This is a genomic window from Actinoplanes sp. NPDC004185 (assembly GCF_053603475.1).
The window spans coordinates 1-49134 of record NZ_JBSGFR010000059.1; the positions used below are offsets into that span (position 1 = coordinate 1).

37 protein-coding genes and 1 pseudogene are annotated in these 49134 nt (G+C 72.7%); 15 read left to right on the plus strand and 23 right to left on the minus strand.

Translation table 11 applies throughout. The features are described from left to right. Positions 1-116 precede the first annotated feature (116 nt). The 5 genes from ACWEOZ_RS38615 to pdhA form a co-directional block, all read right to left on the minus strand. Positions 117-611, minus strand: coding sequence for a SigE family RNA polymerase sigma factor (locus tag ACWEOZ_RS38615; protein ID WP_451915630.1), 495 nt, complete (start codon positions 609-611; stop codon positions 117-119). A gap of 72 nt (positions 612-683) precedes the next feature. Further along, positions 684-2978 (minus strand): rhamnogalacturonan lyase, encoded by a 2295-nt coding sequence (locus ACWEOZ_RS38620; RefSeq protein WP_451915631.1) that lies wholly within the window; start codon positions 2976-2978, stop codon positions 684-686. A gap of 112 nt (positions 2979-3090) precedes the next feature. After that, positions 3091-4329 (minus strand): dihydrolipoamide acetyltransferase family protein, encoded by a 1239-nt coding sequence (locus ACWEOZ_RS38625; protein WP_451915632.1) that lies wholly within the window; start codon positions 4327-4329, stop codon positions 3091-3093. Beyond that, on the minus strand, positions 4326-5327 hold the full coding sequence (locus ACWEOZ_RS38630) for an alpha-ketoacid dehydrogenase subunit beta (RefSeq protein WP_451915633.1): 1002 nt from the start codon (positions 5325-5327) through the stop codon (positions 4326-4328). The genes ACWEOZ_RS38625 and ACWEOZ_RS38630 overlap by 4 nt, the downstream gene beginning before the upstream one ends. Beyond that, on the minus strand, positions 5324-6418 hold the full coding sequence (gene pdhA, locus ACWEOZ_RS38635) for a pyruvate dehydrogenase (acetyl-transferring) E1 component subunit alpha (RefSeq protein WP_451915634.1): 1095 nt from the start codon (positions 6416-6418) through the stop codon (positions 5324-5326). Before pdhA ends, ACWEOZ_RS38630 begins: the two co-directional genes overlap by 4 nt. Positions 6419-6549: 131 nt before the next feature. On the opposite strand from pdhA, the gene ACWEOZ_RS38640 reads away from it, so the two are divergent. Both ACWEOZ_RS38640 and ACWEOZ_RS38645 read left to right on the plus strand, forming a co-directional pair. After that, positions 6550-7014, plus strand: coding sequence for an Lrp/AsnC family transcriptional regulator (locus ACWEOZ_RS38640; protein WP_451915635.1), 465 nt, complete (start codon positions 6550-6552; stop codon positions 7012-7014). A gap of 6 nt (positions 7015-7020) precedes the next feature. Next, positions 7021-7428 carry an adenylyltransferase/cytidyltransferase family protein gene (locus tag ACWEOZ_RS38645; RefSeq protein ID WP_451915636.1) on the plus strand — a complete coding sequence of 136 codons (408 nt, stop codon included), beginning with the start codon at positions 7021-7023 and terminating at the stop codon, positions 7426-7428. Between the two features lie 32 nt (positions 7429-7460). Here the strand turns inward: ACWEOZ_RS38645 and arfA are convergent, their stop codons facing one another. The 4 genes from arfA to ACWEOZ_RS38665 form a co-directional block, all read right to left on the minus strand. Then, positions 7461-8969 carry an arabinosylfuranosidase ArfA gene (arfA, locus tag ACWEOZ_RS38650; protein WP_451915637.1) on the minus strand — a complete coding sequence of 503 codons (1509 nt, stop codon included), beginning with the start codon at positions 8967-8969 and terminating at the stop codon, positions 7461-7463. 26 nt (positions 8970-8995) lie between these two features. Continuing rightward, positions 8996-9841 (minus strand): carbohydrate ABC transporter permease, encoded by an 846-nt coding sequence (locus ACWEOZ_RS38655; protein WP_451915638.1) that lies wholly within the window; start codon positions 9839-9841, stop codon positions 8996-8998. Further along, positions 9838-10800 carry an ABC transporter permease subunit gene (locus ACWEOZ_RS38660; RefSeq protein ID WP_433730452.1) on the minus strand — a complete coding sequence of 321 codons (963 nt, stop codon included), beginning with the start codon at positions 10798-10800 and terminating at the stop codon, positions 9838-9840. Before ACWEOZ_RS38660 ends, ACWEOZ_RS38655 begins: the two co-directional genes overlap by 4 nt. Before the next feature lie 93 nt (positions 10801-10893). After that, positions 10894-12222 (minus strand): ABC transporter substrate-binding protein, encoded by a 1329-nt coding sequence (locus ACWEOZ_RS38665; protein WP_451915639.1) that lies wholly within the window; start codon positions 12220-12222, stop codon positions 10894-10896. Between the two features lie 302 nt (positions 12223-12524). On the opposite strand from ACWEOZ_RS38665, the gene ACWEOZ_RS38670 reads away from it, so the two are divergent. Together ACWEOZ_RS38670 and ACWEOZ_RS38675 are read left to right on the plus strand one after the other, a co-directional pair. Further along, positions 12525-13550, plus strand: a complete 1026-nt coding sequence (locus ACWEOZ_RS38670; protein ID WP_451915640.1) for a LacI family DNA-binding transcriptional regulator — start codon at positions 12525-12527, stop codon at positions 13548-13550. Positions 13551-13700: 150 nt separating this feature from the next. Continuing rightward, on the plus strand, positions 13701-14738 hold the full coding sequence (locus ACWEOZ_RS38675; RefSeq protein WP_451915641.1) for a hypothetical protein: 1038 nt from the start codon (positions 13701-13703) through the stop codon (positions 14736-14738). Between the two features lie 39 nt (positions 14739-14777). Here ACWEOZ_RS38675 and ACWEOZ_RS38680 read toward each other — a convergent pair whose 3' ends face one another. Beyond that, on the minus strand, positions 14778-15467 hold the full coding sequence (locus ACWEOZ_RS38680) for a septum formation family protein (protein ID WP_451915642.1): 690 nt from the start codon (positions 15465-15467) through the stop codon (positions 14778-14780). 141 nt (positions 15468-15608) lie between these two features. On the opposite strand from ACWEOZ_RS38680, the gene ACWEOZ_RS38685 reads away from it, so the two are divergent. The 3 genes from ACWEOZ_RS38685 to ACWEOZ_RS38695 all read left to right on the plus strand — a co-directional run bounded on the left by ACWEOZ_RS38685 (position 15609) and on the right by ACWEOZ_RS38695 (position 21155). Continuing rightward, entirely contained in the window at positions 15609-17228 is a 1620-nt protein-coding gene (locus ACWEOZ_RS38685) for a methyl-accepting chemotaxis protein (protein ID WP_451915643.1), read from the plus strand. Between the two features lie 101 nt (positions 17229-17329). Beyond that, positions 17330-19180, plus strand: coding sequence for a sensor histidine kinase (locus ACWEOZ_RS38690; protein WP_451915644.1), 1851 nt, complete (start codon positions 17330-17332; stop codon positions 19178-19180). 31 nt (positions 19181-19211) lie between these two features. Further along, the gene (locus ACWEOZ_RS38695; protein ID WP_451915645.1) at positions 19212-21155 is read left to right on the plus strand and encodes an ATP-binding protein; all 1944 of its coding nucleotides are present in this window, start codon (positions 19212-19214) and stop codon (positions 21153-21155) included. 35 nt (positions 21156-21190) lie between these two features. On the opposite strand, the gene ACWEOZ_RS38700 is transcribed toward ACWEOZ_RS38695, so the two are convergent. From ACWEOZ_RS38700 to ACWEOZ_RS38710, 3 genes are read right to left on the minus strand one after another with little or no spacing between them, the layout of a single operon-like run. Then, positions 21191-22936: a glycosyltransferase family 4 protein gene (locus ACWEOZ_RS38700; protein ID WP_451915646.1), complete on the minus strand. Its 1746-nt coding sequence runs from the start codon at positions 22934-22936 to the stop codon at positions 21191-21193. Continuing rightward, a complete protein-coding gene (locus tag ACWEOZ_RS38705) occupies positions 22933-24135 on the minus strand; it encodes a glycosyltransferase (protein ID WP_451915647.1) in 1203 nt (400 codons plus the stop codon). Before ACWEOZ_RS38705 ends, ACWEOZ_RS38700 begins: the two co-directional genes overlap by 4 nt. Then, positions 24116-25150: a glycosyltransferase family 2 protein gene (locus tag ACWEOZ_RS38710; protein WP_451915648.1), complete on the minus strand. Its 1035-nt coding sequence runs from the start codon at positions 25148-25150 to the stop codon at positions 24116-24118. Before ACWEOZ_RS38710 ends, ACWEOZ_RS38705 begins: the two co-directional genes overlap by 20 nt. 368 nt (positions 25151-25518) lie before the next feature. On the opposite strand from ACWEOZ_RS38710, the gene ACWEOZ_RS38715 reads away from it, so the two are divergent. Then, the gene (locus tag ACWEOZ_RS38715; RefSeq protein WP_451915664.1) at positions 25519-26835 is read left to right on the plus strand and encodes a glycosyltransferase; all 1317 of its coding nucleotides are present in this window, start codon (positions 25519-25521) and stop codon (positions 26833-26835) included. After that, positions 26832-28433 (plus strand): glycosyltransferase family 2 protein, encoded by a 1602-nt coding sequence (locus ACWEOZ_RS38720; RefSeq protein ID WP_451915649.1) that lies wholly within the window; start codon positions 26832-26834, stop codon positions 28431-28433. The genes ACWEOZ_RS38715 and ACWEOZ_RS38720 overlap by 4 nt, the downstream gene beginning before the upstream one ends. A gap of 9 nt (positions 28434-28442) precedes the next feature. Here the strand turns inward: ACWEOZ_RS38720 and ACWEOZ_RS38725 are convergent, their stop codons facing one another. The 3 genes from ACWEOZ_RS38725 to ACWEOZ_RS38735 are packed head-to-tail and all read right to left on the minus strand — an operon-like array spanning position 28443 to position 31496. After that, positions 28443-29036: a chemotaxis protein CheB gene (locus ACWEOZ_RS38725; RefSeq protein WP_451915650.1), complete on the minus strand. Its 594-nt coding sequence runs from the start codon at positions 29034-29036 to the stop codon at positions 28443-28445. A gap of 45 nt (positions 29037-29081) precedes the next feature. Continuing rightward, complete coding sequence (locus tag ACWEOZ_RS38730) at positions 29082-30878, minus strand: thiamine pyrophosphate-requiring protein (protein ID WP_451915651.1); 1797 nt, start codon at positions 30876-30878, stop codon at positions 29082-29084. Positions 30879-30926: 48 nt separating this feature from the next. Continuing rightward, positions 30927-31496 (minus strand): QsdR family transcriptional regulator, encoded by a 570-nt coding sequence (locus ACWEOZ_RS38735; protein ID WP_451915652.1) that lies wholly within the window; start codon positions 31494-31496, stop codon positions 30927-30929. Positions 31497-31892: 396 nt separating this feature from the next. Here ACWEOZ_RS38735 and bdeA point away from each other — a divergent pair, with 396 nt between their 5' ends. Further along, positions 31893-32825, plus strand: coding sequence for a bis(hydroxyethyl) terephthalate hydrolase (gene bdeA, locus ACWEOZ_RS38740; protein WP_451915653.1), 933 nt, complete (start codon positions 31893-31895; stop codon positions 32823-32825). 479 nt (positions 32826-33304) lie between these two features. On the opposite strand, the gene ACWEOZ_RS38745 is transcribed toward bdeA, so the two are convergent. The 3 genes and pseudogenes from ACWEOZ_RS38745 to ACWEOZ_RS38755 form a co-directional block, all read right to left on the minus strand. Further along, complete coding sequence (locus ACWEOZ_RS38745; RefSeq protein WP_451915665.1) at positions 33305-33664, minus strand: hypothetical protein; 360 nt, start codon at positions 33662-33664, stop codon at positions 33305-33307. A 100-nt stretch (positions 33665-33764) separates the two neighbouring features. Then, positions 33765-34034, minus strand: a pseudogene (locus tag ACWEOZ_RS38750) (STAS domain-containing protein); the annotation flags it as partial. Positions 34035-34141: 107 nt separating this feature from the next. Next, positions 34142-35047, minus strand: a complete 906-nt coding sequence (locus ACWEOZ_RS38755) for a hypothetical protein (protein WP_451915654.1) — start codon at positions 35045-35047, stop codon at positions 34142-34144. 35 nt (positions 35048-35082) lie between these two features. On the opposite strand from ACWEOZ_RS38755, the gene ACWEOZ_RS38760 reads away from it, so the two are divergent. Then, on the plus strand, positions 35083-35280 hold the full coding sequence (locus ACWEOZ_RS38760; RefSeq protein ID WP_451915655.1) for a hypothetical protein: 198 nt from the start codon (positions 35083-35085) through the stop codon (positions 35278-35280). A gap of 391 nt (positions 35281-35671) precedes the next feature. Continuing rightward, a complete protein-coding gene (locus tag ACWEOZ_RS38765; RefSeq protein WP_451915656.1) occupies positions 35672-36433 on the plus strand; it encodes an SIR2 family NAD-dependent protein deacylase in 762 nt (253 codons plus the stop codon). A 57-nt stretch (positions 36434-36490) separates the two neighbouring features. On the opposite strand, the gene ACWEOZ_RS38770 is transcribed toward ACWEOZ_RS38765, so the two are convergent. Both ACWEOZ_RS38770 and ACWEOZ_RS38775 read right to left on the minus strand, forming a co-directional pair. Then, positions 36491-37060, minus strand: a complete 570-nt coding sequence (locus ACWEOZ_RS38770; protein WP_451915657.1) for a hypothetical protein — start codon at positions 37058-37060, stop codon at positions 36491-36493. Between the two features lie 77 nt (positions 37061-37137). Beyond that, positions 37138-38709, minus strand: coding sequence for an AMP-binding protein (locus tag ACWEOZ_RS38775; protein ID WP_451915658.1), 1572 nt, complete (start codon positions 38707-38709; stop codon positions 37138-37140). Positions 38710-38778: 69 nt separating this feature from the next. On the opposite strand from ACWEOZ_RS38775, the gene ACWEOZ_RS38780 reads away from it, so the two are divergent. The 3 genes from ACWEOZ_RS38780 (at position 38779) to ACWEOZ_RS38790 (ending at position 45676) form a co-directional block, all read left to right on the plus strand. Then, positions 38779-42147, plus strand: a complete 3369-nt coding sequence (locus ACWEOZ_RS38780; RefSeq protein WP_451915659.1) for an ATP-binding protein — start codon at positions 38779-38781, stop codon at positions 42145-42147. A 143-nt stretch (positions 42148-42290) separates the two neighbouring features. Then, a complete protein-coding gene (locus ACWEOZ_RS38785) occupies positions 42291-44459 on the plus strand; it encodes a two-component system sensor histidine kinase NtrB (RefSeq protein WP_451915660.1) in 2169 nt (722 codons plus the stop codon). Further along, on the plus strand, positions 44456-45676 hold the full coding sequence (locus tag ACWEOZ_RS38790) for an HDOD domain-containing protein (protein ID WP_451915661.1): 1221 nt from the start codon (positions 44456-44458) through the stop codon (positions 45674-45676). The genes ACWEOZ_RS38785 and ACWEOZ_RS38790 overlap by 4 nt, the downstream gene beginning before the upstream one ends. On the opposite strand, the gene ACWEOZ_RS38795 is transcribed toward ACWEOZ_RS38790, so the two are convergent. Then, positions 45636-46832, minus strand: a complete 1197-nt coding sequence (locus ACWEOZ_RS38795) for an HD domain-containing phosphohydrolase (protein WP_451915662.1) — start codon at positions 46830-46832, stop codon at positions 45636-45638. The genes ACWEOZ_RS38790 and ACWEOZ_RS38795 overlap by 41 nt on opposite strands. Before the next feature lie 49 nt (positions 46833-46881). Further along, positions 46882-49134 (minus strand): sensor histidine kinase (locus ACWEOZ_RS38800; protein ID WP_451915663.1); only part of this gene is annotated, 2253 nt, incomplete at its 5' end.

The window sequence follows — 49134 nt, forward strand, 5'->3', positions numbered from 1 at the left end:
GACGGCCCGCCGCCCGGCGGTCACGGCCGCGGCCGACTCCATCGGGGGCGGCGGGGTGAGGGTCATGCTGGTGCGCATGGCTTCGCGCAGGTCGTTCTCGTCCACGATGCCTCTTCTCATTCGGCGGTGACGGGGTGGGACATCAACGTCCGGAGGGCGTCCAGGCCGCGCGCCGCCTGGCTCTTGACCGTGCCGGCCGTACAGCCGAGGACAGCCGCGGTCTCGTCGACCGACATGTCCTCCCAGTAGCGCAGGACCAGCACGGCCCGCTGCCGGGGCGGCACCCCGGCGAGTGCCTGTAACAGCATCAGCCGGTCGTCGGCCGACCCGGGCGCGGCCGACTGCTCGGTCAGCGTCTCGTGCGGCCGTTCCCGCCGCCACCAGCCCCGGCGGCCGTCGTCGATGAAGGTGCGGATCAGCACCTGCCGGACGTACGGATCCAGCGCCTCGTGCCGCGCGACCCGATGCCAGTGCGTGTACAGCTTGGTGAACGCGGTCTGCACCAGATCCTCGGCCCGGTGCCAGTCCCCGCAGAGCAGGAACGCCGTCCCCCGCATGGCCCCCGACCGGGCCGCGAAGTACTCGGCGAACGCCGCGTCGCGATCGCTCATGCCCACCCCTATCCGTTCGGTCGGGACAATCACGAGACCGGACCGACGGAAGGTTGCACGAACCCCGGAGAATTACCAGGCGCGGCGCAGCGGCACGTTCCGCCAGTCGGTGTCCGAGGCCAGATAGAAGCCCGGGTACGAGGGCTGGTTGTACGTCGTCTGCTGGCGGGCCACCTCGACGCGGTACTGCGGGTCGTGCATGAGCGTGTAGAGCTTGTGCCCGGTGATCTCGGTGCTCAGATAGATCCGTACCGCCGTGCTGTCCGCCGTGCGGACCAGTAGTTCCTCGCGCCAGTCGCCCAGGATGTCGGCGACCAGGGACGGGTTGCCCTTGGTGCCGTTGTCGGTCAGCGTGCCGGTGGCGGTCAGCAGGGTGCCGCGCCGCCAGTCGTCGATCGTCGGGGTGACCTCGCCCGCGCCGTTGACCAGCTGGGTGGTCAGGTCGCCGGCCCAGCGGATGCTCTGGTTGGTGCCCGGCACCGGCCCGGGCAGCACCGCGCCCGCCGCCGTGTGCAGGCCGGACGCCTCCGAACCGCCGGGCATACTGGCCCAGGACTCGATGCCGCGGACCTCCGGCAGCACGTCGCCGATCATCCCGCGCCCGGTGTCGCGCCCGGAGTAGGTGCCGGAGAGCACCTCGCCGGTGGCCGCGTCGCGCAGGGCCATGCCGTACGGCGCGCCGGTGCCGTTCTCGTGGACCGTGAACGTCTCCAGGCCGGGCCGGTCCGGGTTGATGTCCGTGACGTGCACGGCGTCACCGTGGCCGAGCCGGACCCGCTGCCCCGGCGCCGCGCTGCCCTCGGGGAGCGTGTCGAACGAGGAGTACAGCAGGCTGCCGTCGTCGTCGATGGTCGCGGCGCCGTACACGATCTCCTGGCGTCCGTCGCCGTCCACGTCGGCCGCGCTCAGCGAGTGGAAGCCCTGGTTGGTGAGGGTGGCGTAGCGCGGGTCGGTGCCGTCGCGGCCGTGCGGGTTGTCGTTGAAGGGGTTGCTCATCGGGGTCCAGCCGCTGTCCACGTACCAGTTCTCGGTCAGCCGGCGGCCGTCCCAGCGGTACGCGACCAGCGTGGTGCGGGTGTAGTAGCCGCGGGCGAACACGGCCGAGGGGTGCCGGCCGTCGAGGTAGGCCACCCCGGACAGGAACCGGTCGACGCGGTTGCCCGGCTCGATCCGCGGGAGCGCGTAGTCGCCCCACATCAGCCCGTCGTCGTGCCGTCCGGGCTTGTAGCGCACGGTCTGCAGTTCGCGGCCGGTCGCACCGGCGAACACCGTCAGATACTCCGGGCCGTCGAGGATGAAGCCCTCGAAGGCGCGCAGGTTGTTGCGGGCGCTGCGGGACGGGGCGTACACGTCGATGAAGTAGTCGACCAGGGCCTCGGCGTCGGCGCGCGACAGCGGGTACGCGTACCGCGGCGCGAGGCCGAGCGCGGCCTCCAGCGTCGCCGGCCAGCGCCCGGCCACCACCTCGGGATGCGCGGTCCAGCCCTGGAACATCGTCACCAGGTGCTCGCGGTAGCCGGCCGCGCTGAGCCGGTAGTCGTCGGTGTGCCGGTGACCGGCGCGCACGTCGGCGCGCGGCATCGTGACGTAACGCCGGGAGACCTCACGGCCCGTGGCGTCGTACCGGATCACGCTCGTGCCCGGCGCCGTCTTGAGCATGAGCTCGGCGCGGCCGTCACCGTCGAAGTCGTACACCGGGAACTGGGTGTAGTGCGCCCCGGCCCGGATGTTGACGCCCAGGTCGATCCGGTAGAGAAGGGTGCCGTCGGCCCGGTAGGTGTCCAGGTAGACCGGTCCGGTGTAGCCGGTCAGCGAGACGTCCTTGGAGTTGGACGGGTCCCACTTCACGACGTACTCGTACCGGCCGTCACCGTCGACATCGCCGACGCTCATGTCGTTGGCCGTGTAGGTGTAGGTCTGCCCGCTCGGGGTCACGCCGTCGGCGGGCTTGCGCAGCGGCAGGTCGTGGTGGCCGCCGCCCCACGGGGTGACGGCGGCGCTGCGCCCGGCCTCGCGTCCGCGGACGACCGCGGCCACCCGGTAGCGGGACGCCGGGGTGCCGTCCGGGTCGAGCCAGTTGGTGCTGTCCGTGACCAGCGCGACGGGCCGGCCGTCGCGGTAGACCCGGAAGTCCGGCCCGGCGAGACCGGTCGCGGTGGCACCGGTCGCCTCGGGCGCGAGCAGGCGCCAGCTCAGGAACACGCCGTCGGCGGTGGCGGCGGCCACCAGGCCCCGGTCGAGACGTTCCAGAGCGGGGCCGCCGGGCCGCTGCGCCGCGGCCACGGCGGGCGGCGAGCCGCCGACCAGGAGCAGGCCGGCGGCCACGAGGATTCCCCACCGACGGTACGGACGCAGCGAACCCGGCATGGCGACTCCTCCTGGCTGAAACGAATCAACGCAGGCTAGGAATTGACGGCAGCCGATGTCAATGCCTCAGAGCGCTTTCCCCGGTAAGCGCATACCTGGGGTCAGCCGCTGGTCAGAGGCGGGCGATCGCGGAGGCCGGATCCTCGATCGCGTCGGCGACGCTGCGCATGAAGCCGGCCGCCGTCCCGCCGTCGCACACCCGGTGGTCGAAGACGAAGCTCATCTGGGTGATCTTGCGAACGCACAGCTCGCCGTCGACGACCCAGGGCCGGTCCAGGATGCGGCCGAACCCCAGGATGGCGACCTGCGGGTGGTTGATGATCGCGGCACTGCCGTCCACCCGGAAACCGCCGTAGTTGTTGAGCGTGAAGGTCCCGGCCTCCGGCGCCGTCACGCGGCCCTCCCGGGCGCCGGCGGTGATCCGCCGGATCTCCTCGTCGAGCTGCCCGGTGGTCATGGTCTCGGCGCCGACGACCGCGGGCACGACCAGGCCCCGCTCCCCCTGCACGGCGAGGCCGAGGTTGATCCGATCGAACTCGACGATCTCCTGCCGCTCGGTGTCCACCCGGGCGTTGAGCATCGGGTACTGCCGCAGCCCGGCCACGACGAACCGGGCGAGGTAGGCCAGCAGACCCGGGCCGGAGGGGGTGCTGTGCCGCAGCTCCCAGAGCCTGGTGGCGTCGACGTCGACCCAGACGGTGGCCTCGGGGATCTCGGCGCGGCTGCGGGTCAGCGCGGCCGACACCGCCTTGCGGAAGCCGGTCAGCGGAACCCGGCGCTCTCCCGGCACGACCGGAGCGGCGGAGACCGGCGCAGCCGTAGCGGGAGCGGTAGCCACGCGCGCCCGGGCGCGTTCGACATCGGCCCGCACGATCACCCCGCCGGGACCGGTCGCCTCGACGGTGGCCAGGTCCAGGCCGGCCTCCCGGGCCAGCCGGCGCACCAGCGGCGAGACCACGAGCGGCACCCGGTGCGGCAGCACAGCCGGAGCCTGCCGGCCCCGCGGACGACGCCGCCGGGACGTGACCGTCGCGCCCGTCGTGCCGTACCCGATCAGGACATTGCCGGATCCGGCCTGCTCCTCCTCGCGGTAGGTCTCCGCCTCCGGGACCAGCGCCGCGACCGTGAGCAGCGGCTTGCCGACCTCGAGGGTGACGCCCTCGGCGGCGTGCCGGGTGGCGATCCGGCCGGCATACGGCGTCGGCACCTCAACCAGCGACTTCGCGGTCTCGACCTCGACCACCGGCTGGTCGACCTCGACGGTGTCGCCCTCCTCGACGAGCCAGCGCACCACCTCGGCCTCGGTCAGTCCCTCCCCGAGGTCGGGCAGCAGGAAGGTCTGCGTGCTCACGAGTCCTCCCACTGCAGGTCGTCCACGGCGTCCAGGACACGGTCCACGCCGGGCAGCTGGAAGTGCTCGAGCTTCGGCGGCGGGTACGGGATGTCGAAGCCGGTCACCCGGCGGATCGGGGCGGCCAGGGCGTGGAAGCAGCGCTCGGTGACCCGGGCGACGATCTCGGAGGAGACACTGGCGAAGCCGGCCGCCTCCGCGACCACGACGGCCCGGCCGGTGCTGCGCACGGCCGCGCACACAGTCTCGTCATCGAACGGCACGATCGAGCGCAGGTCGACGACCTGCAGGCTGCGGCCCTCGGCGGCGGCCACCTCGGCGGCCTCGAGGGCGACCGGTACGGACGGGCCGTAGGCGATCAGCGTGGCGTCGGTGCCCTCCCGGCGCACCACGGCGGTGCCGATGCCGGGCACCGGGGCGCCGAGCTCGACCTCCTCCTTGGCCCAGTAGAGCTTCTTCGGCTCCAGGAAGATCACCGGGTCGTCCGAGGCGATCGCCGCGCGCAGCAGCCCGTACGCGTCCGCCGGCGTCGCCGGGGCGACCACGTGCAGGCCGGGCGTGTGCGCGTAGTACGCCTCGGAGGAGTCGCAGTGGTGCTCGACCCCGCCGATGCCGCCCGCGTACGGCACCCGGATCACCATCGGCAGCGTGACCCGGCCGCGGGTGCGGTTGCGCATCTTGGCCACGTGGCTCACGATCTGCTCGAACGCCGGGTACGCGAACGCGTCGAACTGCATCTCCACCACCGGGCGCATGCCGTTCATCGCCATGCCGACCGCCACGCCCACGATGCCGGACTCGGCCAGCGGGGTGTCGAAGCACCGGTTGTCGCCGAACTCGGCGGTCAGGCCGTCGGTGATCCGGAAGACGCCGCCGAGCGCACCGACGTCCTCACCGAAGACCACCACCGCCGGGTCCGCGGCCATCGCGTCGCGCAGGGCCCGGTTGAGCGCCTGCGCCATCGTCAGCTTGACGTGGTCGGTGGCCGTGACCGTCATCGCAGCGCTCCTTCGCGCTCGAGCTCGTCGGCGACCAGCGCGGCCTGCTCGGCGAGCTGCGGGGTGGGACTCGCGTACACGTGGTCGAAGAGCATCGCCGGGTCGGGCTCGACGTCGCGGTTGAGGCCGTCGCGCAGGTGCGTGGCGACCTTCTCGGCCTGCGCCGTGATGTCCGCGAGCCGCGCGTCGTCCAGCAGGCCCCGCTCGCGCAGGTGGGCCTCGAGCCGGGTGATCGGGTCGCGCTCGACCCAGGCCGCGACCTCGTCGTCGCGGCGGTAGCGGGTGGCGTCGTCGGCGTTGGTGTGGGCCTGCATCCGGTACGTGTGCGCCTCGATGAGCTGCGGTCCCCCGCCGGCCCGGGCGCGCTCGACGGCGGCGCCGAGCACGGCGAGCAGCGCGGCGGCGTCGTTGCCGTCGACGCGCTCACCGGGCACGCCGTAGCCGATGCCCTTGTGCGCCAGGGACGGGGCGGCGGTCTGGCGGGCGAGCGGGACGCTGATGGCGTACTCGTTGTTCTGCACGAAGAAGATGACCGGCGCGCGCAGGACCGCGGCGAAGTTGAGCGCCTCGTGGAAGTCGCCCTCGCTGGTGCCACCGTCGCCGCACAGCGCGAGCACGACGGTGGGCTCGCCGCGCAGGCGGGCGGCGTGCGCGACCCCCACGGCGTGCGGGAGCTGGGTGGCCAGCGGCGTCGCGTGCGGCGCGACGTTGTGCTCGTACGGGTCGTAGCCGCAGTGCCAGTCGCCCTTGAGCAGCGACAGCGCCTCGACCGGGTCGACGCCCCGGCCCACCGCGGCGATCGTGTCGCGGTACGTCGGGAACAACCAGTCGCCGTCGGACAGCACCTGCGCGGCGGCGACCTGGCAGGCCTCCTGCCCGTGCGAGGAGGGATAGACGGCCAGCCGGCCCTGGCGGACCAGCGCGTACGCCTGATCGTTGAGCCGGCGAGCGGTGACCAGGGCCGCGAAGGCCCGCAGCAGCGCCGCGTCGTCCGGGGCGGAGTGGCCGGGAGCGTCGACAGCTCGCCCGTGCGGGTCGATGAGCGTGACCGGCTCGGCCGACGGCAGAAGGTGGTGCGGGTCACCTGTCATGCAGACATGGTCGTTCGCCGACCATTCGGTTTCCACATCCCGGGAAAATCCGAGAAGATGTACGGGTGGCGCCGCTCTGCGGCGGCCAAACGTCCGGGCAACGACGCCCGGAGCCGAGGAGGACAAGACAAGTGGCCAGCGCCCTCGACGACATCGACCGGCAGATCCTGGCCGAGCTGACCCGCGACGCCCGGATGTCGATGCGCACCCTCGCCGAGCACCTGCACATCTCCCGGGCCAACGCGTACGCCCGCGTCGAACGGCTCCGCACCGCGAACGTGATCAGGGGCTTCCGGGCCGACATCGACCCCGTCGCGGCGGGCCTGGGCACCTCGGCGTACGTGACGGTGAACCTGCACCAGGCGGAATGGCGCGACGTGGGCGAGCAGCTGCGCGCGCTGCCCGGGGTCGTGCACATCGCGCTGGTCGGCGGCGAGTTCGACGCGATCCTGCTGGTCCGGGCCCGGGACAACGCCGCCCTGGGCCGGCTGGTCCTGGACGTCATCCAGGGCATGCCGGGCATCGTGAACACCCGGACCCTGCTGGTCTTCGAGGAGGCCGAGCCGCTGTCGGCCACCGCCATCTGGGAGCAGTGACACAGGATGCGCGTGTACGTGGACATGGTGGGTGACCTCTTCCACCCCGGCCATGTGGCCCTGCTGAAAGCGGCCCGGCAGTACGGCGACCATCTGATCGTGGGCGTGCTGTCCGACGAGGTGGTGGCGTCGTACAAGCGGCAACCGATCATGACCCTGGCGGAACGGGTCGCCATGGTCTCGGCGTGCCGGTACGTCGATGAGGTGGTGCCCGCGGCGCCGTTCCGGGTGACCCTGGAGTTCCTGGCCGAGCACGACATCGCGCTGGTCGTGCACGGCGACGACCTCACTCCGGAGGCGATCGACGAGGTCTACGGACCGGTGGCCGCGGCCGGGCGGCTGAGGCTGGTCCACCGCACGGCAGGCGTGTCGACCAGCGACCTCATCGCCCGGGTCCGGGCCCGCCCGGCGTGAAGCCGCACGGCGGACCCGACCGGTCGCCCCGGTCAGCCGGTGGTGAGCCGGATCGCGCTCCATGACACCGGGGGCAGGCTCGCCCGCAGGACACCGTCGGTGACGTCCGCGTCCTTGGCCGGGCCGGGCACCACGCGTTCCGGGTCGTCCGCCGTGTTCATGGCGTAGAGGTCCTCGTCCGCGAGCGTCCACGACTCCGTCACCCGCAGACCGGCCCCGAAGGCGGCCAGCGACACCGCCAGGTCGAGGCTCTCGGTGAGGTGCCTGTTCACGACGAAGACCGTGACGTCACCGCTCTCGGCGTCGTGGGTGGCGACCGCGTCCAGCAGCGGCACCGAGCCGAAGCGGGCGGTGTCGTAGCTCGGGGACTGCGGTTCCACGCGCAGCACCTCGCCGCGGGCCAGGCGGGAGGTCAAGGCGAACGGGTGGAAGATCGTCTGGCGCCACGCCGGGCCGCCCGCCTCGGTGCGGATCGGGGCGATCACGTTGACCAGCTGAGCCTGGCAGGCGGCGGTGACCCGGTCGCTGTGCCGCAGCAGGGAGATCAGCAGGTTGCCGACCACCACGGCGTCGGTGACGGTGTACGAGTCCTCGATCACCCGCGGGGCCACCCGCCACTCGGTCTCCTGAGTGGCCTGGAAGGCGCTCTGGTACCAGACGTTCCACTCGTCGAAGGAGATCTTGAGCTTCTTGCCGCTCTTGAGCCTGGCCCCGACGCTGTCGGCGGTGGCGGCGACGCTGGTGACGAAGTGGTCCATGTCGACCGCCGACGCGAGGAAGCTGCCCAGGTCGCCGTCGATCGGCTCGTAGTAGGCGTGCGCGGAGATGTAGTCCACGGCGTCGTAGGTCAGTTCGAGGACCTCGGCCTCCCACGCCGCGAACGTCGGCATCGAGGACGAGGAGCTACCGCAGGCCACCAGTTCCAGCCCCGGCTCGGCGCTGCGCATCGCCCGGGCGGTCTCCATGGCGAGCCGGCCGTACTCGTGGGCCGTCTTGTGCCCGGTCTGCCACGGGCCGTCGAGCTCGTTGCCGAGGCAGAACATGGTGATCCCGTACGGTTCGGTCGCGCCGTTGGCCTGCCGGAGCCGGGCCAGGTGGGTGCGGTCGGGCTGGTTCAGGTACTCCTGAACGTCCAGCGCCTCCTGCACGCCGCGGGTGCCGAGGTTCACCGCGTACATCACCTCCACCCCGGCCTTGCGCGCCCAGCGCATGAACTCGTCGATGCCGATCTCGTTGGTCTCCAGGCTGTGCCAGGCCAGGTCCCGGCGCACCGGCCGGTCACCGACCGGGCCGATGCCGTCCTCCCAGCGGTAGCCCGAGACGAAGTTGCCGCCGGGGTACCGCACGACCGAGACGCCCAGCTCGCGGGTCAGCGCGAGCACGTCCTGGCGGAAACCGTCGGCGTCCGCGGTCGGGTGCGACGGCTCGTAGATCCCGGTGTAGACGCAGCGGCCCATGTGCTCGACGAAGGACCCGAAGGTACGGCGGGACACCGGTGCGACGGTGAACGCGGGATCGAGGATGAAGCTGGCGGAAAGCACGGGTCTCCCAGGGGTCGAGGGGGATGTCACTTGAGGCTGCCGACGGCGAGGCCGCCCTGCCAGTACTTCTGCAGGGTGAGGAAGGCGATGACGAGCGGGACGATGGACACCAGCGAACCGGTGATGATCAGGCTCCACAGCGACTGCCCGCCGCCGTTGTTGGAGCTGGCCAGCTGCGACCACAGGCCGATGCCCACGGTGAGCGGGTAGAGCTTCGAGTCGGACAGCATGGTCAGCGGCAGGAAGTAGTTGTTCCAGGTCGCGACCACCGACAGCAGCAGCACGGTGACCACCGCGGGGCGCATCAGCGGCAGCGCCACCCGCAGGAACGTGCGCAGCTCGCCGGCGCCGTCGATGCGGGCGGCGTCGAGCAGTTCGTCGGGCACCGACGCCGAGGTGTAGACCCGCATCAGGTAGACGCCGAACGGGCTGAGCAGCGACGGCAGGATGACCGCCCAGACGGTGTCGGTCAGTCCGGCGTTGCTCATCATCACGAACGTCGGGATGACCAGCGCGGTCAGCGGCACCATGACCGAGCCCAGCACCAGGGCGAAGGTCAGGTTGCGGCCGCGGAAGCTGAACTTCGCGAAGCCGTAGCCGGCCAGCACCGAGATGACGGTCGAGCCGATCCCGCCGGTCAGCGCGTACAGCACGGAGTTGCCCAGCCAGCGCAGGTATTCGCCGTTGTTGAAGGTGACCAGGTCCTTCAGGTTGTCGACGAGGTGGAAGCCGTGGAACCACAGGGCGCCCGTGCCGGAGAACAGGCCCTCGGCGTTCTTGGTGCTGGCCACGACGAGCCACCAGACCGGGACCAGGAAGTAGCAGACGAGGGCGAGCAGGAACAGCTTCGCCCCGAGGTGGCGGTTGCTCACGTGAAGATGCTCCCTCGCTTGCGGGTGACGACCATGAAGACGGCCACGGCCAGGAAGACCACGAAGCCCAGCGCGAACGAGATCGCCGAGGCGTAGTTGAACTGGGCGTAGGCGAAGGCCAGGTTGAAGGCGTAGATGTTGGGGGTGAAGTCGGGCGTGACCGAGCCGTTGGCGATCGGCCCGAGGATCTGCGGCTCGGCGAAGAACTGCAGCGTGCCGATCAGCGAGAAGACCAGGATCAGCACGAACGCGGACGACACCATCGGCACCTTGATGCGCAGCGCGATCTGCCGGGAGCTCGCGCCGTCGATGCGGGCCGCCTCGTAGATGGACGTGTCGATGCTCTTCAGCGCGGCGTAGATGATCACCATGTAGTAGCCGGACCACTGCCAGGTGACCACGTTGAGCAGGCCGTAGAAGATGTTGCCCTGGCTGAGCAGGAACGGTGCCTGCACGTTGAACAGCGACGAGATCTGCTCCAGCGGACCGAAGCTGGGGCTGTAGAGGAAGCCCCACATCAGCGCGCCGAGCACGGCCGGGACCGCGTACGGCAGGAAGATCATCAGCCGGGAGAAGCGGGCCAGCCGGCCGGTGACCTCGTCCAGCACCAGTGCCGCGACCAGCGCGACGATCATCTGCAGCGGGATCACCACGAGGCTGAACCGCAGCACCAGCCACAGTCCCTTGAGGAACGACGGGTCGGTGAACGCGCGGGTGTAGTTGTCGATCCCGGCGAACGTGGTGCCGGTCGCGAGCCCTTTGGTGTAGAGGCTCAGGTAACCCGCGTACAGCAGGGGTGCGACCAGGAAGACCGCGAACACGACCAGGAACGGGAAGATGAAGAGCCAGCCGGCGGCGCCGCGGCGCGCCGATCGGCGGCGCCGGGGCGGCGCGGTGGCCCGGGGTACGCCGGTGCTGTCGCGCAGCGCCGCGGGCGGGGTCGATCTGATGACGGCCATGGGGTTCACGTCTCCTCTGCGGCGTCGTCGCAGCCACGGATGGGGACGGACGGCCGCCGCACGGTGGACCCGGGGCGGCCGTCCGGCCGGCGGTCACTGGACGGTGAAGCCCTGGCTCTTGGCGTACTTGACCATGATGTCCTGCAGCTCGGTGGCGGCCTGCTCGCCGGTGGTCTTACCACTGTTGATCTTCACGATCTGGGCCTGGAGCTGGGCGTAGTAGTACACGGTGAACGGGCTGTACGTCGCACCCTGGTACGCGTTCGCGGCCGGGATGTAGATGTCCTTGTTGGCCGTCTGCCCGTTGAAGAAGTCGACCTTGTTGGTGACGAAGGCGTCGGACTTCAGCACGTCCTGGTTGAGCGGGAAGATGGTCTGCGTCTTCCAGCCGTCGGTCAGCGACGCCTCGTCGGCGTAGAGGCCCTTGGCCACCTCGGCCGCGGCCTTCTTGTCGGACGCCTGCGAGGTCACCGCGAAGGTCGAGCCGCCCCAGTTGACCGAGACCGGCGCGTTCGCGTCCCACTGCGGCAGCGGCGCCACGGCGAACTTGCCCTTCTCCTTGCCGCTGCCGACGCCGGCCCCGGTCAGGTAGCCGGGCGCCCAGGCGGCGGAGACGTAGGTCGCGTACTTGCCGTTGACCACGCCGGCGATGTAGTCGGTGGTGAACTGGTCCTCGGTGCCGATGAGCTTCTTGGTGGCCAGCCCGCCCCAGTAGGTGAGGACGTCCTTGGTGGCCTGGTCGTCGAGCTTGATGGTGATCTTCTGCTTGTCGGCCAGGTCGTAGGTGAACGGGTTGGCGCCCTTCTGGATCATCAGCGCGGTCGCCACCGCCGGCACGTTGCTGCCGAAGTCACCGAAGTTCGGCCCGCCGGCCCCCTTCACCTTGGCGGCGGCCTCGGCGTACTCGGCCCAGGTCCTCGGCGGGGTCTTGATCCCGTACTTGGCGAAGACGTCGGTGCGGTAGATCATCGCCATCGGGCCGCCGTCGACCGGGATGGCGTAGACGGCGTCGCCCTGCGAGACGTCCTTCCAGGCGCCGGCGCTGAACTTGGCCTTCACGTCGTTGGCCCCGTACGGCGCCAGGTCGACCAGGGCCTCCTGGATCTCGAAGCCGACCAGCTGGTCCGCCTCCAGCATGATCACGTCGGGCGCGCCCTTCTTGGCCGAGATCGCCGTCTGGAACTTGGCGTACTCCGGCGCGCCCTGGCCCGCGTTGGTCCAGCAGACCTGCACATCGGTGTGGGCGTTGTTGAAGTTGTCGACGACCTTGGCCATGTTCGGGTACCAGGCCCAGACCGACACCGCGGTGGCCTCCGGGTGAACGATCTTGTTGGTGCAGTTGGTCGGTTTGGCCGAGGTGCCGCCACCCTCGTCGCCGCCCGAGCAGGCAGCCACTCCGAGCACGAGGGACAGTACGGGCATCGCAATGATGAGACGTCTCATGGTCAGCATTTTCCGGGAACTCATTCGGTGGCCTCCTGGCTGGATTTCGCGCATGGGGGATCGCCGCTCCTCGCTCTGCGTAGTCAACAGGCGGGACCGGAACCGCGGGAGAGAGCCCGGACGACCGTGGCGTCCTTCCCCGGTAAAGTGTGTTGTAAGTTACGATTGCAGCGCTGCAAAGGACTATGCACCGGCTCAACGGCTCTGGCAAGAGGCAACCTCTCGGAAATACGATCGTCACCTCAGGCACACCGTCGCCCGACTCAGCAAGGAGGGGCCTCATGCGAGATATCACGCTGCGTGACGTTGCCGAGCTCGCCGGGGTCTCCCCCCGTACGGTCTCCAACGTGGTGAACGGCTACGCCCAGGTGGCGCCGGCGACCCGGGAGAAAGTCGAACGGGCCATCGCCGAGCTGGGCTACCGGCCCAACGTGCTCGCCCGCAACCTGGCCAACGGGCGGTCGGGGCAGATCGCTGTCGTGGTGCCGTACCTGGACACGCCGTACTTCGCCGAGCTGCTGCAGGCGATCATCCCGGCCGCCCGCAAGGGCGGCTACAACGTCCTGATCGACCAGACCGACGGCGACCGGCAGCACGAGGGCGAGCTGATCGGGCGCGGCTCACGGGGCTTCCTGTTCGACGGCATGATCATCAGTCCGCTCGGCCTGTCCCAGCAGGATCTCACCGTGCGTGATCTTGCCCTGCCCCTGGTCGTGCTGGGCGAACGCGTCTCCGACGGCACCTTCGACCACGTCGGGATCGACGACATCGCCGCCTCGACCGACGCCGTCACCCACCTGATCTCCCTGGGCCGGCGCCGGATCGCGGCGATCGGCGACCAGCCGTACGCGACCGGCGAGGCGGCCCAGCTGCGCACCCGCGGCTTCCGCGCGGCCCACGCCGCCGCCGGGCTGCCGGTCGACGAGTCGCTGATCATCAGCACCGCCCGGTTCAACCGGATCGACGGCGTGACCGCGATGGCCGCGCTGCTCGACCGGGCGGACCCGCCGGACGCGGTCTTCTGCTACAGCGACCTGGTCGCCTCCGGCGCGATCCACACCATCCTGGAACGCGGGCTGCGGATCCCCGAGGACATCGCGATCATCGGCTACGACGACATCGAGGACGGGCGCTACAGCCATCCCACGATCAGCACCATCTCCCCCGACAAGACCGCCATCGCGCAGCTGGCGGTGGAGCGGCTGATCATGCGGATCGCCAGCTCCGGGCCGGTCCCCGGGGTGGAGCTGCTGGCCGAGCACCGGTTGATCCCCCGCCAGAGCACCCTCGGCCGCGCCGCTCCATGACCGGGCCCGCAGAGGGTCCCGAATGCCCGGGACTTTGGTCCTGACCTGGTCCGTGAACCCCCCACAGAGCTCAACCCGCCCGTAGAAAGGACGACGTACAGCAGGACAGGCGCCGCACCGGGCGGCGCCGGGGCACAGGGAGCGGGAACGATGAAGGTCACTCTGGGACGTGGTGCCGCCGTTGCGGGCACCGCCGCCGCGGCGCTGCTGGCGTCGCCCTCCCCGGCCTCGGCGCACGAGAAGTGGTTCGTCGACGAGCCCGGCTCCTACGCCACCGACTGGGCGTTCGCCTTGCGGCCGGTCACCTTCGGCCTGATCGTCGCGGTCGTCCTGGCCACCGTCCTGTGGCGGTACGTCGCCCTGCGCTACCTGCCCACGCCGGAGCTGCGGCCGCTGCGGTTCGCCGGCCGGATCATCCCGTACGTCCCCCGGCTGCTCGCCATCCACCTGGGTGTCTCGCTGCTGGCCGCCGCGGTCACCGGCCACTTCCTCACCCACGACCTCGAGGTCGAGCACCTGACCGGCGGGGTGGCGCTGCTGCTCGCCGAGGGCGCCCTGGGCATCTGGTTCATCACCGGCATCCGGCTGCGCCCCGCGGCGCTGGCCCTCACCGTCATCGGGCCGCTGGCCCTGCTGCTCACCGGTCCGGTCGGGCTGCTCTCGGCCATGGACCTGCTCGGCGTGGCCGTGTTCCTGGCCTTCGTCCCGCCGTCGGACGAGACCTTCGGCCGGGTGGAGCCGGACGCCGCGACCCTGCGCCGGGCGCTGCTGGGCCTGCGGCTGGGTGCCGGTGGCGCCCTGATCACGCTCGCCTTCGCGGAGAAGCTGGCCAACCCCGCGCTGGCCCGCGAGACCCTCCACCTCTACCCGCAGCTCGATGTCTTCTCGCTGGTCGGCATCCACCTGAGCCCGGACACCTTCGTCGCCGTCGCGGGCGTCACCGAGCTGCTGTTCGGCCTCTTGGTGATCTCCGGCGCGCTGCCCCAGGTCGCCGTGCTGGTCGCGGGCATCCCGTTCAACGCGACCCTGCTGCTCTTCGGCGGCACGGAGCTGCTCGGTCACCTGCCGGTCTACGGCGTCTTCCTGACGCTGCTCGCCTACGGCTCCAACGAGCGGACCGCCGCGCTGGTGCGCTGGCTGCCGCCGGTGCGGGCGCGCCTGCTGCGCCGCCCGGCGGTGGCCCGCTGAACCCGCCGACCCGCCGATCCCGCTGCCGGCGCAGCGGGATCAGCGGCGTAGCGAGCCGGTCGTGGGCACCCGCAGGTGATGGGCCAGGCACAGCACGTCTCGATCGGACGAGAAGTGCAGTTCCTCCGGCGGCACGGCGAGCACCGTCCACGAGTCCTCGTCCAGCTTGACACCGGCATAGGCGGCGTAGCGGTCGTCGCAACCGGTCCGGGCGGTCTCTTTGACCTGGGCGTCGCCCGGCCAGTCGCCCTCCCGCAGAGGGAAGAGAGCGAAGACCTCGCTGTAGTGCGTGGTCGAGCACGGCACCACGTCCACATAGCTGCCGGTCTGCGAGCTGATGTCCTTGAGACAGTCACCCACCCGCAGCTCGGTCACCTTGAGCTCGCGTGCGCCGTTGATGGCGCCCGTGGCGTCGCGGTCCGGGCCGTCGGCGGCATCCCGTACGACGGCCACGCCGACCGCCACCGCGATGGCGAGCGCCCAGAGGCCGCAGACGACCAGCCCCGCGATCGCGTAGAAGCGGCCGCGCCGGTCACCGTTGCGCTTGCTCTGCCGCAGGCCGATGACGCCGAAGATGATGCTCGGCAGGCCGGCGCAACCCATCAGGGCCAGCGCCAGGGAGGCGATGGAGAAACCGTTGGTCTTGCCGTTCCAGGCCGGGCGGGGCGGGGGCGGCGGCGTGTAGGCCGGGTACTGCGGGCCGGGCGTGAGCGGGGGCTGGTGATCCACAGCGGGCACGGTACAGCCACGAAGGGAACCACGCCGCCCCGTGAGCGCCGCCGGAGATGTCTTCCGGCGACTGCTCAGACCGGCGTCATCGCGGACGATTCTTGATCTAGGAAGCATGTCGACGAACGGGGCGAGGGAACCATGAAGGTCGGGCTGCGCAGCATCCGGATCAGTAGCCGGCTGGTCGCCGCGATGGTCGTGCTGCTGGCACTGCTGAGCGCGGTCGTGGCCGTCGGGCTGTCGGCCATCGCCGATCAGTCCCGCGCAACCGCCACGCTCGCCGACTACTCGACAGCCAACCAGCTCGCCAAGCAGGTCAAGTTCCGGTCGGCGGACTTCAACGGCTGGCAGACCGCGTACGCGTTCGACATCGTCCGCGGGGTCGACGGCGCCGCAGCCGACACCGCCGACGCGCGCGCCGCATTCCTCGCCTCGGCCGCGTCATTCCGCCAGGAGTTGCAGACCCTTCGCGGCGCGCACATCACCGCCGCGGAAACGGAGCTGATCGACCGCATCACCCAGCACTTCGACGAGTTCTCCGCGCTGGACCGCACCATCGTCGAGGCGTACCGCAGCGGCACCGCCACGCAGATCGCGCGGGCCAACCAGCTGGTGGCCGTCGACGAGATCAAGATCTTCAACGAGATCGCCGCCAGCGTGGACTCGCTCACGTCCTCGATCGACGCCCGGTCCTCCGCCGCGATGACCGACGCCTCCGCCGCCGCCGACCGCTCCTCGGTCGTCATGGTCTCGGCCGGTGTGCTCACCGTCCTGCTCGGCGCCGCGCTCGCCTTCGTGCTGATCCGGTCCATCATCCGGCCGCTCGGCACCCTCAACCACCGGCTCGCCGAGATCGCCGACGGCGACGGCGACCTGACCCAGCGGATCCACGACGACGGCCGGGACGAGATCGCCGAGGCGGCGGGCGGCTTCAACCGCTTCGCCGACCGGATGCAGGAGCTGGTCGCCGCGGTCGCCGCCGGGGCGCGGCAGGTCTCGGATGCCGCCGACGAGCTCAGCACGGTCAGCACCCAGCTCGCCGGGGGCGCGGAGGAGACCAGCGCTCAGGCCGGCGTGGTCAGCGCCAGCGCCGAGGAGGTCTCCACCATCGTGTCGACGCTGGCGGCCTCCGCGGAGGAGATGAACGCCTCCATCGCGGAGATCTCGCGCAGCGCCTCCCGGGCCACCGACATCGCCCGCGGCGGCGTACAGGCCACGCGGGAGGCCGACGAGACCGTGACCCGCCTCGGCGCCTCGTCGGCCGAGATCCAGACCGTGGTCAAGCTCATCACCGACATCGCCGCGCAGACCAATCTGCTCGCGCTGAACGCCACCATCGAGGCCGCCCGCGCGGGCGAGGTCGGCAAGGGCTTCGCCGTGGTCGCCGGCGAGGTCAAGGAGCTGGCCCAGCAGACCGCCTCGGCCACCGAGGAGATCGCCCGCAAGGTCGAGGCGATCAACCAGGGCTCCGGCGCGGCGGCGGCCGTCATCGCCCGGATCTCCACCGTGGTGACCGAGATCAACGACACCCAGCTGACCATCGCCTCGGCCATCGAGGAGCAGACCGCGACGACGCAGGAGATGTCCCGCAACGTCGGCGAGACCGCCGTCGGCGCCGGCGAGATCGCCACCACCATCGTCGGCGTGGCCCAGGCGGCCGAGCAGGCCAGCGCGGGCGCGCAGACGACGCAGACGACCGCCCGGTCGCTGGTCGACGCGGCGGCGACGCTGAACGGGCTGGTCAGCACCTTCCGCTACTGACCGGCGCGGCGGCCGGCGGGCCCGCCGGGGCGCCGATCAGCCACAGGGACGGTTCGCCCGAATCGTCTTGCCGGACCGGCCGGCCGCGTAGCCTGAATCGAGTGAGACCCGCGCCGACGGTGCAGACCCCGGCCGGCGGAACACCCCGCGCCCGGGGACGTCGGTCGCGGATCGTCGCCCTCGTCATGGCGCTCGGCATGATCGGCACCGTGCTGGCCGTGGGCGCGCTCCGGCGGGCCGCCGAGGACCGCTTCGACCAGGCGCTGGAACAGCGGACCATGATGGTCGCGCGCACCCTGACCGCCGAGATCCGGCGCTACACCACTTCCCTGCTCGACCTCGCCGCCGCGGTCGGCGCCCAGGGACAGCTGTCGAGGCCGGAGTTCGAGGCGATCACCGCCGCGACGGACCGGCAACGGCTGCCCGGTGCCACCGGAGTGGCGCTGGTCGTGCCGGCCACCGGCGCCCAGGTTCCCCGGGTGCAAGCCGAGTGGCGCCGCGCCGGCAGCCCGGACCTGCGGTTACGGCCAGAACCCGGGCACGCCCCCGAACACCTGTTCGTGGTCCTCAGCCGGGCCATCGACGGCAGCGACTCGTCCGCGGGTCAGGATCTCGCGGCGGCACCCGAGGCGGCAGCCGCGCTCGGCCAGGCCCGCGAAGGTCACCAGGTCGCGATCAGTGCGAGCTACCGCCTGCTGCAGGACGCCGCCGTGCCCCAGGACACCCAGCAGCTGGGCTTCGCGCTGGCAGCGCCGGTCTACTCCACCTCTCCGTCGGCGAGCGACGCCGGGCAGTTCCGCGGCTGGATGGTGATGGCGCTGCGCGGCGGCGACTTCCTCCAGGACGCGATCAGCCGGATCGCCGGGGAATCGGTCGCCGTGACCCTCTCGGACGCGTCGAACGGCGTCGCCACCCCGGTCGGACGCCGGTTGCCGAGCGCGGCGATCGACGCGAGCCGGCCCGCCCGGACGTTGCCGATCCCGGTGCCGCAGCGCACCTGGCAGGTCACCGTCGCGCCCACCGACCGGGTGCTGGCCGGCACCGCGCTGCATCTCGACGTCGTCGCCGCCCTGATCGGCACGTTGATCACCGCGCTGCTCGCGGCCCTGACCGGCACGGTGGTCAGCTCCCGCGACCGCGCGCTGCGCCGGGTCGACGCGGCCACCGCGGCGCTGCGCGACGACATCAACCGGCGGGAGGCGGTCGAGCAGCAGCTGCGCCGGCGTGAGGAGGAACTGGTCGGCTTCGCCGGCGTCGTCGCCCATGACCTGCGCAGCCCGCTGGCCCGGATCGCCGGCTACGCCGACTTCCTGCGCGAGGATGCCGGACCCCGCCTGGAGCCGGAGCACCGCGAGTTCCTGGAGCGCCTGCACAGGGGCGCTCAGCGGATGCAGTCGCTGATCGACGACCTGCTGAACTACGCGACAGCGGACAACCGGACGTTACGGCGTACCGAGGTGGATCTGAACCGGCTGGTGGCCGACGTGATCCGGGACCGGGTCGGCGGCACGGGCGGGCAGCAGCCCACGATCGTGGTCGGGCCGCTGCCCAGCGTCGACGGCGACCCGGTCCTGCTGCGCCAGGTCGTCGACAACCTCGTCGGCAACGCCCTGAAGTACACCGCCGCCGGGCAGCAGCCGTTCATCGAGATCACCGGTACGGCGCAGGACCCGGGCGGCTGGTGCATCGAGATCGCCGACCGGGGCATCGGCATCCCGGCGGCCCAGCGCGCGACCGTGTTCGACCCGTTCATCCGGGCGGACGGCAGCCAGCCGTACCACGGCACCGGACTGGGGCTCGCCATCGTGCACCGCATCATCGAACGCCACGGCGGCGAGGTCGGGGTGCGGGAGAACCCGGGCGGCGGCAGCCGGTTCTGGTTCACCGTGCCGGCCCCTCCCCCGGAGGGCTCGAGCACCGTCACCGCCGAACGGACCGGCGCCGGCCGCTAAGTACCGCAGCTTCCGGTCCGAACAGACGGGTGTGCCGGACCAGATCTTTCTCCTCGGCAACACCGTCATCATGGTGGCGTACGCGGCGATCACCGCGGCGATCGTCGTCCCGGTGGCCCGCGCCGGGCAGCTGCGTTCCAATCGGCTGGCCACCGCGACCGCGTTGATCTTCTTCAGCTGTGCGGTCGGGCATGGTTTCCACGCGGTCATGACCTATCGATCCCTCATCTCCGGGCAGACCCACCCGGGAATGGCCGCGGACTCCTGGGCCGCGGCCTCCTGGGATCTGTTCACGGCCGCCGTCGGCGTCTACTACTGGACACTCCGGCGCGGATATGGCGTCCTGCTGCGCCGGGGAGCGATCTATGTCGCACCCCAGGACCAGCAATGCCTCGATGTGGCGGGAGCCCGGGAGCGGGCGGCTCAGGACCTGGCCGAGAGCCACCGCGCTACGCTCGCCGCCGTCGTGGAGCACAGCGACGACGCGATCATCGGCGTCACCCCGGCCGGCACGGTCACCGCCTGGAACGGCGGCGCGGAACGGCTCTTCGGCTGGACCGCGGCGGAGGTGATCGGGCGCCCGGCGTCGATGCTGGCCGGCAGCGAAGGGCTCGGCGAGCAGTCCGACGTCCTGTCCCGGATCGCCAGCGGTGAACGCAGCCTGCACTACGAGGCCACCCGGGTGCACAAGGACGGCTCGCCGCTCGAGATCGCGGTGAGCGTGGCCCCCATCCTGGGCCGCGACGACTCGATCATCGGGGTCTCCGTGGTGGCCCGCGACATCGCCGCCGCCAAACAGGCAGCCGAGCGCCGCCGGCAGGTGGAGGAGCGTACCCACCAGGCCCAGCGGATGGAGAGTCTCGGCAAGCTCGCCGGTGGCGTCGCCCACGACTTCAACAACATCCTGGCGATCATCGTCAACTACACCGACTTCGCGGCCGAGCAGTCCACCGAACCCGCCGTACGGGCCGACCTGGAACACGTCCGGATCGCCGCCGACCGGGCCATCGGCCTCACCCACCAGCTGCTGGTCTTCACCCGCGGGGACACCATCCAGCCGCAGGACATCGACCTGAACGCGTCCATCGACGAGGTCCGGGCGATGCTGCACCGCACCATCGGCGAGGACATCGACCTGCGGACCCACCCGGCCCCGGCGCCGCTGACGGTGCACGCCGACGCGGGCCAGATCCAGCAGGTGCTGCTGAACCTCTCGCTCAACGCCCGCGACGCGATGCCCCAGGGCGGCACGCTGGTGATCGAGGCGGACCGGGCCCGGCTGGACCAGCACCAGCTCGACATGCACCCCGAACTGGCGCCCGGCACGTACGCCCGGCTGCAGGTCAGCGACACCGGCGAGGGCATCGAGCCGGAGGTCGCCGCCCACATCTTCGAGCCGTTCTACACCACCAAACCCCGGGGCCAGGGCACCGGCCTGGGACTGTCCACCGTGTACGGCATCATCGCGGAGGCGGGCGGCAGCATCAACGTCTACTCGGAGCCGGGGGTAGGCACCACCTTCCGGGTGTACCTGCCCCTGGTCGGGACATCGCACACGGCAGTCACCCGTGCCGTCGAGGCGGCCGTGCCGCAGGGGCACCAGGAGACTGTCCTGGTCGTCGAGGACGAACCGGCGCTCGGCCGGATCGTCGCCCGCATCCTGGGCCAGGGCGGCTACCGCGTGCTGTCGGCGGCATCCGGGCCGGAAGCGCTGGAACTGAGCCGGGACCAGGGCTGTGACCTGCTGCTGACCGATGTGATCATGCCGGGGATGTCCGGTCCGCGGCTCGCCGAGCTGCTGGCGGCCCGGCACCCCGGCCTGCCGGTGCTGTTCATGTCGGGCTACAGCAACGGACTGCTGGGCTCGACCCATGTGCTGGACCCGGACATCGCCTTCATCGAGAAGCCGTTCACCGCGGACGACCTGCTCCGGCGGGTCAGCAGCGTGCTGAGCAGCGCCGCGACCCGGTCGTGACGACCGCTCTGTGCGGCACTGCGGGATGAGCCGGCTCAGCGGCGCAGGGTGCGGTCGCTGATGACCGCCGGGATCCGCCGCAGGTAGCGGACGACGGCCTCCGGTCCGGGGGCGGGCAGCACGGCCGCCGCCCGCTGTACACCGGACAGGATCTGGTCGGGGACGGTGACGGCGGAGAACCGCACGAGCCGGGACAGCCGATGACCGTCTCCTGGCGACGACGGCTGGACCACGAGAGGCAGCTCAGGGGCGACCGCGCCGGGGTGGTAAACCTCGCGCAGCCGTCTCGCCACAGCGCCGAAGCCGTAGCGCGCCGCCAAAGTCGCGCGGGCCCGGGGCAGATCCAGAGTGTCCAGCTCCTTGCACAGCCGGCGGTACCCGTCGGCGATGACGTCCGGATCCTCGCTCGGCTCGATCAGCAGGCCGGCCTGGTGATCGATCCCGGCCAGGGTCTCCGCCGGGCCCTGGCTGCGGGCGACCAGCACCGGCGTACCGGTGGCGACCGCCTCGACCACCGTCATGCCGAAGGTTTCCAGGCGGCTGGCGTGCACGAGCAGGTCGTGCTCGTGCATCAGCGCGGTCACCTGGTCCGGCGGTACGGCCGGCCGGCGGGTGACCCGGCCGTTGAGTCCCAGGGCGGCGATCCGCCGGTCGAGGGTGTCCGCGAGCGGGCCGGTCCCCACCAGGGTCAGGCTGACCCGCGGGTCCTCGGCGGCGATCCGGGCGAAGCCGTCGACGAGGGGCAGCACGCCCTTGTGGGCCACCAGCCGTCCGGCGTAGAGCCACCGTGACAACTCGCGGGGTGGGCTTTCGCGGACCGTGAACCGGTCGAAGTCGATGGCGTTGGGCACGATGCTCAGCTTGTGGGCGTGCTCGGGGAAGTAGCCGGCGAGCTGGTCGTACAGGTGACGGCCCACGCAGAGCAGGGCGTCGGCGCGGGTCAGCATCTCGGCGTACTGGTCGCGGGCGCCGGGCTGGGCGAAGACCTCGGGCAGGAAGGTCGCGTGCTCGGTCACCACGATCCGGGCATCCGGGCGGGCCAGCCGCATCGCCACGACCCCGCCGAGCATGCCGGTGTGGGCGTGCACCACCGGCGCCTCGATCCGGCCGGTCGGCAGGGTGGCGCGCAGGGACCGGACCTGGGCCTCGGCGAAGGCCGGGTAGCCGCGGCCGGCCGCGGTGGGCACCGCCACGCGGGTCAGCTCCCCCTCGGGTGTATCGAGCACGACCGCCTGGCCGGAACGGGGCGCCTGCCGTTCCGCGGCCACGCCGACGCGGTTGCCGGCCACGCCGGTCGGCGAGTAGTACCAGTTCTGCGTGTGCAGGATCGCGACCCGGTCGTGGTCCGGCCGTACCGCCGCGGTTGAGGCCTGCACGAACGCTCCCGCGTACGGGTCGTCGGGCGACGGATACCAGGGCGTCACCACGGCCAGGTCGGCCGGCCCGGTACGCCGTGCGGGCTCCGGCGAAGGCTCCAGCCGGATGGTCACGCCCGGGCGCCGGCGGCCGACGAACCACGCCACAGCGAGCGCCTCGGGGTCACCGGCGATGAGCAGGCCGTCGTCGCGCAACGGCCCGTCGGCGGCCAGCAGCAGCCGCCGGGCGGCGCCCACGTCCAGCCGATGCACCGTCACTGTGGGCGGCAATGGGACCTGCGCCCATTCCGGCCGGTCGGTGTGGAGCAGGGTGACCCGCGTGCCGGCCGCGACGAGGGCGCCGACGTGGTGCAGCGCCGCGGCGATCCGGCGGGTCCCCAGCGCGACGTAAACCGCTGTTGTCACGTCCGCCCGGATCCGGACCCGGATCGGGCCGACGCCACACCCGACCCAACCGAAGCCGCGCCGGATCGGGCCGGGGCCGCGGGTCGCGTGCAGACGGCCTCGTACAGCTGCTCGAGCCGGGCGGTCTGGTCGTTCAGGTCGAAGTGGGCCTCCATGTGCCGGCGGGCCTGACGCCCCAGGCGCGCCCGGAGCTCGTCGTCGGTGAGCAGCTGCCGGATGGCCGCGGCCAGCGCCGGCCGGTCGCCCTCGGGGCACAGCAGACCGGTCTCCCCGTGCACCACTGCTTCCGGGATGCCGCTGTGGTACGTGGAGATCGTCGGCAACCCCGCGCCTCCCGCCTCCAGGATCGTGGTCGGAAGCCCCTCGGTGTCGCCGTCGGGTGCCGTCTTCGACGGGGACACGAACACCTTGGCCTCGGCCAGCGACCGGCGCACCACAGCGGAGTCCTGCGCCCCTGCGAACGTCGCGTCCAGGCCCAGCTCGACGGCCCGGCGGCGGCTCGGTTCCTCGAGCGGGCCGGTGCCGACGAACAGTATCCGTGGGCGCAGGTCCCCGACCATCGCAGCCGCCTCCAGCAGGTCGTCGATGCCCTTCTTGGCGACGAAGCGCCCGACGAACACGATGTCCCAGCGCGGTGGCACCGGCGCCGGGACTTCGGCCAGGGGTACGCCGGTGTGGTGCACGCGGATCTTCGCCGGGTCGGCGCCCAGCTCCGTGGCCCGGTCCCGGATGAACTCCGACACGGCGATGATCAGGGTGGCGCGGTCGAACGTCGTCCGCAGGTGCCGGCGGTGCCGGGTGCCGCGCAGGCCGGGCCGCTGGGCCTGGCTGGTGACGTCGAGACCATGCAGGGTGACCACCAGCGGGATGCCCAGTTGCGCGGCCGACCGGCTGATCAGCCAGCCGTCGCCGGCGAAGTGCGCGTGGACCAGCGCCGGGCGCAGTCCGGTCAGCAGGCGGCGCAGCCGGGCAGATCTCCCGGTCAGCCGCAGCAGGAACCAGCCCGCCCGGCCGGCGGTCGTGTCCGGGAAGGCGATCAGGTCGGTGTCCGCGGCGATCGGGCTTGTGACCTTCACGGCGCCCAGGTAGGCCGGTCGCCAGCGGGTCAGCGCGCCGCCCTGATGGCGGATGAAGGTCTCGGAGCCGGGCAGCAGGCAACTGCGCCAGATCGCGACGGTCCTACCGGCGGGCGCCGTCATGCGCCAGCTCCCCACTGCGGTCCCCGAGCGTCGGCACTCGCCGTTCGGCGGCCACCGGTCCCGCGACGCTGTCGCGCTGCTCCCGGCGGCGACCCAGGGCCAGGTCGCGCAGGTTGTGGCGCAGCTTCGGCGGGATCAGCCAGATCTGCAGGAAGGTCAGGTAGTCGATCGGGCCGGGGCGGCCGTGCCGGCGCGCGTCGCGCAGCAGCGTCCCGAAGATCCGGGCGCTGCGGGTCGGCGCGGCCATCGAGCTGATCACGCTCATGAGCAGGGCCGCGTACGCCCGCGGGGTGAGCAGGTGGCGGCTGCGGTGCAGCCACTCGAGCTGCCCCTCCCAGGGCGAGCTCAGCGTGATCCGGGGGCGGTCCTCGTCCTGGTGGAAGACCACGAGCGCCTCGGCCGCGATGACCAGCTCGACCTCGTCGTGGCTGACCGCGCGCAGCACCCAGTCGAGTTCCTGCATGCGGCGTAGCCCGACGGTGAACGGCTCCCGGCGCAGCAGCGCGGTCGGCGCCATGATGGTCGACGTCTGGATGAATCCGTCGCCGTAGAACAGGCCGCGGCGCACGGTGAGGTATTCGCTGACCGGCTCGCCGGGCACCGGCAGCCGCCGCGGCATGACGGAGTCGGCGCGCGGGGTGCGGTTGATCAGGCGGCTGGCCACCACCGGCATCGCCACCCCGGCGGCGCGGGCCGCGTCGAGCTGCACCGCCAGCTTGTGGGGCAGCCACTCGTCGTCGTCGTCGAGCAGCGCCGTCCAGGGTGCGCGGGCCTCGCGGACGCCGACGTTGCGGGCGTTCGGGGCGCCACCGGAGCGGGGCAGCACCAGCACCCGCAGCCGCGCGTCGGTGATCAGCGCCAGCGCGTCGCTCGTCGCCTGGTCCGGTCCGTCGACCACCACGATGACCTCGATGGTGCCCACCGTCTGGGTCAGGGCGCTGCGGACCGCGCGCGTCACCAGCTCCGGGCGGAAACGCGTCGGAATGACCACGCTGACTTCGGGCAGGGCATCCATGGTGAACCTCTCAACTCCGCAATGAGGACGAGCGCATTGGCGTGAGCGAATCGAAGTGCGTGCCCCCGGGGCGTACGGGACACGGGCTGGAAATTACGGATCGCGAACGGCCGGCGGGTGAATAGCCGGTGGCCAATGCGGGTAGAACGCGAAAGCACTCGCACCCTGAGCTGCGAAGTCCTACTGCGCACGCCGGTTAACGTCGGCTGACAAAGCAATGGCGAAAATGCCAATAGCAGCCGAATTTCCGATGCCGATTGCCTTTTCCGGCCGGCCCTATACACTCGCCCGCATTCACATTGCCGACGGCAGACTTGGGGAAGGCGTACGTGACGATCGACGAGACCGGGGCCGGCCGGCGGGTCGTGATGCTGGTCGACAACGGTGTCGAGGGCGACTCCCGGGTGCAGAAGTCCGCCCGGTCGGCCACCGACGCGGGGTGGGACGTCGTCCTGCTGGGCTGCTCACCGACCGGGGAGACCGTGCGGTGGCGGCTCGGCGGCGCGGAGGTCCGCCTGCTCGCCATGACCGGCCCCATGACGGGAACGGGTGGCCTGCGCGCCCGGCTGCTCGCCCGCGGTGGACCGCTGCTGCGGGCGGCGCGCCGGGCCCGGCGACCTGTGGAGTACGCGCAGGTGTGGTTCTGGCGGGCCGTCGAGGGTGACCGGGCCTGGCGGCGGCTGGAGCCGGGCCTGTGGAACTACGAGCGGGCCTTCGGCGCGGTGATCGACGAGCTGGCGCCGGATCTCATCCACGCGCACGACTTCCGGATGCTGGGGGTCGGCGCGCGGGCGGCGCTCCGGGCCCGGGCCGCCGGCCGTCCGGTGAAGCTGCTGTGGGACGCGCACGAGTTCCTCCCCGGCGCCCGGCCGCGGCGCGACAACGCGCGGTGGCTGCCCGCCCATCTCGCCTACGAGCGGGAGTACGTGCCGTACGCCGACGCGGTCGTGACCGTCTCCCCCATGCTGGCCGAGCTCCTGCAGCGCGAGCACCACCTGGCCGAGCTGCCGGCCGTGGTGCTCAACACCCCGGCGGTCACCGCGCCGCCGGAGGACAGCGGTGCGGCGCCCGATCTGCGCCGGCTGTGCGGCCTGGACGACGCGACGCCGCTGCTGGTCTACAGTGGGTCGGCCACCGTCCAGCGTGGACTGGGCACGGTGGTGGCGGCGCTGCCCCGGCTGGAGGGCGTGCACCTCGCGCTGGTCGTCGGGGACGCGTCGACGCCGTACGTGCGGGAGCTGCTCGCCACCGCGGCCCGGCTCGGGGTCGCCGGCCGGGTCCACACCGTGCCCTACGTGCCGCACCGGCAGGTGCCGGCCCTGCTGGCGTCGGCCGACATCGGCCTGATCCCGCTGCACCACTGGCCGAACCACGAGATCGCGCTGATCACGAAGTTCTTCGAGTACTCCCACGCGCGGCTGCCCATCGTGGTCAGCGACGTGCGCACGATGGCGGAGACCGTCCGGGCGACCGGGCAGGGCGAGGTGTTCCGGGCCCGGGACGCGGCCGACCTCGCACGGGCGGTCCGGGCCGTGCTGGCCGACCCCGGCCGCTACCGCGGGGTCTACGAAGGAGCGGACAGCCCGCTGCCCGGCTGGACCTGGGAGGCCCAGGCCCAGGTGCTCGACGCGGTGTACCGCCGCCTGTCGGCCGGCCGCACGATCAAGGAGAACACCGCGCGATGAGCGTGCCCGACGTCAGCATCGTGGTGCCGGTCTACAACACCATGCCCTACCTCACCCAGTGCCTGAACTCCCTGGTGGAGCAGACCATCGGGCGGGAACGGCTGCAGATCGTCGCCGTGGACGACGGCTCGACCGACCGCAGCGGCGCGGAGCTGGACCGCTTCGCGCAGCGATATCCGGGCCTGTTCACCGTCATCCACCAGGCCAACTCCGGTGGCCCGGCCGGCCCGTGCAACCAGGCCCTCGAGGTCGCCACCGGCCGCTACGTCTTCTTCGTGGGGTCGGACGACCGTCTCGGCCCGGACGCGCTGCGCCGGCTGGTGGCCGCGGCCGACACGTACGGCTCCGACGTGGTGCTGGGCAAGGTGGTCGGCGTCAACAGCCGGCACATCTACCAGGACATCTTCGCCCGCGACGAACCCGACCTGGACCTGTTCGACTCGCCGCTGCCGCGGTCGCTGGCCAACACCAAGCTGTTCCGGCGGGAGCTGCTCGAGCGGCACGCCATCCGCTACCCCGAGGACATGCGGATCGGCAGCGACCTGCCGTTCACCCTGGAGGCGTGCTACCGGGCCCGGCGCATCTCGGTGCTGGCCGACTACGACTACTACTTCGCCGTACGGCGCTTCAGCGCCACGAACATCACCTACCTCAGCCGGCACCTGGAACGGTTGCGGACCGCCGAGGCGATCGTGGCGTTCGTCGCGAAGCTGATCGAGCCGGGCCGGCACCGCGACGCCGTGCTGCTGCGCCGGTTCGACCACGAGGTGGCCCGCCTGCTGGAGGACGACTTCCTGGTGCTGGACCGGGCCGTGCAGGCGCAGCTCCACGAGGGTGTGGGCCGGCTGGTGGCCGACCATCTCAGCGATGACATCGCGGCCGGGCTGGGCGCCGAGACCCGGATCCGGATGGCGGTGGCCCGCGACGGCGACCTCGACGACCTGCTGGCCGTCATCCGCCAGGACGCGCGCCGCGGCGCACCGGGCACCCTCGTCGAGGACGGCCGGTGGTACGCGCGCTATCCGGGCTTCCGGGACCCGGACCGCGGGCTGCCCGACTCCTGCTTCGAGGTGACCGCGCACCCGGACTGGGCGGCCCGCCTCGACGCGACCGGGCTCGACTGGGAGACCGACGGACGCGGGCGGCGGGTGCTGACCATCACCGCGCGTACGCCCGTCGCCGACCTGTCCGTCCTCGGCATCGACCGGATCGCCGTGAGTGCCGAGGAGGTGCCGGCCGAGGTGAGCGTCGTCGGGAGTGACGGGACGGGCACCACCGTACGAATCAGGTTCGTGGCGGCGGAGCTGGTCGCCGCCACCGCGGCGACCGGCCGGCGCCGGATCGTCTCGTCACAGGCCGGGGAGTTCGACGTCACCCGCGCGCTGGGGGCGGTGAGCGCCACCGGCGCGGCGGGCGCGATGGCAGTACGGGCACCCGCGCTGCGCCGCCCGAAGCCGCTGGTGCTCCGGCGCGGCGCTCGGTTCGCCGCGCTGACCTGCACGGTGGAGGGCTCCGGCCGGCTCATGATCTCCGTGGTGCCGTTGACGCCGCAGCGGGTCGGCGCCCACGTCCGCCGGATCCTGCGCCGGCGGGGGTGACCGCGCCGGTCACGGCAGCGGCCCGGCCTCCGCGGGGTCCGCGATGAAGTGCTTGCGCAGCGCGTCAGCGGCCTGCGCGACCTCGGCCGCCGAGGCCTCGAGCCGGCGCCGTGCGGGCTCGTCGCCGGCCCGGGCGGCCTGTTCGGCCAGCTGCGCGAGCACCATGGCCTTCTCCTGCATGGCGCTCATGGCGGTCCACAGCGCCGCCTCGATTGTCCGTCTCCCAGATGAGCGCCGCTGCGGGCCCGGTGGCCGGGGGCGGCACCGGACGGCCGGCCCCTCGATGATCGCCCGGGCCGGCTGCGCGGCCGGCCGGACCACGGCATCCGGTACGGCCCGCAGCGCCGCCCGCGGCATGCCCTCGAACATGGCGTCCGCGGGATCCTGCACCAGCGCCGCGCCGCCGCACTCCGCGATGGCCGCCAGTCCGGCGGCGCCGTCGTCGAGGCTGCCGGACAGCACCACCCCGGTCACCCGGGGACCGCACCAGCGGGCAGCGGAGCGGAACAGGGCGTCGACCGCGGGACGGACGCGGTTCTCGCGCGGGCCGCGGCGCAGCCGGAGCACGTCATGATCGTCGACGACCAGGTGCCGGTCGGCCACGGCCGGAGCGCCGGGATGCCCGCACCCGGCGCGGCGAAACGTCGGTCAGCCGGCCGGGTCGTCGTAGCCCTCGTCCGCGCGTTCCCGGCGCAGGTGTGCCTCGGCCCGGCGGGCCGTCTCCCCGCCCTCCGCGGCCAGGCCCGCGTACATGCCTTTGACCTTCTCGAACGGGCGCCCGGGCGGTAGCAGCGGGACGGCCGGGTCGACGACGGCGTCGATGACCACCGGCCGGTCGGCCGCCAGCGCGGCGTCCCAGGCCGCCGGCAGGTCGCCGGGCGACGTGACGCGAAGCCCCCGCAGGCCGAGCAGCTCGGCATAGCCGGCGTACGGCACCTCCGGCAGCTGCTGGGAGGTGGCGAACCGCGGCTCGCCCTCCATCTCGCGCTGTTCCCAGCTCACCTCGGCGAGGTCCCCGTTGTTCAGCACGCAGACCACGAACCGCGGGTCGGCCCAGTCGCGCCAGCGGGCGGCCACGGTGACCAGCTCGGCGAGGCCGGTCATCTGCATGGCCCCGTCCCCGGTCAGGGCGATCACCGGCCGGCCGGGAGCGGCCAGCTTGGCGGCGATCCCGTACGGCAGTCCGCAGCCCATCGAGGCGAGCGTGCTCGACAGGTGGGCCGGGACGCCGCGCGGCAGGCGCAGATGCCGGGCGTACCAGTAGACGACCGAGCCCACGTCCACCGCGACCTGGGCGTCGGCGGGCAGCCGCTCGGTGAGGGAGTGGACCACGAACTGGGGGTTCATCGGCTCGGCCGGGGCGGTGGCGCGGGCGGCGGAGATTTCGCGCCACCGGCGTACCCATGCTTCCACCTGGTCGCGCCACGGGCCTGCGGCACGCGGCTGCACCTCGGCGAGCAGGCCGCGTACCGTCTCGGCGGCGTCGCCCAGCAGCGGCACCTCGATCGGATAGCGCACGCCGAGCTGCCGCCCGTCGATGTCGATCTGCACCGCCCGGGCCTGCCCGGGCACCGGGTAGAACTCGGTCCACGGGTCGTTGGTGCCGATCAGCAGCAGGGTGTCGCAGTTGCTCAGGAGCTGCTCGCTCGCCGTGGTGCCGAGGTGCCCCATCACCCCGGTGTGGAACGGCAGGCCCTCGTCCAGCACCGGTTTGCCCAGCAGCGACGCCGTGACGCCCGCGCCGAGCCGGTCGGCCAGCTCGACGATCTCCGCGGCCGCGCCGTACGCGCCCTGACCCACCATGATCGCGACGCGCTCGCCGGCCCGCAGCACCTCGGCCGCCGCCCGCAGGTCCTCCTCGCGCGGCACGACCCGGGCCGGGCGCAGGCCCGGACTGGTCACCATGACGCCGTGCTCGTGCGCGGACGGATCGGGTGCGGGCGCCGACTGGACGTCGTGCGGCAGGATCACACACGTCGGGCTCCGGGTGGCCAGCGCGGTCCGGAACGCCCGGTCGATGAGCATCGGCACCTGCTCGGGAGTGTGCGCGGCCTGGACGAACTGGGCGCACACGTCGCCGAAGAGCCGGACCAGGTCGATCTCCTGCTGGTACGCGCTGCCCAGCACCGTCGAGGCCTGCTGCCCGACGATCGCCACCACGGGCTTGGAATCCAGCTTGGCGTCGTAGAGGCCGTTGAGCAGGTGCACCGCGCCGGGGCCCTGGGTGGACAGGCAGACACCCGGACCGCCGGTGTACTTCGCGTGCCCGACGGCCATGAACGCGGCCGCCTCCTCGTGCCGGGCCTGCACGAACGTGGGTTTCCCGGCCCGGCGCAGCGCGCCCAGCACGCCGTCGATGCCGTCGCCGGAATACCCGAAGACGCGGTCCACGCCCCACTCACTGAGGCGTTCCACGAGCAGATCCGCGACCGTACGCTCGGCCATGACGTTCTCCTCCCGGTGGCAGGTCCCGTCTACCCCACCGCGCCGGGCTCAATCGGCGGAAACCGGCCAGACCTCGGTCAGCAGCGCGCGCAACGCCTTCTCCGGCGCTCCGAAGTCGGAGCCGTCCTCGTAGAGCAGCCCGGCGTAGAGGGCGGCCTCGGCGAGCCGGGTGTAGAGATACGCCAGCCGGTCGAGATCCACCGCGGGGCCGCAACCGGCCTCCAGGAAGATCTCGCGCTGGGCGGCGACCACCCGCGGATGCACGATCCCGCTGGTCGAGTACATGACCCGGTCGGCCAGCTCGGTCTCGGCGGTGACGAAGCGGATCAGGGCGTGGGCCTGGGTCAGCCCGGCGGCGAAGTGCCGGGTCACTTCCAGGACGCCGTCGACGCCGTCGCGCGTGCGGGCCGCGCGCGCGACGTTCAGGCGCAACTCGCACAGGGTCCACAGGACGTACCCGAGCAGCTGCTCACGGCTGCGCACCACTCTGTACAACGTCGCCCGGCTGACGGCGAGCTCGGTGGCGAGCTCGTCCAGGTCGACCGTGCCGTTGCGCAGGAAGTGCCGGACGGCTCCCGCCACGGCGGCCTCGTGGCTGATCACCCGGCGAGGGGTCACGGTGCTCCTCCCCCGGCCCAGCAACGGTATGCGTCCATCCTCCGGCACGCCGTACGGGCCTTCCATCCGCTCGTCGTACCGGCGCCGATGACATTCCGGCTCACCCGTGTTACCCGTCCGGCCGGACTTTTCACGAGTCCATTTTCCGAGGTTTGATGACCGCCTCGACGCCGTTTCCGGTTCGCCGTATTTCCGAGGGTCGTCCCTGCTCACGACGGTGATCGTGCGACCGCCGTCTCACGATCGTCACGGAACTGGTCCCACCCGAACACGGCTGGCTAATGTCCGGACACACCATTCGATGCGCATTGTTTCCCGGGGCCCGGTGATTTTCCCGCGGCGGGAACAGGCATCGTCCCCACCGATCTGGAGGCTTTTGTGACGCCAGAAGCTGACGTGACGCCCGGTACGGCCGTACGTGGGCACCGCAGGACACCGGCGGCCGGCCGCAACCGGCTGTTCCGGGGCCGTACCGTCGCCGGCGCGGCCCTCGCCGCCGCGCTGACCGCCGGCAGCATCGCGCTGGTGCCCAGCGCGGACGCCGCGACGAACCCGTTCGAGCGCGGCCCGGCCCCCACCACCGCGAGCATCGAGGCGACCCGCGGCTCGTTCGCGGTCTCCCAGACGACGGTCTCGTCGTTCAGCGTGAGCGGCTTCGGCGGCGGGGACATCTACTACCCCACCAGCACGTCCGCCGGCACCTTCGGCGCGGTGGCAATCGCCCCCGGCTACACGGCGAGCCGCTCCAGCATGGCCTGGCTCGCGCCGCGGATCGCCTCGCAGGGCTTCGTGGTCTTCAACATCGACACGCTCACCCGCTCGGACCAGCCGGCCAGCCGCGGCCGGCAACTGCTGGCCGCGCTGGACTACCTGACCCAGCGCAGCAGCGTGCGCACCCGGATCGACACCGCCCGGCTGGGCGTCATGGGCCACTCCATGGGCGGCGGCGGCACCCTGGAGGCCGCCGACGACCGGCCGGCGTTGCAGGCCGCGATCCCGCTCACCCCGTGGAACCTGACCAAGAACTGGTCCGGCGTCACGGTGCCGACCATGATCATCGGCGCGGAGAACGACACCGTGGCCTCGGTGACCTCGCACGCGCAGCCGTTCTACACCAGCCTGCCGGCCTCGCTGGACAAGGCGTACCTGGAGCTGAACAACGCCAGCCACTTCGCGCCGAACAGCTCGAACACCACGATCGCGAAGTACAGCATCGCCTGGCTGAAGCGCTTCATCGATGACGACCTGCGCTACGAGCAGTTCCTGTGCCCGCCGCCGCAGGTCAGCACCACCATCTCCGAGTACCGCGACACCTGCCCGCATTCCTGAGCACCGCCCGGCGGCAGGGACCCGGCCAGGGTCCCTGCCGCCCGTTCCGCTCAACTCGGCGCCGCGCCGGCCGACAGGCTGCCTGCGGATGGCGTCGAGAATCGGACGAGCACGGATGAGCACGGACGGGCCGTGTTGCTGGAGCTGCCCCTGATGCCGGGCGTGCTGGTCCTGGCGCTGGTCCGCGCCGTCCGGGGGCCGACCCGGCCGCGGGCGCGGGGCCTGGCCGCCGGGACCGGTCTGGGCCTGCTCGCAGCGCACGACGGGATGCTGAGCGGCTGGCCGGGGCCGGCGGCTTGGGCCGGTCCGGCCCGGGCCGTTCAGCCGGCGGTCGACCAAGAAGTGCGACGATCCGCCGGTGCGGGGGCGAACACGCCGCGGCGGAGCCACGGACGTCGTCCGGGCGCCGGACGGCGTGAAGGCCGATCACTCGAACAGTGACCGGCCCCCGCCCTGAGCCGGGCGGCGGGCACGGCGCGTCATCCGCGTCGCGGTGGGCCGCTGCCGGCCCATCCCACTGCCGCGAAGGCGGCCTCGACCGCCGCATCCAGCAGCGCGGCACGGCGCCACCGGGGCGACATCGCGGCCAGCGCGACACAACTGCCGGCGTGCAGCGTGTCGACGACGGCACCGAGACCCGCGACCGGGCCGGTCGGCGTCAGGGCGCTCGCGGCCGCCTGGACGAGGTGCCGGACCGCCAGCACCCGGGCCACCGTCACCGCGGCCGCCGGGACCGGCGCCGGGCCGCCCGCCCGCACCACCACCTCCGGTACGACCAGCAGGACTCCCGCCCAGCCGGCCCGGGCCACCGCCGTGGCCCGCACCCACGACATCGTCATTTCCTGACCTCTCGCATCGCGCCGCAGTACCCCGCTGCCCGCCGGTGACACCTGGCGGTGAACGCTGCCCCGCCGGCAGCAGGGCCCCGGCGCCGATCAGGGTGAGGATCTGGACGACGATCGGGCTCACGCCGGTGATGCGCAGAGCCACCCGGCGGTGGGTGGCGATGCGGTGGACGACGATGATCGCACCTGCACCGGTGGCGTCGAGCAGGGTGACCGCGGCCAGGTCGATGTTGACGCCGGTGACGTCGCCGCGGTCGAGCAGGGCCATGATGGACTCCCGGAGCCGGGGTGCATGCTGCATCTCCAGTTCTCCGCGCACGAGAACCTGCACCGTCCCCGAGCCGTCGGCCTCGATGTCCAGCACGCCGGGCTCCTTTCCGCCGGATGTCCTGCCGCGGCCGGGTCACCGGGTCGCGGGTGGACCAGCCCTACCCCTGCCCGGCGCCTTCTAACTGGCCACCCGCTGTCCGCTCAGCATCGACAGCGGTACAGGGCGACCGTGCCCCGGTTCACCGGCCAGACGCCGACACGTCGGTGGTGGTCACGCAGCAGCGACCGCAGCGCCGGGTAGCCGGTGACCGGGTCCTGGCGGGGACCACTCACCAGCAACCACACCCGCGGCGTGCCGGCCACCCGGGCCGCGGCGTCCGGATACTCCTCGGCCATGAGCCGGCCGGCGTCCGCGGCCGAGCGGCGTTGCAGCAGGTCGCGCGGGAAGGTCCGGTCCCGGTGCAGGTAGTACTCCACGCCCGCGCGCATCGCCCGGGACCGGACCTCGAACACCATGCCGTCGCCGGGCCGCTGGTGCCGCTCGATCAGGGCCGCGATGCTGCGATAGTCCGGGCCGTTCTTCGCGGTGGCGCCCCGGACCGAGCGCTGGCCGGGATACGCCGTGGCCGCCACCACGGCGAGGACGACGATCAGGCGCAGCGCCGCCGGCCCGTGGCCACGCGGCTTGCGGTCCACCCGTAGCTGTCCCACCACAGTGACCGCTGCGAGCATCGCCAGCGGCACGAGCACGACCAGCAGATAGCGGGCCACCCACAGAGGAGCGACCAGGACCGAGACCGCGGCGACCACGGTCACCGGGGCCGCCGCGAGCAGGGCGACGGGCACCACCGCCGACACCGGACGCCAGTACGCGACCACCGCCAGCCCCACCAGCAGCCAGGCCGTCGGCACCGAACCGACGATCTGCCCCGGCGCCGAGCCGAGGGCGCCCACCGTCAAGGGATCGACCCAGGCCAGCTGGCTGTTCCGCTGCCGGACGCCCAGCCACGCCACCGGCGACAGCACCACGAGCGCGGCGGTCAGCGTCACGCCCCAGGCGGCGACCACCCGCCAGGACCGGTCCCGGCGTGCGCGGATCAGCACCATCGCGGCGTGCGCGGTCAGCGTGGCAGCGCGACGAGGTGACCGAGCCCCAGCAGCACGACGCAGATTCCGTACCCGGCCCACCGCACCGGCCGGCCGCGTTCCAGCACACCGACCAGGGCCGGCCGAGTGGACCGGCCGCCGCGACCGCCGCCGCCATGGCCACGATCGACGGCAGCCGCAGGTCCAGCTCCGACGTTCCGGCGAGCCGGGTCCATCCGTGCATGAAGAAGTAGGAGGGGCCGAAGACAGCGTCGATGTTCTGCGCGAGATGCCAGATCTCGGCCGGTGAGCGCCGTGCGACGTCCGCCGTGGTCGCCTCGTCCCAGCTGAGCACCGGCCGGCCGGCGCCGATCAGCCCGGCGACCAGCATCGGCGTGCCCGGCACGACGCTCGGCACCAGCCGGGAGAGCCGGTCCCGCCACGGCGGTCCGGCCGCGTGGACGGGTGTGGGGCCTCGTCGGGAGGTGGCGAGCCGGCCAGGGAGGCCGTCGGCGCCACGATGGCCGCATCGCGCATGGTCGCTCCCCCGAGCTTCGACTTCCGCGAGCCGGCGGGTTCACCCCGCAATCCCGCAAGCAAACCGCGCCGCGACCGCCGGCAGAACAGCGATTGCATACTGTGCGAATGGATCAGGTCTCAGCCGTACGGGAAGCAGCCGCCCTGCTGGCCCAGGCCCGGCGGGTGGTGGTCTTCACCGGGGCCGGAGTCTCCGCGGAGAGCGGCATCCCGACCTTCCGCGACGCCCTCACCGGCCTCTGGCAGCGGTTCGACGCCCAGTCGCTGGCCACTCCGGAGGCCTTCCGCGCCGACCCGGCCCTGGTCTGGGGCTGGTACGAGTGGCGGCGCAGCGCCGTGAGCCGGGCCCGGCCGAACCCGGCGCACGTCGCGGTGGCCACGATCGAGACCCGCCGGCCGGGCACTGTGGTCATCACGCAGAACGTGGACGACCTGCACGAGCGGGCGGGTTCGGCGGCACCGGTGCACCTGCACGGCAGCCTGTTCGCGCCGCGGTGCTTCCTGTGCGGACAGCCGGCGCCGCTGCCGGGGCCGGCCGATGAGCCGCTGGAAGGCCGGCGGCTGGAACCGCCACGATGCACCGCGTGCGCGGGTCCGGTCCGGCCGGGGGTGGTGTGGTTCGGTGAGGCATTACCCGAGGCGGCCCTGCGTGAGGCGGCCGAGGCGGCGGCCGCCTGCGACCTGCTGCTGACCATCGGGACCTCCGGGCTGGTGTATCCGGCCGCCGAGATCCCGCACCTCGCGGCCCGGGCCGGCGCCGCCGTGGTGCAGCTCAACCCGATGCCGACACCGCTGGACCCGGTCGCCGCGGTGAACCTGCGCGGCCCGGCCGCGCAGCTGCTGCCCCGGCTCGTCGACGCGGCCGGCTGATCAGCCGCGTCCCCCGATCCCGGTACGGCAGCCCCGACCCGCGAGCCGATCCGCGCCTCAGCGATCTCGGCGCCCGCTCTCCACGGCAACAGCCCGGCGCGCGCGGGGCTCGGCCGGCCCGCGCCGGCGGATGACGGCTCCGGTGGCCCGGGCCAGCAGGAACTCGTACAGGGCGGCGCCGAGGTTCGCGCCGATGAGGAAGATCAGCGCCTGGCCCGACGTGACCGAGTCGGTCAGCGCCGCGGCCCCGAAGGCCCCGAGGTAGTACGGGATCTCCTTGGCGAGCTCGGTGCCGACGTACCCGGTGGCGGCCGCCGTGCGGTGGGCGCGGACGCCGCTGGTCCGGCGCCGGGCGATCTCGTACGCCGCTTTGGACAGGATGTTGGTGCTCGTGCCCATCGTGGTCAGCAGCGCCCAGTTGGCCCGTACGTTGGCCCGCAGGCCCAGCCCCCAGGCCGCGTAGCTGAGCAGCAGCAGCGCCGCCAGTCCCGGCATCGCGACCCGGGCGAGGAGTCCCGAGGCCGCCGCGGCCGTGCCCACCGCGGCGGCGAACGCGTCCAACGCGTACGTCGACGCCACCGTGGCACCGAGACTGACGACCCAGCTCAGCAGTCCTGCGCGTGCCATGGGCGCCCCTCCCGCCGCGGGCGCCGGCCGCACCCGAACACCTGAGTGCGGCCGGGCCGCCGGAAATACCAAGGTCGTCAAGGACGGTGCGCCCGTTCCGCCTCGACGAGCACGCGGCGCAGCAGTTTGCCGGCCGGGGAACGCGGCACCGAGTCGGTGATCCGCACCGCCCGCAGCCGCTTGTACGGCGCGACCCGCTCGGCGACATACGCCAGCAGCTCCTCCGCCGTGGCGGGACCGCGCAGCACCACATGCGCGACCGGCACCTCACCGGCGTCCGCGTCGGGCCGCGCCACCACGGCCGCGTCGGCGACCGCCGGGTGGGTCAGCAGCAGGTGTTCCAGTTCGGCCGGCGCCACCTGGTAGCCCTTGTACTTGATCAGCTCCTTGAGCCGGTCGACCACGTACAGGTAGCCGTCCTGGTCGAAGTAGCAGAGGTCGCCGGTGTGCAGCCAGCCGTCCGCGTCGATGGTCCGGGCGGTCGCGGCCGGGTCGTCGCGGTAGCCGCGCATCAGCTGCGGGCCGCGGACCCACAGCTCGCCGGTGCGGCCGGCGGCCAGGTCGGTGTGGCTGCCGGGGTCGACGATGCGGGCCTCGGTGCCGGGCACCAGCCGGCCGACCGAACCGCGGCGGGGTGCGTCGAGCGGGCCGCCGGAGATGAAGGCCGACGTCTCGGTCATGCCCAGGCCCTGCGCGACGGCGCAGCCCAGCCGCTCGGCGCACCGCTGTTCCTGGTCGGCGCCCAGCGGTGCCGCACCGACACCGACCGCCCGCAGCGAGGACAGGTCGTAGTCGTCCACCATCGGGTGGTACGCCAGCGCCACCGCGATCGGCGGGACCACGATGGTCAGCGTCGCCCGGTGCCGCTGGATCAGGCTCAGGAACGCCTCGAGGTCGAAGCGGCCCATGGTGACGACGGTGGCACCGGCGGCCAGGCTGCCCGGCAGCACCAGGTTGAGGCCGAGCGCGTGGAAGAACGGCGCCACCGCGACGACCACGTCCTGCTCGTGGAAGCTCAGCGAGGCCTGGCCCTGCCGGATGTTGGTGACCAGCGCGCTGTGCGTCAGCTCGACCCCTTTGGGCAGGCCGGAGGTGCCGCTGGAGAAGGGCAGGGCGGCCAGGTCGCGGTCCGGGTCGATCGGCACGCGCACCGGGGGGTACGAGTGGCCGATCAGCTCGCTGAAGGGGGTGGCTCCGGGGGCCGTACCGAGCACGAACACCTCCTCGACCCCGGCCCGGCCCGCCGCGGCCACCGCCTGCTCGGCCAGTCCCGGCACAGTGACCAGCATCCGGGCCCGCGCGGCCGTCAGCTGGGCGGTGAGCTCCTCGACGGTCGACGCCGGTCCGGCGCCGGTGACGATCCCGCCGGCGGCCATCACCCCGTACGCGATCACGGCGTACTCCGGCAGGTTGGGCAGATGCACGGCCAGGACGTCGCCGGGCGCGAAGCCCCGGGCGACCAGGCCGGCGGCCGTCCGGTCGACGCCGGCGGCGAGATCGCGATAGGTGATCGTGCGGCCGGTGGCCCCGTCGATCAGGGCCGGCTTGCCGCCCAGCCGGGCGGCGTGCCGCAGGACGAGCGCGGGCATGGTGCTCCCGCCGGTCTCCACATCGGGCAGGACACTGCGGATGGTGCTGGAAAGAGTCATGACCGCGACCGTAGGAAGCAAGCGTGTGCGGTCCGTTTCCCGACCGTCGGCGCAGCGTGGTTCGCGGTAATGTCCCTGCTGACGACGGCGGTGGCGATGGCGTTCGAGGAGCTGCGGGTCCAGGTGCTCGGCTCGGCCGAGCTGACCGTGGGTGGGCGTCCACTCGCGGAGCTGGCGTCCGTCAAGGCGGCGGCCCTCGTGTTCTATCTCGCGGTCACCGGCACCCCGCATTCCCGCTCCGCGCTGGCCGGGCTGCTCTGGAGCGAGCTGCCGGAGCCGACCGCGCGGGCCAACCTGCGGCTGGTGCTCACCAAGCTGCGCCGGGCGTTGCCGGAGCACGTGGTGGCGACCCGGCAGACAGTCGCCCTCGCCGCCGACAAGCCCGTCTGGGTGGATGCCGCCGAGGTCGCCCGGGCCGCCACCGCCGAGCACGACGGCACGGAGCTGGCGGAGGCGGTCCGGCTCTGCCGCGGCGATCTCCTCGACGGCTTCACCACGCCCGGCGCGCCGGTGTTCGACGAGTGGCTGACCGGGCGTCGCGCCGCCGTCCGGGCCGACATGCTCGCGGTGCTGGAGCGCGCGCTGCGGTGTGCCCGCAACCAGCGGGACACCGCCACCGGCATCGAGGTCGCCCGCCGGATGCTGGAGCTGGACCAGCTCACCGAGGAGGCGCACCGGGCCCTGATGTGGTTCCTGGCCGCCGCGGGCCGGCGCAGCGCCGCCCTGGCCCAGTACGAGACCTGCCGCTATCTGCTCCGCGAGGAGCTCGGCGTGGAGCCCTCGGCGGCCACCTCGGACCTGCGCGACAAGATCGCCGCGGCCGCCGGCTTCACCGAGCTGCCCGGTCCCGCGCCGGTTGCCGGGCTGCCGCGCCCGCTGACGTCGCTGATCGGGCGGACGGGCGAGCTGGGCCGGCTGCACGCGCTGCTCAACGACCCCGCGTGCCGGTTGGTCACGCTGGTCGGCCCGGGCGGCATCGGCAAGACCCGGCTGGCGGTGGAGATCGCGACCGCCCGGCGGGAGCGCCACCGCGACGGCACGGCGTTCGTGTCCTTCGTGGGCACCGAGGACACCGCCGATGTCGTCGTCAGCGCGCTGGCCCGGGCTCTGGGGACGGCCGGCACGGTGCCCCGGGACCCGCTGGAGGTGCTCACCGAGCACCTGGCCGAGCGCGAGATGCTGCTCGTGCTGGACAACCTCGAGCACCTGAGCGCCGCCGCGGCGACGATCGCCGGCCTGCTGCGCCGGGCGCCGGCGACGCAGATCCTGGTCACCTCCCGCCGCCGGCTCGGGCTGGGCGCGGAATGGCTGGTCGAGGTGCCCGGCCTGCCGTGCCCGCCGCCGGGAGCCGGGGAGCGGACCGCCGGGTACGAGGCGGTGCAGCTCTTCGACGAACGCGCGCGGCTGCTGCGCCCGGGTTACGCCTCCGGTTCCGGCGACGAGGACGTGGCGCGGATCTGCCGGCTGGTGGCCGGCGTCCCGCTGGCCATCGAGCTGGCCGCCCGCTGGGTCCGCGGTGCCGCACCGCGGGCCATCGCCGACCGGCTGGCGGCCGGCCCGGACCTGCTGGAGACCACGTCGGCCGATGTCGAGCCCCGGCACCGCAGCCTGCGGACGGTGATCGACTGGTCCTGCGAGCTGCTCACCGACGAGGAGCGCGGCGTGCTGCGCCGGCTGTCGGTGCTGCGCGGCGGCTTCGACCTGGCCGCGGCCACCGCCGTCGCGGACGCCGGCCTGCCGCTGCTGGCCGCCCTGGTCGACCACTCGCTGGTCACGGTCGGCCCGGACGGCCGCTACAGCATGCACGAGCTGCTCCGGCAGTACGCCGCCGAGCAGCTCGCCACCGACCCGGCGCAGGAGTCACGCACGCGCCGCCGGCACGCCGAGCACTACGCGGCCCGGCTGAGCGGACCGGCCGAGGCGGGGATAGAGGCCGAGAACCTGCGAGTGGCCACGGACTGGCTGCTCGCGCACGCCGATCCGGTCACCCTGGACGCGCACCTGCTGCACCTCTGGCGGTTCCATCGGCGGGCGGGCTGGTTCCGCGAGGCGCTGACCTGCTTCGGTACGGCGTTGCGGCGCGACGACATCACCCTGTTGCACCGGGCCCGCTGGGAGCGCCTGCTCGGCGAGGCCCACCAGCAGCTCGGCGCGGAGCATGCGGCGCGGCACCACCTGGAGCGGGCACTGGCACTGCTGGGCCGGCCGGCGCCGGTGTCGGCCGCCGGCGGGCTACGGGTGCTGGCAGGGCAGACACTGCGCCGGCTCCTGCGTGGTGGCCGCCCGCAGCACCACGACGACCTGCGGGAGATCGCCTACGAGCAGGCCGCCGCCGGGTTCACCATCATCGAGGTCTACTGGGTGCTGCAGGAGCGGATGCCGGTCCTGCCGACCTCACTGCGGGCCCTCGCCGACGCCGAGCGCGCCGGGGACCTCGACCTGGTCCTGCGGTGCCGGGCCGGGCTGGGCATGGTGCTGGGCACGCTCGGCCGGCACCGGCCGGCCCGGCGTCAGCTGGACGCCGTCACCGCGGACGTGGAGCTGACCGCCGATCCGGTGACCATCTGCTGGGTCGGCATCGTGGGCGGCCTGCACTGGCTCGGGGCCGGCGACTGGACGGCGGTCGAGACCGTCACCGGCCGGGTGCGCGAGCTGGGCCGGCGCACCCCGATGCACCGGTGGAGCGACGAAGCCCTGTTGATCGCCTCGGTCGCGTACTACCTGACGGCCCGGTACGAGCAGGCGGCCTCGGTGGCCACCGAGGCGATGACCGCCGGCCGGGACCGCCGGGACCCGGTGGTGCAGAAGTGGGGGCTGCTCGTTCTGATCGAGACCGCCCTGCGTACCGACCCGGCGGATCCGGCCCTGCCCGGGTGGCTGGCCGAGGCCGGGCGGCTGCTGCCGGAAGTGCCCGGAGTCGACACCGGCCGGCTGCACGTGGTGCGGGCCCGGCTGGCCCTCATCGCTGGTGACCGGGCGGGGGCCTGGCAGGAGATACGCACGGCGGATCACCTGGTGGGCCCGCAGCCTTCGCTCGAGCAGTACGCGCTGGAGGCGCACGCCGGTCCGGCCGAGGTATGCCTGGCCCTGCTCGACCCTGCGCCGGCCGCGCCGGAAGTCCGCGCGACGGCCGCGGTCGCCGTACGCCGGTTGCGCCGCTACGCGAGCCGGTTCCCCATGGCCCGGCCGCGTTCGCTGCTCTGCACCGGCCGGCAGGCGCTGCTCAACGGTCACCACGACCGCGCACTGCGGGCGTGGGCTCGGGCGGCGCGGCTGGCCGAGGATCTGCGGATGCCGTACGAGCTGGCCCGGGCGCACGAGGAGCTGGGTTGTCACCTCGCCGCCGGACAGCGGTCGCCGCTGGGCCTCGACCGGGCCGCCCACCTGGCCACGGCTGCCGCCGGATACCGGGCCGCGGGCTGTCACTCGACGCTCTGACCTGTGCAGGAGCAATCCAGGTGCATCGCGGCTTCAGCCACGGCGGTCACATCGTTTCTGAGACTATGAACCGATATAGGCCATCGGTCCGGTAACTGATGGTTCTCCGTCTGGCTGGAGGGACGGCCATGGCAGGTGGGGCGTTGTGGGCACGACGCTGGCTTCGTGGCACGGACACCATGCTGGGCCAGGTCCGCACTCTGTTCCTGGGCATTCTGCTGGTCTGGCCGCTGTTCGGGCTCTGGGGTCTCGGCGGTCACCGGTCCGCGCTGGCCGTTCCGGCCGTGCTGGCCGCGCTGGTCGTGGTGGGCTGGCTCTACGCCGGGTACCGCCGGCAACGGTTCCCCGCCTGGAGCTGGATCTTCGAGGGCGCCTGCGTCGGCCTGGTGGCCGCGGGCTCGGAGTTCGGCATCACCATCGGTCTGTGCATCGTCTGGGTCAACTTCCGGTCGCTGTACGGCCGCCTGCGGGAGAAGATCCTCGCGGTCCTGGTGATCTGCGCGATCATGGGCTTCGGCTTCGCGCGGTTCGACATCCCGGCCGGCGTCGCGATTCCACTGTTCTGCACCGCGCTGATCTCGCTCGGCGTGAACCACGTCCTGGCCCGCGGCAGCAGCGCCCGGGACCGCTCGGCCGACCGGGAGGGCACCCTGGCCTCGGCCGGCGGCGGACTGGTCGCCTCCACCACCCGGGGCGAGGCGATGGACGTGACCCTGGGCGCCGCGCTCAGCATGGACCGGGCCGCGAGCGCCGCGCTCATCTTCACGGTCACCGGGCCGGCCCTGCACGTCATCGCCGCGGCCGGGCACGTGGGCGGCGAGGCCTCCGGCTGGGTCACCGAGCTGACCAAGCTGCCCGAGCAGACCCGGGCGGCGCTGCGGCCGGGCGGCTACGCCATGGTCTGCGATGAGGCCGCCGCCGAGGTCACCGAGGTCCTCCGGCTGCCACCGCACGCCGTGGTCATGCTGGCGCCGATGGCCGCGCACGGCGACGTCTTCGGCATGCTGGTGCTGGCGCTGGACCGGCGCCCGACCGACGACCTCTCGGCGTCGATGACGACCCTGGCCGACGAGGCGGCACTCACCCTGGACCAGCTGCTGAGCCGGTCGCGGCTGAGCATCGTGGTCGAGCACTCGGCCGATGCCCTCATCCTGGCCGGCGAGGTGGGCCTGATCCGCTTCGTCAATCCCGCCGCCGAGATGATGCTCGCGTGCCCCAGCGAGGACCTGCTGGGCAGCGACATCTGGTCGCTGGTGCACGGGAACGACGTGGCCGCGCTGCGTGACGTCGCGTCGTCGTTCGAACGGCCGGCGGCCCTGCCCTGCCGGATCCGCGGCCACGCCGGCGCCGAGTGGACCGACGTGGAGGCCCTGGTCGAGTACGTGAGCGAGCACGACGGCTCCCGCAGCATCGTCTTCACCGCCCGCGACGTCTCCGAGCGGCACCGGCTGGAACTGGAGCTGCGGCACGCGCAGAAGCTGGAGTCGGTCGGCCGGCTCGCCGCGGGCATCGCGCACGAGATCAACACGCCGATCCAGTTCGTCGGGGACAACGTGCGCTTCCTGGAGACCGCGTTCACCGATCTGGACCGGCTGCTCGCGGCGTACCGGGAGCTGGTGGCGACGGCGCAGGCCCACGGTGACATCGAGGCCGCGCTGCACGAGCTGGAGACGGTGGCGACCGACATCGACATCGAGTTCGTGATGGAGGAGGTGCCGGTGGCGATCTCCCAGACCCTGGAGGGCATCAACCGCGTGGCCCACATCGTGCGCGCGATGAAGGCCTTCGGCCATCCCGGCACCGAGGAGAAGAGCCGGGCCGACCTCAACGAGGCCATCAGCAACACCATCGTGGTCGCGAACAACGAGATCAAGTACACCGCCGACGTCGAGACCGACCTCGGCGACCTGCCGCTGGTGCAGTGCCACCTCGGCGACATCAACCAGGTCGTGCTCAACCTGGTGGTCAACGCCGCCCACGCGATCGGGGCGGCGAACCGCGGCCGGGGCACCATCCGGATCAGCACCAGGCTGGACGACGGGTACGCCGTCATCGAGGTCGCCGACACCGGCACCGGGGTGCCTCCGGAGATCGCGGACAAGCTGTTCGACCCGTTCTTCACCACCAAGGAGGTCGGTACCGGCACGGGTCAGGGACTCGCCCTGGTCCGTACCCTGGTGGCCGACCGGCACGGCGGGACGATCGACTTCACCAGCACGGTCGGGGCGGGCACGGTCTTCACCGTACGGCTGCCCGTGGCCGGACTCGACGAGCCGCGGCCGGCCGGCCAGCTCGCGGAGGCGTCGCTGTGACCGGGGCGCCCGCCGTGACCCCGCGGCCGCACATCCTCTTCGTCGACGACGAGCCCCGGATCCTCGGCGGCCTGCGCCGGATGCTGCGGACCCACCGGGACCGCTGGGACATGTCCTTCGCCGAGGGGGCCGAGGCGGCCCTGGCGGCGCTGCGGGACCGGCCCTGCGACGTGATCGTCTCCGACTACCGGATGCCCGGGATGAACGGCGCGCAGCTGCTGGAACGGGTGCGCCTGGAATACCCCGGCACGGCCCGGGTGATCCTCTCCGGCCAGACCAATGAGGACAACCTGCTCAGCATCATGGTGCTGGCCCACGAGTTCCTGACCAAGCCGAGCTCACCGGAGCAGCTGGTCGCCACGGTGGAACGGCTGATCGACGTACGGGCCCCCACCGGTACGGGCGCCCGGCCCGACCGCGCCGACGTGCAGTCACTGCCGAGCCCGCCGCACACCCTCGTCGAGCTCATCGAGGCCCTGGACTCCGACGACGCGTCGGCGTACTCGATCGGCACCGTCATCGAACGGGACCCCGCCGCCACCGCCAAGGTGCTGCAGCTGGTCAACTCGTCGGCGTACACGGTGGGGCGCAAGATCAGCGACGTCGGCCAGGCCACGGCTCTGCTGGGCGTGCAGACGGTCCGCGGCCTGGTGCTCATGCACGACCTGATCCGTACGTTCGACGTCAGCGCCGGGCTGCCGGTGGAGTGGCTGGAGGCGCTGACCCTGCACTCGGTCGAGACGTCCCGGCTGTGCCGGATGCTCGCCGACGGCACCGACTGGGAGAGCAACGCCTTCACCGCGGGCCTGCTGCACGAGGTCGGGCAGCTGGTCCTCGCCTCGATGCGACCGCGGGAGTTCGCCCGGTCGCTGGAGGCATGGCGCTCGGCGGATCCGGCCGACGCCTCCTTCCTGTGCGTGACGGAGTCGTCGGTCATCGGCTTCTCCCACATCGACGCGGGCGCCGACCTGCTGCGGTTCTGGGGGCTGCCGGATCCGGTGATCGAGGCGGTCGCCGGCCACGCCGTGACGGTGCAGCCGGGTGCGGTCGCCGACGCGTCCACCGCCGTCGCGCTGGCCCACTTGGTGGTCGAGGCGGAGCTGGGACCGGTGTGCGGACCGCTCGGTACGCCCGCGCCGGACGACGATCAGCTCGCCGGCCGCGACCTCGAGGTGATCACCCGATGGCGACGGGAGCAGGCGCGGCAGCGGCGTTGATCCCGGCCTCGTCGAGGACCATCAACGGCTCGGCGACGCCTTCCTCGAGGGCGGCGAAGTTGCGCAGCCGGGTGATGAGACCGACGGTGACCTCCTGACCGGCGTTGACCAGCAGGACGTTCGACCGGTTGCGGACGGCGGCGGCCAGCACCATGCCGGCCTGCAGGTCGGCCAGCATCACCCCGCGGATCGTCTCGGCCGCCGCCGCGGCGGTGGACGAGAAGGCCTCCAGCAGGACGGGATCGTAGAGGTGGGACTGCGTCCGCAGGGTCGCCAGCGCGACCGTCGGTGACATCCCCTGCAGCAGCAGCGCGTCGTGGTCCTGCACCAGCCGCAGCAGCCGGCCGCCGAACGGGATCCGGTCGCCGGCCACGCCGTCCGCCGGCGTGCCCGATCCGTCGAATCCCTTGTGCGAGTAGTGGATGCACTCGGCCACCGGGGCCATCCGGGGGATGGGTGAGATGAGCTGCTCGGCCACGGCGGGCAGCTGATCCACCATCTGCTGCTCGGCCGGGGCCAGCTCGGCGCCGGAGTCCAGTTTGGCGGCCACGGTCGGCGGCAGCGAGACGATGCCCAGCTGCGCCATCTCGACGGCGAGCTCGACGGCCCACCGGTCCTCGACCTCCACCCGGTCCAGGATGGCGGAGGCCACCCGGCGCATCCGGGCGGCGCGGCCGAACGCGGCCGGGCTGGCCAGCGACAGCACGTCGGACAGGGCCTTGACGCTGCCCTGCAGGGTGCGTTCCAGCAGCTCGCGTTCGGCGACCACCAGCTTGTGCTGGGTCACGCAGTCGCGCAGGGCGGCCGTCATGGTCTCGGTGTCGACCGGCTTGAGCAGCATCCGGAACACCCGGCCCTGGTTCACGGTGACCGCGGCATCGGCGAGGCTGGTGTGGCCGGTGAGCAGCATGCGCGTGCTGGTGGGGGCGGCCTTCGCGGCCGCGGCCAGGAACTCGGCCCCGTTGATGCCGGGCATCAGGAAGTCGGACACGATCACCGCGAACGGATTGTCCGGCTTGAGGGCGAACAGGCCGTTGGCCGCGCCGACGGCGGTCTCGACGGTGAAGTCGCGGCGCAGCTGCCGCCGGAGGCCGTCGAGGAGGTTCGGCTCGTCGTCGACCAGCAGAATCCGGGGTTTCTCGACCGGCGTCGTCATGCGGGCTCCTCGCACTGGTCCGAATCACCCCAATATATCGATTTGGGGGCTATTCGGTGGCCGGTTCGGCGTTCGCGCGGGTCAGCGAGAGGGTGAAGACCGATCCGCTGTTGAGGGTGGAGACCACCGTGACGTCGCCGCCCATCGCCCGGGCCAGCCGGCGGGCGATGAACAGGCCCAGGCCGGTGCCGCTGGTGCTCATCGTCATCGGGTCCTCGACCCGGTGGAACTTGTCGAAGACCTTCGCGAGCTGGTCGGCGGGGATGCCGCGGCCGTGGTCGCGGACGTCCACGTGCACCCGGGTCCCGTCCAGCCGCATGCCGACCGCCACCTCGGTGTCCTCGGCGGAGTACTTGAGGCCGTTGCCGATCAGGTTGGCGAGCACCTGCAGGGCCCGGCCGTCGTCGCAGTGGGCGAGGACCGGACCCGGCGGCAGGTCGAGCACGACCCGCGCGGAGCCGAGATCACGCGCCGCCTGGGTGGCCAGCGCGCTCAGGTCGTGGATGCCTGCCGACACCTGCAGCGAGACGTCGTCCGGGTTGTCGCCGAAGCGCGAGGCGAGCAGCAGGTCCTCCACCAGGCGGGACAGGTGCCCGGCGCGGTCGCCGATCAGGTTGAGCGCGTCCAGGCGCTTCTGCGGGGTCATCCGCTCCCCGCGCGAGCGCAGCAGGTCGACGTAGCCGATGATCGGCGTCAGCGGCGTGCGCAGCTCGTGCGAGACCATGGCGATGAAGTCGGACTTGAGCCGCTCGGTGCGGTACTCGCGGGTCAGGTCGCTGATCACCACCACGTCGCGGACCAGCAGCCCGGCGGTGAAGACGGCCGAGTGCGCGAGCCGCAGCCGGCGCTGGTCGCCGTCCCGGCGGCGGGCGGTCAGCTCGGTGACGGCCTTCGGCTGCTCGACCGACACCGGCATGAGCAGCCGGCGTTCCTCCTCGACCGGCACGTCCAGCACCTCGACCAGCAGCCGGCCGATCGCCTCGGCGGCGTCGACACCGGTGATGTCGGCCAGCGCCCGGCTCCACACCTGGACGGTGCCGTCACCGTCGATCACCATGATGCCCTCGGCGGACTGCTCCACGACCGCCTGCAGCTTGCTGGTCTCGTCCACCAGCCGGTCCAGGTGCTCGGCGCCGCGCATGGCCACGGCCAGCGCGCTGGCCAGGGAGGCCAGCAGAGTGACGTCGCCGGTGGTCATCCAGCCCCGGCTGCGGTCGCGGGTGGCGAAGGCGGCCGTACCGAATCGGCGGCCGCCGCCCTGCACCGGCACGACCACCATGCGGCGCAACCCGCCGGGCAGGTCCTCGGCCAGGTGCACCGGGCCGTCGATGCGGCCGAGTGCGGCGAGATGCCGCGGGATCGGCCCGTGCCGCAGCGAGGTGGGATCCGTGCCTTCCACCGACAGGGCCGCGTCGTCGTTCTCCAGCACCACGACGGCCAGGTCGGCGCCGAACGCCTCGCGCACCAGCACCAGGAACTGACGCACCACGTCCTCGCGTTCGGCCAGGGCGTGCGACAGCTGGAGCAGGCACGCGGACCGGGCGTGCTCGTCGGCCTCCCGCGCCGCCGCCCGGTACGCGTAGGTGACGGCCAGGGCGGGCATCGCCATGAACGGCAGCAGCAACGGCGAGTGCAACGCGATCTCGGTGGTGGTCAGCCCGGTCACCATCGTCCCGACGGCCATGTACGCCGACAGCCGCGCCTCCGAGCGCACGATCCGCCACGGCGCGACCTTGTTGAGCACGCCCAGGATCTGCGCCAGGCACAGCAGGTTCACGCCGGTGAAGGCGAGCGTGCCCACCACCACGCCGACCAGGACGCCCAGGGTCATCTCACCGGGCCGGCCACCGAGCAGATGCACTATCAGGATCAGCACGGCGGTGGCGGCCGTGTAGGTGCCGAGGTTGAAGATCGCCTTGACCACCGGGCGCCGTTGCAGCGTACCGGCGAGGACGAGCCCGGCGGCTGCGGCGATGAGGGCGTCCCGGGGCGGCAGCAGCAGCACGTCGATGATGAGCGCCGCCTCGTAGAGGCTGAGCTCCTCGACGGCCTCGCCGTGCCGCAGCCGCACCACGGCCATCTCGGCCAGACAACTCAGCACGATCAGCCCGGGCAGCAGCGCCGCGGCCGGCACGCCGAGTCCGCGCAGCACGCTGTCGTACCCGGCCAGGCCGAACGCGACGAGGCCGGCCAGGGCGGCGCCCACCAGGACGACGCCCAGGACCCGGCGCTGGATCGGATCACGCAGGTGAGCGCGCAGGGCGCCGGCCGCCCGGGACATCCCCGGGCCGCCGGCGCCGAC

Bases quoted from the DNA above. Each gene is read 5' to 3' on its own strand.
- ACWEOZ_RS38615 (WP_451915630.1), bottom strand. From the start codon at position 611: ATGAGCGATCGCGACGCGGCGTTCGCCGAGTACTTCGCGGCCCGGTCG.
- ACWEOZ_RS38620 (WP_451915631.1), bottom strand. From the start codon at position 2,978: ATGCCGGGTTCGCTGCGTCCGTACCGTCGGTGGGGAATCCTCGTGGCC.
- ACWEOZ_RS38630 (WP_451915633.1), bottom strand. From the start codon at position 5,327: ATGACGGTCACGGCCACCGACCACGTCAAGCTGACGATGGCGCAGGCG.
- pdhA (WP_451915634.1), bottom strand. From the start codon at position 6,418: ATGACAGGTGACCCGCACCACCTTCTGCCGTCGGCCGAGCCGGTCACG.
- ACWEOZ_RS38645 (WP_451915636.1), top strand. From the start codon at position 7,021: ATGCGCGTGTACGTGGACATGGTGGGTGACCTCTTCCACCCCGGCCAT.
- ACWEOZ_RS38660 (WP_433730452.1), bottom strand. From the start codon at position 10,800: ATGGCCGTCATCAGATCGACCCCGCCCGCGGCGCTGCGCGACAGCACC.
- ACWEOZ_RS38665 (WP_451915639.1), bottom strand. From the start codon at position 12,222: ATGCCCGTACTGTCCCTCGTGCTCGGAGTGGCTGCCTGCTCGGGCGGC.
- ACWEOZ_RS38670 (WP_451915640.1), top strand. From the start codon at position 12,525: ATGCGAGATATCACGCTGCGTGACGTTGCCGAGCTCGCCGGGGTCTCC.
- ACWEOZ_RS38675 (WP_451915641.1), top strand. From the start codon at position 13,701: ATGAAGGTCACTCTGGGACGTGGTGCCGCCGTTGCGGGCACCGCCGCC.
- ACWEOZ_RS38685 (WP_451915643.1), top strand. From the start codon at position 15,609: ATGAAGGTCGGGCTGCGCAGCATCCGGATCAGTAGCCGGCTGGTCGCC.
- ACWEOZ_RS38705 (WP_451915647.1), bottom strand. From the start codon at position 24,135: ATGACGGCGCCCGCCGGTAGGACCGTCGCGATCTGGCGCAGTTGCCTG.
- ACWEOZ_RS38710 (WP_451915648.1), bottom strand. From the start codon at position 25,150: ATGGATGCCCTGCCCGAAGTCAGCGTGGTCATTCCGACGCGTTTCCGC.
- ACWEOZ_RS38715 (WP_451915664.1), top strand. From the start codon at position 25,519: ATGCTGGTCGACAACGGTGTCGAGGGCGACTCCCGGGTGCAGAAGTCC.
- ACWEOZ_RS38720 (WP_451915649.1), top strand. From the start codon at position 26,832: ATGAGCGTGCCCGACGTCAGCATCGTGGTGCCGGTCTACAACACCATG.
- ACWEOZ_RS38730 (WP_451915651.1), bottom strand. From the start codon at position 30,878: ATGGCCGAGCGTACGGTCGCGGATCTGCTCGTGGAACGCCTCAGTGAG.
- ACWEOZ_RS38745 (WP_451915665.1), bottom strand. From the start codon at position 33,664: ATGACGATGTCGTGGGTGCGGGCCACGGCGGTGGCCCGGGCCGGCTGG.
- ACWEOZ_RS38755 (WP_451915654.1), bottom strand. From the start codon at position 35,047: ATGGTGCTGATCCGCGCACGCCGGGACCGGTCCTGGCGGGTGGTCGCC.
- ACWEOZ_RS38765 (WP_451915656.1), top strand. From the start codon at position 35,672: ATGGATCAGGTCTCAGCCGTACGGGAAGCAGCCGCCCTGCTGGCCCAG.
- ACWEOZ_RS38770 (WP_451915657.1), bottom strand. From the start codon at position 37,060: ATGGCACGCGCAGGACTGCTGAGCTGGGTCGTCAGTCTCGGTGCCACG.
- ACWEOZ_RS38775 (WP_451915658.1), bottom strand. From the start codon at position 38,709: ATGACTCTTTCCAGCACCATCCGCAGTGTCCTGCCCGATGTGGAGACC.
- ACWEOZ_RS38780 (WP_451915659.1), top strand. From the start codon at position 38,779: ATGTCCCTGCTGACGACGGCGGTGGCGATGGCGTTCGAGGAGCTGCGG.
- ACWEOZ_RS38795 (WP_451915662.1), bottom strand. From the start codon at position 46,832: ATGACGACGCCGGTCGAGAAACCCCGGATTCTGCTGGTCGACGACGAG.